Source organism: Dyella choica (genome assembly GCF_003977665.1).
Taxonomy (GTDB): Bacteria; Pseudomonadota; Gammaproteobacteria; order Xanthomonadales; family Rhodanobacteraceae; genus Dyella_B; species Dyella_B choica.
In genome coordinates, this window is record NZ_RYYV01000009.1 from 56677 (window position 1) to 111969 (window position 55293).

The 55293-nt window shown below is 61.5% G+C and carries 57 protein-coding genes, 1 tRNA gene and 1 other RNA gene (2 of these 59 cut by a window edge); 24 read left to right on the forward strand and 35 right to left on the reverse strand.

Features of this window, described 5'->3' with window-relative positions; translation table 11 throughout:
- The 9 genes from rdgB to cydX form a co-directional block, all read left to right on the forward strand.
- Positions 1-526 carry the 3' portion of an RdgB/HAM1 family non-canonical purine NTP pyrophosphatase gene (gene rdgB, locus EKH80_RS13170; protein WP_126685234.1) on the forward strand. It extends 74 nt beyond the left edge of the window, so only the last 526 of its 600 coding nucleotides appear in the window; the start codon falls outside the window, past its left edge; the stop codon is at positions 524-526.
- A gap of 1 nt (position 527) precedes the next feature.
- Positions 528-1691 (forward strand): radical SAM family heme chaperone HemW, encoded by a 1164-nt coding sequence (gene hemW, locus EKH80_RS13175; RefSeq protein ID WP_126685235.1) that lies wholly within the window; start codon positions 528-530, stop codon positions 1689-1691.
- A gap of 111 nt (positions 1692-1802) precedes the next feature.
- Complete coding sequence (locus tag EKH80_RS13180; RefSeq protein WP_126685236.1) at positions 1803-4160, forward strand: DUF1631 family protein; 2358 nt, start codon at positions 1803-1805, stop codon at positions 4158-4160.
- Complete coding sequence (locus EKH80_RS13185) at positions 4157-4489, forward strand: PilZ domain-containing protein (RefSeq protein ID WP_126685237.1); 333 nt, start codon at positions 4157-4159, stop codon at positions 4487-4489. Before EKH80_RS13180 ends, EKH80_RS13185 begins: the two co-directional genes overlap by 4 nt.
- Before the next feature lie 72 nt (positions 4490-4561).
- Positions 4562-5881, forward strand: a complete 1320-nt coding sequence (gene pepQ / locus EKH80_RS13190; protein ID WP_126685238.1) for a Xaa-Pro dipeptidase — start codon at positions 4562-4564, stop codon at positions 5879-5881.
- Positions 5882-6183: 302 nt separating this feature from the next.
- Positions 6184-6402, forward strand: a complete 219-nt coding sequence (locus EKH80_RS13195) for a hypothetical protein (protein ID WP_126685239.1) — start codon at positions 6184-6186, stop codon at positions 6400-6402.
- Positions 6402-7973 (forward strand): cytochrome ubiquinol oxidase subunit I, encoded by a 1572-nt coding sequence (locus tag EKH80_RS13200; RefSeq protein ID WP_230473688.1) that lies wholly within the window; start codon positions 6402-6404, stop codon positions 7971-7973. The genes EKH80_RS13195 and EKH80_RS13200 overlap by 1 nt, the downstream gene beginning before the upstream one ends.
- Positions 7974-7983: 10 nt before the next feature.
- Complete coding sequence (gene cydB, locus EKH80_RS13205; protein WP_126685241.1) at positions 7984-9114, forward strand: cytochrome d ubiquinol oxidase subunit II; 1131 nt, start codon at positions 7984-7986, stop codon at positions 9112-9114.
- A 10-nt stretch (positions 9115-9124) separates the two neighbouring features.
- Positions 9125-9277: a cytochrome bd-I oxidase subunit CydX gene (gene cydX, locus EKH80_RS13210; protein ID WP_126685242.1), complete on the forward strand. Its 153-nt coding sequence runs from the start codon at positions 9125-9127 to the stop codon at positions 9275-9277.
- A gap of 18 nt (positions 9278-9295) precedes the next feature.
- On the opposite strand, the gene EKH80_RS13215 is transcribed toward cydX, so the two are convergent.
- Positions 9296-10261 carry an alpha/beta fold hydrolase gene (locus tag EKH80_RS13215; RefSeq protein WP_126685243.1) on the reverse strand — a complete coding sequence of 322 codons (966 nt, stop codon included), beginning with the start codon at positions 10259-10261 and terminating at the stop codon, positions 9296-9298.
- 156 nt (positions 10262-10417) lie between these two features.
- Between EKH80_RS13215 and EKH80_RS13220 the strand changes: the two genes are divergently transcribed.
- On the forward strand, positions 10418-11239 hold the full coding sequence (locus EKH80_RS13220; protein ID WP_230473669.1) for a helix-turn-helix domain-containing protein: 822 nt from the start codon (positions 10418-10420) through the stop codon (positions 11237-11239).
- 119 nt (positions 11240-11358) lie between these two features.
- On the opposite strand, the gene EKH80_RS13225 is transcribed toward EKH80_RS13220, so the two are convergent.
- The 3 genes from EKH80_RS13225 to EKH80_RS13235 all read right to left on the reverse strand — a co-directional run bounded on the left by EKH80_RS13225 (position 11359) and on the right by EKH80_RS13235 (position 15487).
- Positions 11359-13434 carry a phosphocholine-specific phospholipase C gene (locus EKH80_RS13225; RefSeq protein ID WP_126685245.1) on the reverse strand — a complete coding sequence of 692 codons (2076 nt, stop codon included), beginning with the start codon at positions 13432-13434 and terminating at the stop codon, positions 11359-11361.
- 182 nt (positions 13435-13616) lie between these two features.
- The gene (locus EKH80_RS13230; RefSeq protein WP_126685246.1) at positions 13617-14966 is read right to left on the reverse strand and encodes an aminopeptidase P N-terminal domain-containing protein; all 1350 of its coding nucleotides are present in this window, start codon (positions 14964-14966) and stop codon (positions 13617-13619) included.
- The gene (locus EKH80_RS13235; RefSeq protein ID WP_126685247.1) at positions 14924-15487 is read right to left on the reverse strand and encodes a UPF0149 family protein; all 564 of its coding nucleotides are present in this window, start codon (positions 15485-15487) and stop codon (positions 14924-14926) included. The genes EKH80_RS13230 and EKH80_RS13235 overlap by 43 nt, the downstream gene beginning before the upstream one ends.
- 100 nt (positions 15488-15587) lie before the next feature.
- Here EKH80_RS13235 and EKH80_RS13240 point away from each other — a divergent pair, with 100 nt between their 5' ends.
- The 5 genes from EKH80_RS13240 to EKH80_RS13260 all read left to right on the forward strand — a co-directional run bounded on the left by EKH80_RS13240 (position 15588) and on the right by EKH80_RS13260 (position 17485).
- Entirely contained in the window at positions 15588-15812 is a 225-nt protein-coding gene (locus tag EKH80_RS13240; protein WP_126685248.1) for a TIGR02449 family protein, read from the forward strand.
- Positions 15813-15822: 10 nt separating this feature from the next.
- Positions 15823-16140, forward strand: coding sequence for a cell division protein ZapA (locus EKH80_RS13245; RefSeq protein ID WP_126685249.1), 318 nt, complete (start codon positions 15823-15825; stop codon positions 16138-16140).
- A gap of 7 nt (positions 16141-16147) precedes the next feature.
- A non-coding RNA gene (gene ssrS / locus EKH80_RS13250) (6S RNA) lies at positions 16148-16334 on the forward strand.
- A gap of 84 nt (positions 16335-16418) precedes the next feature.
- A complete protein-coding gene (locus tag EKH80_RS13255; RefSeq protein ID WP_126685250.1) occupies positions 16419-17036 on the forward strand; it encodes a 5-formyltetrahydrofolate cyclo-ligase in 618 nt (205 codons plus the stop codon).
- Positions 17033-17485 carry an EVE domain-containing protein gene (locus EKH80_RS13260; protein ID WP_126685251.1) on the forward strand — a complete coding sequence of 151 codons (453 nt, stop codon included), beginning with the start codon at positions 17033-17035 and terminating at the stop codon, positions 17483-17485. The genes EKH80_RS13255 and EKH80_RS13260 overlap by 4 nt, the downstream gene beginning before the upstream one ends.
- Positions 17486-17602: 117 nt before the next feature.
- Here EKH80_RS13260 and EKH80_RS24165 read toward each other — a convergent pair whose 3' ends face one another.
- The 3 genes from EKH80_RS24165 to EKH80_RS24175 all read right to left on the reverse strand — a co-directional run bounded on the left by EKH80_RS24165 (position 17603) and on the right by EKH80_RS24175 (position 18450).
- Positions 17603-17911 (reverse strand): DUF5110 domain-containing protein, encoded by a 309-nt coding sequence (locus EKH80_RS24165; protein WP_230473670.1) that lies wholly within the window; start codon positions 17909-17911, stop codon positions 17603-17605.
- Entirely contained in the window at positions 17908-18204 is a 297-nt protein-coding gene (locus EKH80_RS24170) for an alpha-amylase family protein (RefSeq protein ID WP_230473671.1), read from the reverse strand. The genes EKH80_RS24165 and EKH80_RS24170 overlap by 4 nt, the downstream gene beginning before the upstream one ends.
- Before the next feature lie 96 nt (positions 18205-18300).
- A complete protein-coding gene (locus EKH80_RS24175) occupies positions 18301-18450 on the reverse strand; it encodes a hypothetical protein (RefSeq protein WP_230473672.1) in 150 nt (49 codons plus the stop codon).
- 363 nt (positions 18451-18813) lie between these two features.
- On the opposite strand from EKH80_RS24175, the gene rpiA reads away from it, so the two are divergent.
- Positions 18814-19455, forward strand: a complete 642-nt coding sequence (gene rpiA / locus EKH80_RS13270; protein WP_126685252.1) for a ribose-5-phosphate isomerase RpiA — start codon at positions 18814-18816, stop codon at positions 19453-19455.
- 133 nt (positions 19456-19588) lie between these two features.
- Here rpiA and EKH80_RS13275 read toward each other — a convergent pair whose 3' ends face one another.
- The 5 genes from EKH80_RS13275 to EKH80_RS13295 form a co-directional block, all read right to left on the reverse strand.
- Positions 19589-22444 (reverse strand): TonB-dependent receptor domain-containing protein, encoded by a 2856-nt coding sequence (locus EKH80_RS13275; protein WP_126685253.1) that lies wholly within the window; start codon positions 22442-22444, stop codon positions 19589-19591.
- Positions 22445-23157: 713 nt separating this feature from the next.
- Positions 23158-23859: a PspA/IM30 family protein gene (locus tag EKH80_RS13280; protein WP_126685254.1), complete on the reverse strand. Its 702-nt coding sequence runs from the start codon at positions 23857-23859 to the stop codon at positions 23158-23160.
- A gap of 17 nt (positions 23860-23876) precedes the next feature.
- Positions 23877-24698, reverse strand: a complete 822-nt coding sequence (locus EKH80_RS13285; RefSeq protein ID WP_126685255.1) for a heavy metal-binding domain-containing protein — start codon at positions 24696-24698, stop codon at positions 23877-23879.
- The gene (locus EKH80_RS13290; RefSeq protein ID WP_126685256.1) at positions 24695-25642 is read right to left on the reverse strand and encodes a heavy metal-binding domain-containing protein; all 948 of its coding nucleotides are present in this window, start codon (positions 25640-25642) and stop codon (positions 24695-24697) included. The genes EKH80_RS13285 and EKH80_RS13290 overlap by 4 nt, the downstream gene beginning before the upstream one ends.
- 82 nt (positions 25643-25724) lie before the next feature.
- Entirely contained in the window at positions 25725-26114 is a 390-nt protein-coding gene (locus tag EKH80_RS13295) for a hypothetical protein (RefSeq protein ID WP_126685257.1), read from the reverse strand.
- Positions 26115-26623: 509 nt separating this feature from the next.
- On the opposite strand from EKH80_RS13295, the gene EKH80_RS13300 reads away from it, so the two are divergent.
- Positions 26624-29551, forward strand: coding sequence for a TonB-dependent receptor (locus EKH80_RS13300; protein WP_126685258.1), 2928 nt, complete (start codon positions 26624-26626; stop codon positions 29549-29551).
- Positions 29552-29685: 134 nt separating this feature from the next.
- Here EKH80_RS13300 and EKH80_RS13305 read toward each other — a convergent pair whose 3' ends face one another.
- The 4 genes from EKH80_RS13305 to EKH80_RS13320 form a co-directional block, all read right to left on the reverse strand.
- Entirely contained in the window at positions 29686-30030 is a 345-nt protein-coding gene (locus EKH80_RS13305) for a TfoX/Sxy family protein (RefSeq protein WP_126685259.1), read from the reverse strand.
- Between the two features lie 1163 nt (positions 30031-31193).
- Positions 31194-31397 carry a hypothetical protein gene (locus EKH80_RS13310; protein WP_126685260.1) on the reverse strand — a complete coding sequence of 68 codons (204 nt, stop codon included), beginning with the start codon at positions 31395-31397 and terminating at the stop codon, positions 31194-31196.
- 601 nt (positions 31398-31998) lie between these two features.
- Positions 31999-32232 (reverse strand): hypothetical protein, encoded by a 234-nt coding sequence (locus EKH80_RS13315; protein WP_126685261.1) that lies wholly within the window; start codon positions 32230-32232, stop codon positions 31999-32001.
- A gap of 265 nt (positions 32233-32497) precedes the next feature.
- On the reverse strand, positions 32498-32719 hold the full coding sequence (locus tag EKH80_RS13320) for a TonB-dependent receptor (RefSeq protein ID WP_126685262.1): 222 nt from the start codon (positions 32717-32719) through the stop codon (positions 32498-32500).
- A gap of 318 nt (positions 32720-33037) precedes the next feature.
- Here EKH80_RS13320 and EKH80_RS13325 point away from each other — a divergent pair, with 318 nt between their 5' ends.
- Positions 33038-33490: a fasciclin domain-containing protein gene (locus EKH80_RS13325; RefSeq protein ID WP_126685263.1), complete on the forward strand. Its 453-nt coding sequence runs from the start codon at positions 33038-33040 to the stop codon at positions 33488-33490.
- A 112-nt stretch (positions 33491-33602) separates the two neighbouring features.
- Positions 33603-33839 (forward strand): Rossmann-fold NAD(P)-binding domain-containing protein, encoded by a 237-nt coding sequence (locus EKH80_RS13330; protein WP_126685264.1) that lies wholly within the window; start codon positions 33603-33605, stop codon positions 33837-33839.
- Between the two features lie 806 nt (positions 33840-34645).
- Here EKH80_RS13330 and EKH80_RS13335 read toward each other — a convergent pair.
- From EKH80_RS13335 to rplM, 3 genes are all read right to left on the reverse strand, one after another.
- Positions 34646-34719 (reverse strand) — tRNA-Gln (locus EKH80_RS13335).
- Between the two features lie 69 nt (positions 34720-34788).
- Positions 34789-35181 (reverse strand): 30S ribosomal protein S9, encoded by a 393-nt coding sequence (gene rpsI, locus EKH80_RS13340; RefSeq protein ID WP_126685265.1) that lies wholly within the window; start codon positions 35179-35181, stop codon positions 34789-34791.
- Between the two features lie 9 nt (positions 35182-35190).
- On the reverse strand, positions 35191-35619 hold the full coding sequence (gene rplM / locus EKH80_RS13345; protein ID WP_126685266.1) for a 50S ribosomal protein L13: 429 nt from the start codon (positions 35617-35619) through the stop codon (positions 35191-35193).
- 125 nt (positions 35620-35744) lie between these two features.
- Between rplM and EKH80_RS13350 the strand changes: the two genes are divergently transcribed.
- Both EKH80_RS13350 and coq7 read left to right on the forward strand, forming a co-directional pair.
- Positions 35745-36959 (forward strand): (Fe-S)-binding protein, encoded by a 1215-nt coding sequence (locus tag EKH80_RS13350; protein ID WP_126685267.1) that lies wholly within the window; start codon positions 35745-35747, stop codon positions 36957-36959.
- The gene (gene coq7, locus EKH80_RS13355) at positions 36944-37597 is read left to right on the forward strand and encodes a 2-polyprenyl-3-methyl-6-methoxy-1,4-benzoquinone monooxygenase (RefSeq protein WP_425481146.1); all 654 of its coding nucleotides are present in this window, start codon (positions 36944-36946) and stop codon (positions 37595-37597) included. The genes EKH80_RS13350 and coq7 overlap by 16 nt, the downstream gene beginning before the upstream one ends.
- A gap of 50 nt (positions 37598-37647) precedes the next feature.
- Here the strand turns inward: coq7 and speD are convergent, their stop codons facing one another.
- Positions 37648-38433: an adenosylmethionine decarboxylase gene (speD, locus tag EKH80_RS13360; RefSeq protein WP_126685269.1), complete on the reverse strand. Its 786-nt coding sequence runs from the start codon at positions 38431-38433 to the stop codon at positions 37648-37650.
- A gap of 386 nt (positions 38434-38819) precedes the next feature.
- On the opposite strand from speD, the gene crp reads away from it, so the two are divergent.
- On the forward strand, positions 38820-39557 hold the full coding sequence (crp, locus tag EKH80_RS13365) for a cAMP-activated global transcriptional regulator CRP (RefSeq protein WP_196240392.1): 738 nt from the start codon (positions 38820-38822) through the stop codon (positions 39555-39557).
- A 106-nt stretch (positions 39558-39663) separates the two neighbouring features.
- Here the strand turns inward: crp and EKH80_RS13370 are convergent, their stop codons facing one another.
- The 7 genes from EKH80_RS13370 to EKH80_RS13400 all read right to left on the reverse strand — a co-directional run bounded on the left by EKH80_RS13370 (position 39664) and on the right by EKH80_RS13400 (position 45807).
- Positions 39664-40614 carry a bifunctional helix-turn-helix transcriptional regulator/GNAT family N-acetyltransferase gene (locus EKH80_RS13370; RefSeq protein WP_126685271.1) on the reverse strand — a complete coding sequence of 317 codons (951 nt, stop codon included), beginning with the start codon at positions 40612-40614 and terminating at the stop codon, positions 39664-39666.
- 139 nt (positions 40615-40753) lie between these two features.
- A complete protein-coding gene (locus EKH80_RS13375; RefSeq protein WP_126685272.1) occupies positions 40754-41455 on the reverse strand; it encodes a haloacid dehalogenase-like hydrolase in 702 nt (233 codons plus the stop codon).
- A gap of 2 nt (positions 41456-41457) precedes the next feature.
- On the reverse strand, positions 41458-42252 hold the full coding sequence (trpC, locus tag EKH80_RS13380) for an indole-3-glycerol phosphate synthase TrpC (protein WP_126685273.1): 795 nt from the start codon (positions 42250-42252) through the stop codon (positions 41458-41460).
- 64 nt (positions 42253-42316) lie between these two features.
- Positions 42317-43366 (reverse strand): anthranilate phosphoribosyltransferase, encoded by a 1050-nt coding sequence (gene trpD / locus EKH80_RS13385; RefSeq protein ID WP_126685274.1) that lies wholly within the window; start codon positions 43364-43366, stop codon positions 42317-42319.
- Positions 43363-43962: an anthranilate synthase component II gene (locus EKH80_RS13390; protein ID WP_126685275.1), complete on the reverse strand. Its 600-nt coding sequence runs from the start codon at positions 43960-43962 to the stop codon at positions 43363-43365. Before EKH80_RS13390 ends, trpD begins: the two co-directional genes overlap by 4 nt.
- A 318-nt stretch (positions 43963-44280) precedes the next feature.
- Positions 44281-44982, reverse strand: coding sequence for a hydrolase (locus EKH80_RS13395; protein WP_126685276.1), 702 nt, complete (start codon positions 44980-44982; stop codon positions 44281-44283).
- 72 nt (positions 44983-45054) lie between these two features.
- Positions 45055-45807, reverse strand: coding sequence for a pirin family protein (locus EKH80_RS13400; RefSeq protein WP_126685277.1), 753 nt, complete (start codon positions 45805-45807; stop codon positions 45055-45057).
- 110 nt (positions 45808-45917) lie between these two features.
- On the opposite strand from EKH80_RS13400, the gene EKH80_RS13405 reads away from it, so the two are divergent.
- A complete protein-coding gene (locus tag EKH80_RS13405) occupies positions 45918-46823 on the forward strand; it encodes a LysR family transcriptional regulator (protein ID WP_126685278.1) in 906 nt (301 codons plus the stop codon).
- A gap of 25 nt (positions 46824-46848) precedes the next feature.
- Here EKH80_RS13405 and EKH80_RS13410 read toward each other — a convergent pair whose 3' ends face one another.
- The 8 genes from EKH80_RS13410 to EKH80_RS13445 form a co-directional block, all read right to left on the reverse strand.
- Positions 46849-47523 (reverse strand): hypothetical protein, encoded by a 675-nt coding sequence (locus tag EKH80_RS13410; protein ID WP_126685279.1) that lies wholly within the window; start codon positions 47521-47523, stop codon positions 46849-46851.
- A gap of 3 nt (positions 47524-47526) precedes the next feature.
- A complete protein-coding gene (gene trpE, locus EKH80_RS13415) occupies positions 47527-49002 on the reverse strand; it encodes an anthranilate synthase component I (RefSeq protein ID WP_126685280.1) in 1476 nt (491 codons plus the stop codon).
- 122 nt (positions 49003-49124) lie between these two features.
- Complete coding sequence (locus tag EKH80_RS13420) at positions 49125-51131, reverse strand: ATP-binding protein (RefSeq protein WP_126685281.1); 2007 nt, start codon at positions 51129-51131, stop codon at positions 49125-49127.
- 152 nt (positions 51132-51283) lie between these two features.
- A complete protein-coding gene (locus tag EKH80_RS13425) occupies positions 51284-51871 on the reverse strand; it encodes a hypothetical protein (RefSeq protein ID WP_126685378.1) in 588 nt (195 codons plus the stop codon).
- An 8-nt stretch (positions 51872-51879) separates the two neighbouring features.
- Positions 51880-52569 carry a proteobacterial dedicated sortase system response regulator gene (gene pdsR, locus EKH80_RS13430; RefSeq protein WP_126685282.1) on the reverse strand — a complete coding sequence of 230 codons (690 nt, stop codon included), beginning with the start codon at positions 52567-52569 and terminating at the stop codon, positions 51880-51882.
- Between the two features lie 720 nt (positions 52570-53289).
- Positions 53290-53958: a ribulose-phosphate 3-epimerase gene (rpe, locus tag EKH80_RS13435; RefSeq protein ID WP_126685283.1), complete on the reverse strand. Its 669-nt coding sequence runs from the start codon at positions 53956-53958 to the stop codon at positions 53290-53292.
- 102 nt (positions 53959-54060) lie between these two features.
- Positions 54061-54867: a co-chaperone DjlA gene (gene djlA, locus EKH80_RS13440; protein ID WP_126685284.1), complete on the reverse strand. Its 807-nt coding sequence runs from the start codon at positions 54865-54867 to the stop codon at positions 54061-54063.
- Entirely contained in the window at positions 54864-55187 is a 324-nt protein-coding gene (locus EKH80_RS13445; RefSeq protein WP_126685285.1) for a c-type cytochrome, read from the reverse strand. Before EKH80_RS13445 ends, djlA begins: the two co-directional genes overlap by 4 nt.
- 97 nt (positions 55188-55284) lie before the next feature.
- On the opposite strand from EKH80_RS13445, the gene EKH80_RS13450 reads away from it, so the two are divergent.
- Positions 55285-55293, forward strand: the start of a protein-coding gene (locus tag EKH80_RS13450; RefSeq protein ID WP_126685286.1) for a phosphoribosylaminoimidazolesuccinocarboxamide synthase. 888 nt of this gene lie beyond the right edge of the window; 9 of the gene's 897 nt are visible here — the first part of the coding sequence; it begins with the start codon at positions 55285-55287; its stop codon lies beyond the right edge, outside the window.

The window sequence follows — 55293 nt, forward strand, 5'->3', positions numbered from 1 at the left end:
CTTCGAGGTCGTCCCCCAGGCCGAACTGGGGGTGGAGGATGTCGAGGAAACCGGCCTCAGCTTCGTCGAAAACGCGCTGCTCAAGGCACGCCACGCTTCACGCGCCGCCGGCTTGCCGGCGCTGGCGGATGACTCCGGACTATGCGTGGCGCATTTGCGCGGCGCGCCGGGCCTGTATTCCGCACGCTACAGCGGCGGGCACGGCGATGCGGAGGCGAACAATGCACGCCTGCTGCGCGAACTGGAAGGCGTAGCGGAGGGACAACGCAGCGCTTTCTTCATCTGCGTACTCGCCCTGCTATGGCATGCGGAAGATCCCGCCCCGCTGATTGCGGAAGGTCGCTGGCAGGGGCGCGTGCTTGAGGGACCACGGGGAGAGCGCGGTTTCGGCTACGACCCGCTGTTCCTGCCACATGACCAGGCCTTGAGTGCCGCCGAACTGGCGCCCGAGGTGAAAAATCGCTTGAGCCACCGTGGACAGGCCATGGTGAAGCTGCACGCACGCATCGCCGAACGGCATTCTTGATATGCCTCTGATCGCACCACCTTTGGCGCTGTACGTCCACATGCCGTGGTGTGTGAAGAAATGCCCCTATTGCGACTTCAATTCGCACGGTTTGCGCGGCGAACCACCCTACGCAAGGTACGTTGACGCGCTATTGGCGGATCTGGACGCCGACCTGCACGACTTCGGTGGTGCGCTGCAGCACCGGTCGATCATCAGCGTATTCTTCGGCGGCGGCACCCCCAGCCTGTTTGCACCGGAACTGATCGGTCGCTTCCTCGAAGGCGCACGTGCTCGCCTGCCTTTCGGCGATGCCTGCGAGGTCACGCTGGAAACCAATCCGGGCACGGTCGAGCATGGGCGTTTCGATGGCTATCTCGCCGCGGGCGTGAACCGGATTTCCTTCGGTATCCAGAGCTTCGATGACGGCAAGCTCAAGCGCCTGGGGCGCATCCATGCCGCGGCCGAAGCGGAGGCCGCGGTGAAATCGGCGCAGGATGCCGGCATCAGCAACATCAATCTGGATCTGATGTACGCACTGCCCGAGCAGACCCTGGCCGGTGCGCTGGATGACGTGGACCGCGCAATGGCCCTGCAGCCGGCGCACATCTCGCATTACCAGCTCACGCTGGAGCCCAATACCGTGTTCGCTGCGCACCCGCCGCCGTTGCCTGACGACGACGCCGCCTGGGCCATGCAGGAAGCCTGCGAAACGCGGCTGGCGGAAGCAGGTTACGCCCAATATGAAATTTCCGCCTACGCCAGGCCGGATCGGCGCTGCGAGCACAACCTCAATTACTGGCGCTTCGGCGACTATTTAGGCATAGGCGCCGGTGCCCACGGCAAGCTGACCGATGCCGCGTCCAGCACGGTATGGCGCCGCTGGAAGGTCCGCCATCCGAAGGCCTACCTGGAAGCCGTCGGCCAGTCGACCCGCATTGGCGGACACGCGACGGTGCCGGTCGATGAGTTGCCGTTCGAATACATGCTCAATGCCCTGCGCCTGATCCACGGCGTGCCTCTGGACGAATTTGCCGCCCGCACTGGGGTGCCGGCGGAGCGAATTGCCGAGCGTCTCGCCGCTGGCTGCCGCAAAGGCTGGTTGGAGAATGACGCTCATTGCTTGCGCACCACTGCGCTGGGGCAACGTTTTCTCAATGATGTCATCGGCAGCTTCCTGCCCTAGGGATGCTCTGATCTATTCCACGTGCCCGGCATGACACCCAGCATGCCCCATGACGGCGCCAGGAAACAGGCATAGACTTGCTCCATGGGGAACGGATGGGGAGATCAGCGCATGGATCTCGAGCCGAGGGGTGGTCCATCACCTGCCGCCGGAGGTCACTCCACGGACATCGGCAGGTTGCCGCTGCGCAGCCGCAAGTTGATCCAGGCCGCCTGCGAGCTGTGCGATCAGTGGGCAGAACGTACCCTGGGGGCCTGTCTGGAGCATCTGGACAAACGGCTCTACGAGCAGGCCGAGCAATCCCGCAGCCATCTTGAACAACAGCATTACTTCGAGAGTCGCAAGCAACTGGAACTGGGACGCACGGCGTTCGTTCGGTTGTTTAAGGCCGGATTGCGTGAGCGCTTCGAACATCTGGGAGAGGCGACGAACGAAGCCTCAAAAAAACCCGGCCAGCCCTCGCTGACGCTGCTCGATTGGAACGAGCATGAGTTGACCGCCGCATTCGACGCGCTCATAGCGCGTGGCGAGGGGCAAAACCTGCCGATTCTGTCCGAACTTTCCTATCGTCTGGCCGTGCTGATAGGCGCAGCGCCGCTGGAAGGCGGGCATTCGCCGCTCGGGCCACAGAACTTGGCGCGAATCCTGCGTGCCGCCAGCGAGCCGCTGAATCTGCCGCTCGAGCATCGCGTGCTGTTGTTGAAAGTATTCGAGAGCAGTATCAGCGGCAGCCTGATGTCGCTGTATGAAAGCGTTAACGCCATGTTACAGGCCAACGGTATCCTGCCGAACCTGCGCGCGTTCACGGCCACTCGCGTCGCTCACGGCGCCGTGTATGCCAGTGAGCGAGCGCGTACTGCCGCGCCGGCTACAGGCGCTGCCTCCACCGCCGCGCGCGGCGACGGTGAAGCGATCGCGGTGCTGGAAACCTTGCGCGATCTGCTTGCACGGCAACGCCTGGCGGCATCCGGCCAGATGCCTGCCGCGGCTGGTCGCCACGCTACGCCGGATGAACTGCAAATCGCGCTAGGTGCCCTTCAGCAGCACACGGCTGAGGTCACCGACCGCACCAGCCGTGAACTGCACAGTATGCAGCTGTTGCAGGATGAGCTGCTGCACCAACTCAATCTGGGTCTACCGTCGAACGCCACGCGAATGCAGCTCACGCCCGAACAAGGCGACACGGTCGAGCTGGTGTCGCAGCTGTTCGAACAGCTCGTGCAACAGCTGCACCAGGGTCCGGATGCACACGCTTTGCTCAGCAACCTGCAACTGCCCTTGCTGCGGCTGGCATTCGCGGATCGCGACTTTTTCAATCAACGCGAACACCCGGCACGCAAGCTGCTGGGCAAGCTTGCCGACACCATCGACAACTGGCTGGTCGGACCCAATGGCGAACTGGACCAGGCGTTGCTGGCCAGACTCCGCCAGCTCGTCGAACGCACACAGCAGGAGCCCGCTACTGCCGGGCTGTACAACAGCCTGCTGGTAGACATCGACCAACATCTCACCCAACTGCTACGCAAGGCGCAAGTCGCCGAGCGCCACCACGTGGAAGCCATGCAAGGCCGCGAGCGGATGGAGCAGGCGCGCCGGCGCGCGGACGAATTGATGGCCGAACGCTTTGCCGCCGCTCCTCCGCGCGGTCTGCTGCGCACCCTGCTTGAGCGTGCTTGGACGGATGTACTCGCGCTGACGCTGCTGCGTCACGAAGAACACAGCGAAGCGTTCCTGCACCAGTTGCGCATCACGGATCAACTGTTGGGCGAATTTCCGATCGACGATCCGCTGGAGCTGCGCAAGGAAGTAGAAACCAGCCTACAGCAGATCGGCATGCATGAGGACGAGGCCGAGCAGGTCGCGCAGCGCCTGATCGGTACGCCGGCACGTGACGCGGTGGCGGCGTCGCCCGTCACTGAGGATCTTGCCGCAGCATCGATAAAGGAACCGGCGGTCAACGGACCGGAGCCGGCTGTTCCGCCTCCGGTCGTGCCAACCACTGCCGAGGCCACATCAGCACCGCCGCGAGGCGCCGCCGATGGCTCCAGCGCTACGGGTCTCGCCATCAAGCTCAAGCAGCATCAGCGCCTGGGTGAGCATCATGGCCCGGAAACGCCGCCCGCTGCGCAGGTCAACGCAGCGGCTCCACTGGGCTTGCGCGAAGCGCGCATCCACAACCATTTGCGCCAACTGCCATTCGGCACCTGGTTCGAATTCACCGATCCGGCCACCGGCAAAGCCAGCCAACACAAGCTGGCCTGGTTCTCACCCGTATCCGGCAACAGCCTGTTCGTGAATCGCCGCGGCCAACGCAGTGAGGTGATGAACCTGCAGGAACTGGCACGCGCGATTGCAGAAGGCCGGGTGCGCCAATTACCGCCCCAGCAGGACGATTTGCTCGATCGCGCCTGGCATGCGCTCACCAACAACCTGCTGCGGCCCGCGCCGCCGCCGGAGGCCCGCCCATGAACGAGCACCGCCGAACGCCGCGCAAACGGCCCAAATATGCCGTCACGGTGACCGACGCGATCACCGGCCAGCCGCTCGGCCACCTGGGCAACCTCTCCAGCAACGGCATGCTGCTGATCAGCCAGCACGCGCCGCGCGCCGAAGCCATCTACCAGGTCAGCCTGCCCTTACCTGCGCACGACGGCGGCATGCCGATCATCGAGGTCGGCATCCAGGAGCAATGGCACGAGCCCGCCGCCACGCCTGGGCAGATATGGTCCGGCTATCGGATCATTGCCATTGGCAACAATGACGCAATGCACCTGGAGCGCTGGCTGCAGAACGGCTGAAGACGAAAGTTGGGGATTGCACCGAACCTGCCTACACTCAGAAGTCTCAAGTCCAACTCGCCGAACCCAAGCATGAGCCAAGCTCTAGCCCCCCTGTACGCCCAGCACATAGCCACCTTGCGTCAGCGCGCGGATACGGCGTTGGCGCTCGGCGGCTTCGACCATCTACTGATTGCCGCGAGTACGCCCCTCAGAAAATTTCTCGACGACCAGGATTACGCCTTTGTCGCCAACCCGCATTTCCGCCATTGGCTGCCGCTGACCGATGCGCCAGGCAGTTGGGTGGTGTACACGCCGGGCGACAAGCCGAAGCTGATTTTCGTGCAGCCGCACGATTACTGGCACGTAGTGCCCGCGGCGCCGAGCGGCTACTGGGTGGACCAGTTCGATATCACCACCGTGCGCACGAATGCCGAAGCGGTGGCACTGCTGCCTGGCCTTAAGCGCGCGGTAATCGCGCCGGAGTGCCCGAGCATCGAAGGCGTGGAAGCCAACAACCCACCGGCCGTGGTCAATTACTTGCACTGGCATCGCAGCTACAAGACGCCGTACGAGCTTGAGTTGATGCGTGAAGCCAATCGCATCGGCGCCCGCGCGCACCGCGCCGCAGAAAAGGCCTTCCGCGCGGGCGAGAGCGAATTCGGCATCCAGATGGCCTACCTCGCCGCGGCCAGCCAGACTGAAGCGGAATTACCCTATTCGAACATCGTGTGCCTAAACGAACACGGCGCCGTGCTCCACTACACCCACTTCGATCGCACGCCACCGCAGCAGCATCGCTCTTTCCTGATCGACGCCGGCGCCAGCAAGGCCGGCTATGCCAGCGATATCACGCGTACCTACACCGCCGCCGGTCACCAGGAATTCCAGGCACTGATCGACGGCGTGGAGCGCGCCCAGCAGGATTTCGCTGCCAAGGTGCAACCTGGCCAGAGCTATCCGGAACTGCACGTCCATGCCCACCATAGGCTGGCCGAGGTGCTGCGCGAGCACGGCCTGATCCGCATGAGCGCGGAGAGCGCCGTGCAGTCGGGTGTGAGCTCCGCGTTCTTCCCGCACGGTCTTGGCCATCCCATCGGCTTGCAGGTCCATGACGTAGCCGGCTTCCAACGGGACGAAAGCGGCGGCTTCATTTCACGTCCGGAAGGTCATCCCTACTTGCGCATGACACGCGTGCTGGAGCCGGGCATGGTGGTCACCATCGAGCCGGGACTATATTTCATCGACATGCTATTGGAAGAACTGCGCGCCAAGCCCGTCGCCAGCGACATCGACTGGAACAGGGTGGAGGCGTTCCGGCCGTATGGCGGCATTCGTATCGAAGACGATGTGGCGTGCACCGATGGAGTGCCGGAGAACCTGACGCGCAATGCTTTTACGGCACTGAACTGAGCGCCCGGCGCAGGCCCGGACAGCGTCGACGACGATAGCTAGTCCGCAGGATGAATCGCCGCACCCCGAGACATCTTGATCCTCGTCAATACCCCACCAGTCAGGTGAATCTATAAATCCTCCGCATTGAAGGCCTCGCGGAGGATAGGTCACCATGCCCAGCCATTCTGCTGGATTACACCTTGCCATGGCCAATGGATCTGGCCGCTCATTCGCACAGGTGCGGCGACGTGGCGCACGACATCGCGCCACCAACAGGGTTATGCTGCACGTCATGTCATAGTTAGTAGGAAGCCTGCTCTATGCACATGCAATCGGAGCGCATCCGATCCACTTCGTCGCACAATCCGCTGCGTCGGCTGAGCACCGAACTCATTCTCATCGTCCTGGCCAAGCTCGCGCTGTTAGCGCTGATCGGCTGGTACCTATCCGTGCACTATCCCCGAGCGGACACCCGTCCCGCTGCGGTCGAGCGGCTCCTCGCGCCAGCTCCGCCCACCCCATCGGAAGCCAAACCATGATGATCGATCCGGATGTCGTTACCCTCTCTCGCCTGCAATTCGCTCTTACGGCGCTCTATCACTTCCTGTTCGTACCCCTCACGCTGGGGCTGGTGTGGATCCTGGCGATCATGGAAAGCGTGTACGTGATGACCGGCCGCGACGTCTGGAAGCGCATGGTGCAATTCTGGGGCGTGCTGTTCGGCATCAATTTCGCCATGGGGGTCGCCACCGGCGTCACCATGGAATTTCAGTTCGGCATGAACTGGGCTTATTACTCGCACTACGTGGGCGATGTCTTCGGTACGCCGCTGGCCATCGAAGGCCTGATGGCATTCTTCCTGGAGGGCACGCTGGTAGGACTTTTTTTCATGGGCTGGAAACGCCTTTCGCGCCTGGCCCATTTGCTGGTGACCTGGTTTCTCGCCTTGGGCACCAACCTCTCGGCACTATGGATACTGATCGCCAACGCATGGATGCAAAATCCGGTAGGCGCACAATTCAATCCGCAGACGATGCGCATGGAGGTGACGTCATTCAGCGAAGTCTTGTTCAACCCGGTGGCGCAAGCGAAGTTCGTACACACCGTAAGCGCAGGCTATGTGATTGGCTCCATGTTCGTGCTGTCGATCAGCGCCTGGTACCTGCTACGGGGGCGCAATGTCGATTTCGCGCGTCGCTCGATGACGGTTGCAGCAAGCTTCGGACTTGCCGCTGCGTTGTCGGTAGTGGTACTCGGCGACGAATCGGGCTACGCCGTCTCCGAAAACCAGAAAATGAAGATGGCGGCGATCGAGGCGATGTGGGAAACCGAACCGCCGCCGGCTTCGTTCACCTTGTTCGGCATTCCCGACGTGCAAAACCGTACCACGCACTACGCTGTGCACATCCCCTGGGTGATGGGCCTGATCGGCACCCGTTCGGTGGACAAACCGATCTTCGGCATCAACAACCTGGTGGAAGACACCAGGGGCAAGATCGGCAACGGGATCCAGGCATACGCAGCCATGCTGACGCTGCGCAAGGATCCTAGTGATGCCGAGGCAAAATCGACCCTGGCGCAATTCGATCGCGACATGGGCTACGCCCTGCTGCTCAAGCGCTACGTGGCCGACCCGCGCCAGGCAACCTCCAGCGACATCAACAAAGCGGCCGAATCCACCATTCCCAACGTACCGGTGCTGTTCTGGTCGTTCCGTATCATGGTCGCCTGCGGCTTCTACTTCATTGCGTTGTTCGCGTACTCGTTCTGGCTGGCCAGCAAACGGCGGCTCGACAGTTCCCGCTGGTACCTCAGACTGGCGCTGTACAGCCTGCCGCTGCCATGGCTCTCGACGGAACTTGGCTGGATCGTGGCCGAATACGGCCGGCAGCCATGGGCAATCGAAGGCATCCTGCCCACGGCGCTGGGCGTGTCGTCGGTATCCGCCGGACAGGTATGGACTTCATTGGGCGGCTTCGTCTTGTTCTACACCCTGCTCGCAATCGTCGATGCAGTGCTGATGTTGAAGTACGCACGCAAGGGGCCGGACGAACTCGGCATATGGCCGGCAACGGCCGCACCGCTTGAAGGCCCGGCCGGCGCACATTGAGGAAAACGCCATGTTCGATATGACGACCTTGCGGGTGATCTGGTGGGTTTTGCTCGGTGCATTGCTGATCGGTTTTGCCGTCATGGACGGTTTCGATTTCGGCATCGCCGCCTTGCTACGCGTGCTGAGCCGCAACGAGCACGAGCGTCACGTTCTGCTTCAGACCATCGAACCGACCTGGGAAGGCAACCAGGTGTGGTTCATTCTCGGCGGCGGCGCCATTTTCGCCGCATGGCCGATCCTTTATGCCACGGCGTTCTCAGGATTGTATTTCGCGCTCGCGCTGGTGCTGCTCGCCTTCATTCTGCGGCCGGTGGGCTTCAATTTCCGCGGCAAGGTACCGGATGCGCGCTGGCGCGCAGTGTGGGATGGCGCGCTGATCTTTTCCGGCTTCGTAGTGATGCTGATCACCGGCGTCTCCTTCGGCAACCTGTTCCTTGGCCTGCCGTTCCGCTTCGACGACGATCTGTACATGAGCTGGCAGGGCGGTTTCTTCGACCTGCTGCATCCCTTCGCCATCCTCGCCGGCCTGGTGAGCATTGCCATGCTGCTCACTCATGGCGCTTGCTGGGCAGCGTATCGTGCCGATCACGCCATCGCAGAGCGTGCTGCGCGGATCGCCCGCTGGATGGCGCTGACCTATGCCATCACGTTCGTCGGCGCGGGCATCTGGCTGGGCTACGGTATCCCCGGCTTCACCGTTCTCGGCCCCATCGTGACCGACGGCGTATCCAATCCGCTGCTCAAGCATGTAGCCATCGGCAGCAGCTGGTTTACCAGCTACATGCTGCATCCCTGGTTCTGGACAGCGCCGATGGTCGGCATCCTGGGCGCGGTCGGCGTGCAGTGGACGGTAGGCAAGCTGAACCTGCTTGGCTTCCTTTGCAGCAGCCTGATGGTCTCGGGCACCATCCTTGCCGCCGGCTTCTCACTGTTTCCCTTTCTGCTGCCTTCCAAGCTCGATCCGGATTCCAGCCTTACCGTCTGGGATGCTTCATCCAGCCATGGCACGTTGATGCTGATGCTTGGCGCGACGGTGGTACTCCTTCCCATCATCATCCTTTACACCAGCTGGGTGTACCGCGTGATGCGCGGACGCGTGCTGCTGGAAGACGTAAAGCATTCGCATAACGGCTATTGAGGAGCGAACCATGTGGTATTTCACCTGGATACTGGGATTGGGGCTGGCCTGTGCCTTTGCCGTGTTGAATGCAATGTGGTACGAGGTGCATGCAACGGACGAGGCACATCGCAGGAAAGAGCCGACACCGCCACAAGCGACCCATCGTGACTCCCTCCCCTAGCGGGGAGGGAGCAGAACATCACACAAGGCCCCAAAATTTGCGCGCCTCCTCCGCAATCACGTCCGGCCGCTCTTCCGGATAGAACAGCTTCGCATTGGCCACTCGCCGTATCCCGAGCGAATTCCCCAGCATCTTGTCCAGATACTCCGCCCCAGCGATGGAAAAGATAGTGTCGTCCACGCCCCATACGATACGCGCAGGTACTTTGCAGCGGCGCAGCGCAGGACCGATATCGTGCAGCGGATTGTGTTCCAGCGCGATCGCATAGGCATGCACCAGCGCTTTGCGGCGAGGCGAACTGACCAGCGGCGCAAAGTAGCAATCGATCGCCTCGTCCGTCGGGTCGGCCGGATTGGCGAAGCACATGCCGCCGATGCCTTGCGGCGAACGCGCCAGTTGCTTGTCGGCCAGCCAGGGCGCCAGCCATTGATCGACGAACTTGCCTTCGTGCGACAACGCGATCACCGGCTGCATGGCCGGCGGGGGGCTTTCGTGCTCCGTATCGCAATTGGTCAGCAGCAGACTGCGAACGCGCTCGGGATGCCGCGTTACGAATAGCTGTGCAACGGCGCCGCCACTATCGCTTCCAACCAGGTCCACGCTGGCAATACCGAGTGAATCCAGCAATGTGATCAGCATGGCAACCTGCGCGTCAGGCGCGACGCTCTGCCCTTCGGCCACTTCGGTAAACCCAAGACCGAGAAAATCCGGAGCGATGCAGCGGCGGTGCGGCGAAAGACGATCCAGCGCACCGCGCCACTGGAAGCTGTTCAACGGAAACCCGTGCAGGAACAGCGCCACCTCTCCGGTACCACGATCCATGTAGGCAACTCGGCCGAACGACGTCTGCAGGAATCGTCGACTGGCGTGGAAGCGCTTTTCATCCGTGCCCTGGATGCCTGCCTGGGTACGCGGCGCATAACTGGCCAGCATGCCGGAAGCGATCAAACCGGCGGTGAGTTGCAAGAAGGCTCTGCGTTGCATGACGTTTTCCCGCTGTGATTGGACATCGGCATCATTCGCTCACCGCTGCAGCCGATCAATGACGCGTGAGGTCATGTCGATATGACCTAAGAGGTCATGGCTTTCCTGCAGGCCCCCGGTTTAGCATTCGGTCACTTCCTTACGTGCGCCGCAGCTTTGGACACCAAGACCCTCGGCACCAACGCTCCCCACATCGGCCAGCTACTGCGTGAATGGCGCGCCAGCCGGCGACTGAGCCAGCTCGATCTGGCGCTGGCGGCGGAGGTATCGGCACGCCACCTCAGCTGCGTGGAAACCGGCAAAGCGCAGCCCAGCCGTGAAATGGTGCTGCGTCTAGCCGACGCGCTGGACATGCCGCTGCGCGAATGCAATGCCTTACTGATGGCAGCAGGCTACGCGCCGAAGTTTCCGGAGACTTCGCTGAGCACACCAGCCATGGCCCAGGTGCGCCGCGCGATCGAATTGATGCTCGAGCAGCAGGAGCCTTATCCGGCCTTTTTGCTCAACCGCCATTGGGACATCCTGATGGCGAACCGTGCCGCCGCGCGCGTGGCAAGCTTTGTGCTACGCGGTGCCAGCAGCCCGCATGCGAACATGATTCGGCAGATCTTTGATCCCAACGATCTGCGCTCGGCCATCGTCAATTGGGAAGACGTGGCGGGGGATTTGATCCGGCATCTGCATGACGTGGTTTCCGCCACGCCTTCCGATGAGGTCGCACGAGACTTGCTGGACGAAGCGCTTGCCTATCCCGGGGTGCCGATGCAATGGCGCATCCGGGATCTGGGCACGGCACCTTCACCGCTGCTGACCACCATCTTTCGCGTGGATGATCGGCAGCTGAGCTTCTTCTCGGCCATCACAACGTTCGGCACGCCACGCGACGTGACCCTTGACGAATTGCATATCGAAGCGTGTTTTCCGATGGACGAACAAACGGCTGAGTTTTGCCGTGAGTTGTCGCAGCACGACGCATAAGCCCCGCAACCGCCATGCCGGCGAGAAAAAGCCGCGAAGGCTGGAATGACAATCCCAGCTTTTTGGTTGCCGGACGAAACGCTGGGATTGTCATCCCAGCCTTCGCGACTCATACGCAGCTATGGAAACTGCTGGTATTTCAGCCAACGCGCCTGCCCGATTGCCGGGTCAGTGACGCTAGGCCCATTCGTCTGCACCTGCCCCGCCAGGCGCTGCACGAAGCCGACTTCTGCATCGGCACGCACGATCAGGTCGTACCAACCGTAGCTGTCGCCCAGGAACCAATGCTTCTCGGCATGCTCGCCGGGCTTGAGCATATAGGTCGCCGATTCGCCGTTATAGAGATTTTCGACCGTCACATTGCAGAAGTCGTGGCCTTTGTTGACCATGGCCAGAATCAAACCGCCTCGTTCGTGGTGATAACGGCTCCCGACCTGCAAGGTGGACTTGCGCGATGCACTGTCGCCCTTGAAGCTGCGCATGAAGCCATTCGGGCCGTACACGTGCCATTCGTAGGCTCCCTGTACCTGCCAGGTGGCGGAAAGCGATTTCCCCGCCTCCACCGTGTAATACCGAGGGCTATGGGCGGCATTGGCGGAGCGGACATGGAAACATGCTCCCGCGTGCCCATCATTCTGGAAATCCATGTGCAGCTGCCCATCCTCACAGCAGCCGTTTGCGTTGAGATCGTAAGGCGACGCGCGCAAGGGTTTCACACCCTGTTCCTGAGCCGGCAGCACCTGCTCGGCAGGCGGCATAGGCGAATAATCGGGGTGACGCAAGGCATCCGGCGGCACGTAGGTACTCGTGCCCGGCAGCGATGCTTGCGCGCCGCTTGGCTTGGAGAAATCAAAGGCTGAAGTCAGGTCACCGCAAACGGCGCGGCGCCATGGCGTGATGTTGGATTCGGGTACCCCGAAGCGCTGTTCGATGAAACGGATGATTGAGGTGTGGTCGAACACCTCCGAACACACCCAGCCGCCCTTGCTCCAGGGCGACACTACGATCATCGGCACCCGCGGCCCCAGCCCATATGGCCCGGCCGGGTAATAGAGGTTACCGGGAAAGAGTTCATTGGCGACCGATACGGTGGATTGCCCTTGGGCTTCGGAAGGTGGCACGCAGGGTGGCACCATGTGATCGAAGAAGCCATCGTTTTCATCGTAGGTGATCAACAGCGCCGTCCTGCTGAAGACGGCTGGATTGCTGGTCAGTGCATCCAGGACTTGCGAGACGTACCACGCGCCATAGTTGGCCGGCCAGTTGGGATGTTCAGTGTACGCCTCCGGCGCAGCGATCCACGACACCTGGGGCAGCTTGTTGGCGAGCACGTCGCTGCGCAGCTGGTCGAACAGCGAGCCGCCGGCGGAAATATTCGTGCCGGTCCTGGCGTTTTGGTAAAGCGGGCTGCCCGGCTGCGCCTGGCGATACTGGTTGAAATACAACAGCGAATTGTCGCCGTAGTTGCCGATGTAGGCATCGTCGGTCCATCCCCATGAGCCGGCGGCGTCCAGACCGGTACCCGCGTCCTGGTAGATCTTCCAGCTGACGCCCGCGTTCTCAAGCGCTTCCGGATACGTGGACCAGGCGTAACCCGCTTCCGCGTTGTCGACCACCGGGCCGCCACCAGCGCCATCATTGCCCACCCAGCCCGTCCACATGTAGTAGCGATTCGGATCGGTCGGCCCCATCACCGAGCAGTGATAGGCATCGCAAATGGTGAACGCGTCGGCGAGTGCATAGTGGTAAGGAATGTCCTCACGCGTCAGGTACGCCATGGTAGTGGTGCCCTTGCTAGGCACCCACTGATCGTATTGGCCAGCGTTCCACGCCGAGTGCGTGCTGGTCCAGTCGTGGGCGAGATCTTCGAGGAATTGCAGCCCCAGGTCCGGTGCGGTCGGATGAAACGGCAGCACGTAACCTGTACCGTCAGGCTGATACCACACGGAGTTGCCGGAGGTGAGATTCACCGGCCGCGGATCGCCGAACCCGCGCACCCCTTTCAGCGATCCGAAGTAATGGTCGAAGGAACGGTTTTCCTGCATCAGGACGACGATGTGCTCGACATCTTCGATCGTGCCGGTCCGCCGGTTGGCAGGAATTTCCAGGGCACGCGTGATGCTGGCGGGAAGCATCGAGGCCAACGTGGTGCTGCCCAGCAACTGCAGGAATCGGCGACGGCTCATCGAGGTCATGCTGAGTTCCTTTTTTTCGCGCTTGTGATGACGCTGCGCGATGCTGCGGTGTCAACGTTGCAGGCGTGCGACATTGACTGGACGGGTTTGAGAAGTTGGCATGCGATCACAGCATGCGCGAAATCATTGAAGACGGATTTTTCACGGATGCGAACAAGCAAGCGACGACACGGAGATTCCATTTATCGTCCGGCCAGCAATGCCTCAAGCTCTTCCGGCAGCTTTGGCACATCCGCTGTCAGCACCTCGTTGCCGTCGCGTGTCACCGCCACATCATCCTCGATGCGAATGCCAATGCCGCGCCATGCTTCCGGCACGGTCAAATCGTCCGGCGCAATGTAGATACCCGGCTCCACCGTAAGCACCATGCCGGGCTCCAGCATGCGCGGCTCACCGTCGACGCGGTAATCGCCTACGTCATGCACGTCCAGCCCCAGCCAGTGACTGGTCTTGGCGGGGAAAAATCGCTTGTAGCTGCCTTGCACGACGGCTTCGGCAGGGTCGCCCTTGATCAAGCCCAGTGCGCACAAGCCTTCGGTGATCACGTGTACCGCCACCTCGTGCGCCGTGCTGAACGAACGCCCTGGCTGTACCTCGTCGATCGCAGCCTGCTGGGCGGTGAGCACGATTTCGTAGAGCGCGCGCTGCTCACGACTGAAGCGGCCGCTGAGCGGGAAACTGCGGCTGATATCGGAGGCATAGCACTCCAGTTCCGCACCCGCATCGATCAATAACAGATCGCCCTTGTTCAGCACCGCGCGGTTGGCCTGGTAGTGCATGATGCATGCATTCACACCACCGGCAACAATAGGCGGAAAGGCCGCCACTGCGCCGCGGCTGCGCATGACGCGCAACAGTTCGGCTTCGACTTCGTATTCGTGCCGGCCGGCGCGCGCCATCTCCATGGCCGCCACGTGCGCCTCCGCCGCGATGGCGGCAGAAGCGCGCATCAGCTTCAGCTCCGCGCGCGACTTGTACAAACGCAGATCATGCAATAGATGGCCAAGCGCGACGAATTCCTTGGGTACCACGCCGCCGCCGCGTAGCTGGCGCAGGCGGCGCATCCAGCCCAGCAATTGCGCATCGAATTGCGGCTCGCGTCCAAAATGGCAGTAGACGCGCGCGCGCCCTTCGATCATGCCGGGCAGGATGTCGTCGATGTCGTCGATGGGAAACGCGTCGTCCATGCCGTAATCGGCCACCGCGCGCTCAGTGCCGACGAACGAGCCATGCCAGCGCTCGCGTTCCCCATCGCGCTCGCGGCAAAACAGCACCACTTCACCGTGCTGCCGGCCCGGCAGCAGCGCGAGCACGGCGTCGGGCTCGGGAAAGCCGGAAAGGTAATGGAAGTCCGAGTCCTGTCGGTACGGCCATGCCGCATCGGCATTTCGCATGCGTTCGGGAGCGGTGGCGACCAGCACCACCGCGTCCTCCCCGGCCATTTTCATCAGCTGGCGACGGCGCCGGGTGAATTCCTCAGAAGCTATGTTCAATGCAAGCTGCCAGGCGAAGACGGGTTGGGGATATGGCATTCGGTGAACAGCAGCATGGCGCCCATGCGCACGAATTCGTGCACCTCGATCAGGGCGTCCTCATCTTCCTCTTCGCTGCCAAAATCGAGCGACGAAGAAGCGATGGCGCCGATATCGCGCAAAATCTCCCGGCCCTCGTCAGACAGACGCCCATGCACGCCCGGACCGCCCAGGCCAAAGCCGCTCAGGAAACCGCGGCACCAATCCACCAGGGCGTCGGCGCGTTCGGGCAAGGGGCGGTCATCCGCCGGAAGCAGGGGTTCGAAGCCAAGTTCGGGGTCGGCCAGTTCCTGCTCGCTTTGCCGGGCCACTTGATCCAGTACGTCCTGGTCGTGTTCGGACACGCTGTCGCTGCCGGGTTCGAGATGCAGGGCACTCAGCACCGCGCGCTTGCCCGGCCTGCCATGGGCAGCCAGCAAGCCGCATAGGGAGCCATGTAACTCACTGGCGGGGATGGACAATCGCAGGTGCGCAACGACTTCGTCCAGTTCGTCGTGACCGATGGATTCGGGGGCGGTCATCGCGGTCTCCATTAACGTTCAAGGTGCAAGTTTAATGCACCGTAGTCCCTAAGCGATCCGGCCCACAGATTTCCCACGGCGTCCTGATATAGTTCGCCGCATGAAGACACCCGACGCCGCCCAGCACGAGCTTGCCGCCTTGAGCCAACAGCTTGACCGGCTGCTCGACCACGTCCATCGGCTGAGCGAAGAAAACCGCAGTCTGCGTCACAGCCAGGAGCAACTGGCGAACGAGCGTGCGAATCTGCTGGCCCGCAACGAACAGGCGCGCAGTCGGGTTGAGGCAATGATTCAACGACTCAAGGCACTCGAGAACAATGGCTGACGTCATCAGCATGTCTACCAACGAACCCGTTTCGCTACGCCTGATCGATCGCGAATTCCTGATTGCCTGTCCACCGGAAGAACGCGACGGCCTGCTGGAAGCCGCCAGTTTTCTGGATCGCAAGATGCGCGAGCTGCGTGCACATGCCAAAACGCCGGGTTTCGACCGCCTGGCGGTGCTGGCGGCGATCAGCATCACGCATGAATATCTGCAATTGCAGAAGCGTGCCAACGACACCAACGTGAACGTTGCTGAATCCGACATCGCTGACGGACTCGCTAATTTGCGCCGCAAGCTTGAAGCCGCACTGGATGCGCAACTAAAATAGTCCTCGGCGTTTTCTGCGGTGTGCGCCAGCACACTCTTACATATTGCCTTGTTCCTATATACGACCCGGGACGGTTACTTAAGGTTGTTGCGCACGTCCGCCGCGAGCGGAAAGCCTTTAGGCCTTAATTTCCCTCCCACCTGATCCCGCTTGGATCAAGGTCGTTTGGTGAGCAGCGGCACCGCGGTTTACGCCACCCCATTCCAACCCGGACGCCGTCCAGGCGACCTCCGGGCAACGGGGCGCCGGATGCGCCCCACCCTGAGGAGACGCGCGACGTGGATACCGCCGCACGACGTCGTGAACTACGCCAGCGCCTGGCCGAACGCCGCCGCGCCCTCCCCCCTCCCGAGCGCATCGCCGCCGCCCAAGGCCTGCGGCGCAGCCTGGAACACCTGCCTGAGTACCATACTGACAAGCGCGTTGCCGGCTACTGGGCTTGTGACGGTGAGCTGCCGCTCAACCTGGTGATTCCGCCCCTGGCTACGCGCGGCCAGCAGTTCCTGCTCCCTCTCATCGGCCAGGACAACCTGCTGCGCTTCGCACCCTGGTCGGCCGGCGACCCGGTCCAGCCCAACCGCTTCGGCATCCCGGAGCCGGTGACGCCGCACGAGTGGTTCGCGCCGTTCCAGCTCGACCTGGTATTCGTCCCTCTGCTCGCGTTTGACCGCCAAGGCAACCGCCTGGGCTATGGCGGCGGCTATTACGATCGTAGCTTCGCCTTCCTGAAGGATCAGTTGCGCCCTACCGAGCCCCTGCTGGTAGGGATTGCCTACGATTTCCAGGAGCTCCCCGAGATCGCCCCCGAGCGCTGGGACGTATCGCTGGACTTCATCGCCACCGACCGCGAACTTATCGACTGCCGCGCAGACACATCAGGAGGCCACGGCGCATGAAGTACTGGCTGATGAAATCCGAACCGGACACTTTTTCCATCGACGACCTCAAGCGCAAGAAGCGCGAAGCTTGGGACGGCGTACGCAACTATCAGGCGCGCAATTTCATGCGCGACGACATGCGCGCGGGTGACAGCGTGTTCTTCTATCACTCCAATTGCGCGGAACCGGGCATTGCCGGTATCGCCGAAGTGGCCAGCGACGCGTACCCAGACCCGTCCCAGTTCGATCCCAAGAGCAAGTACTTCGATCCGGCCAGCTCGCGCGACAACCCGCGCTGGATGCTGGTGGACGTGAAGTTCGTCAACAAGCTCAAGCGCGTGATCACGCTGGATGAACTGAAGAACCACCCTCAACTCGAAGGCATGACGCTGCTGCGCAAGGGCAACCGCTTGTCGGTGATGCCGGTGGATGCGGTGGAGTGGAAGTACATTCTTACGCTGGAATGATCCGGCGAGCACCTAAGCTGCGACGACAATCGTAGGCTGGGTTGCAAAACCCAGCGTTGCCATGCATGCAAGCAATGCGATGCCGGGATTGTCATCCCAGCCTACGTCCCCGGGCGCCTACCTGCCGATCACCTTGACCAGCCCCTTGACCGCTCCGGCCATAGTCTTGTTGCCACCGGTAACGCCAAGCGTACCCGCTGCGTCGCTCCAATTGAGGTGCATCGTCGTCGTGCCTTTGCACTGCTCATAGTCATACGAGGTTCCATCGTCATCATAGAGCGCAAAATCACCATCCTTGCCGGAATAGACGCGAATCTCGGTGATCGACTGCTTCGCTGCGGTCGACTGAATCTCCGCACCCAGCGGCACGATCGAGCCGGCGCGCACGAACACCGGGATCTGGTCGATCGGCACGGACACCTTCACCCAGCCCCTCCGCCGGCGAGCTTTTCGTAAGTCCAGAAGTTGTACCAGTCACTGCCGGCGGGCAGGTAGACGTCTTTCTCCGTCTGGCCCTGCTCGGTCACCGGCGCCACCAGGAAGGCGGGACCGAACAGGTACTGCGTACCCAGGTTGGCGACCTTCGGATCATTGGGAAAATCCATCCACAACGGCCGCATGAAGAGCGCGCCAGTGTCGTAGGTGCTTTTGGCCTGGCTGTAGATATAGGGAATCAGCCGATAGCGCAGGCGGTCGTAGCGGGCCTTGGACTGGATCAAGCCGAAAGCCGCCTTGGGCGGAATCGGCGTCTTGCCAGTCAGGCGGGCGTAGGCCGAATAGATCGCGACCGGATTGTCACCAGTGCTGACAATCGATCACACGTCCGCGCAGATCCAGCGCACCAGGGAGTCCTGGTTACGGCCCAAGCCGTAGTAGTGTTCATCGGCAGGTGCCATGAAGCTGGCGCCGACCTGATAGGTGGCTTCACCCGCCACCTCATGCGGCGACATCTCCCACCCGGTCATGTCGACCAGGGTTTCGCCTTTGGCATTTTTGACCTGCAGGCTGACCGACGCCAGCGGCGGAATAAAACAGTGCTCGATCGCCCCCTATGCGGCCCGCGCAGGCACGGGATCGACATGCAGCGTCAAGGCAGAGGAGACAAAGCTGTCGCCGCCCCGGTCAGCCGTGTGGTGAAAAACCGAAGCGCTGGCATGATCGGCAAGAATCCCATAGCCCGGCGCCTTCAGCGCCTCGGCCTTGTCGGCGGCTATAGCCCAGACCTTGCGATAACGCCGAGGCTGCTTTCCCTGCAAAAACGCAGCGCAAGATGCGAAAAATCGCAAAATAAACGATTATTTCCGCCTTTCGCCATCCAGGACCATGCCATGAGCAATGATGAGAAGCGCCTCGCCGGCGAAGCCGCCATCCAGTACGTCGAAGACGGCGCCATCGTGGGCGTGGGCACCGGCTCCACCGTCGCCTACTTCATCGATGCGCTGGCCCGCATCAAGGATCGCATCCAGGGTGCGGTCTCCAGTTCCGAACAATCCACCGCCCAACTGAAAAAGCACGGCATCCCCGTGTTCGATCTCAACGCCACCGGCCCGCTTGCGCTGTACGTGGACGGCGCCGACGAATGCGATCCGCACAAGCGCCTGATCAAGGGTGGCGGCGCGGCGCTCACGCGCGAGAAGATCATCGCCGAGGCCGCGCAGAAATTCGTCTGCATCATCGATTCCGGCAAGCGCGTGAACCTGCTCGGCAAATTCCCGCTGCCGATCGAAGTGATTCCGATGGCCCGCAGCCTGGTTGGCCGCGAGATCGTCAAGCGCGGCGGCAACCCCGTGTGGCGCGATGGCGTGGTGACCGACAACGGCAACTGGGTGATCGACGTCCACGGCTGGCAGATCGCCGACCCGGTGGCCTTGGAGACCGAACTGAACCAGATTCCCGGCATCGTCACCGTGGGCCTGTTCGCGCGCCGTCCGGCCGATGTGGTACTGGTTGGCGACAAGCTGATGGGATGATCGTAAGGATGGGCGGTGAAGAAGGACGACGTCGCACGCAACCAGGACGGCACACTGAGGTAGCACCTTTCCGCCGCATAAAAAAGCCGGACCCGCAAGGGTCCGGCTTTTTAGGGTCTAACACTCCGATCGATCAGTCGTGCGTCTTGCCGCCAAAGCGAAGGTTGAGCTGCAGCATGTACTCACGACCGTAGACGTTGTAGTTCTGCGTGTTGAAGTACGGATAGACCGTATAGGTCGAGTCCCTCGGCGGCATCCGGTTGAACAGATTGTTGACCAGGAAAGACACGTCCAGGTTCTTCGCCGGCGAATAGCTCAGGCTGTAGTTGAAGGTATTCCACACACCGACGCGACCCGCGCCAGGTGCGGTGGCGCTTTGCGAAATGCCGATGTAGTTCGGCGACGGGCTGTAACGATGCCAGTACAACGTGCTGCCCCATTGGTCATGCAGGCTCCAGCTGACCGAGCCGGCCACGATGTCCTTGAACTCCGAGCTGTAGAACGAGTTGGTCAACTCGTTGATCGGCGTCGTGCCCGGATACAGCTGGTAAGCATGCTTGAGCATGTCGTTGTAGTCGAACTGCACACCGAACCGGCCGACCCGCGTTTCCGGGAAGGTGTACTTGACCTGTGCCGTGATCGAGTTGGTTTCTTCGTGGGCGATATTGACGAAGTAGGTGTTGACGTTTTGCAGGATGCCGGCTCCATCGCGGGTCACCTGCCCCAGCGTCTGCTGGCAGGTCAGCGATGAGGCAGGCAGCTGGCCGAGCAGGCACTGCGAATCCAGGTTCAGCAAGGTCGGAATGTCCTGCTGCACCACCTCGTTGGTGATGTTGATATGCAGATAGTCGACGCTCAGGCTCAGGTTGTCGATCGGCGACCACACGGTGCCCACCGTCCAGCTCGTGGCGGTGGTCGGCTGCAACTTGGGATTGGAAAGCAGATTGCCGGAGAAGTTGTACTGGAACTGCTGCGCGCCACAGTTGGTACCGTGCTGGACAGCGCACTGATATGGATCAGGCAGGTTGTTGAAGAATCCGCTCGGTCCGATAAACAGCGAGGACATATCAGGCGCACGGAACGCAGTGGAGTAATTGCCGCGTATCAACCATGTGTCGAACGGGCGGTACTCAAGCGCGATCTTGTAAGTGAATTTGTGGTTCGTGCCACCATTGGTCTTGTAGTGGTCGTAACGACCGGACAGATCCGCCGTCAATTGCTTCAACACCGGCAAATTGAGTTCGAACGCCGAGGCCTCATGCTGGCGCTGACCGCCGCCCGAGGTTCCGGTTGCGGCGAATATGCCGTTGTTGGCGAGCAAAGGATTGACTGGCTGATACCAGGCTTCGTTGCCGCCTTCAATCAATCCCGCAAAACCCGCATCACCGCCGGGCAAGTTGAACAGGCTGCTGTTGCTGAGCGTCAAACGCGTGTTGTTGAGCCAGGTATTGGTGGAGCCAGGAAGGTTGGTGCTGAACGATGCAAAGTCCGCCGGCGAAACCGGCATGAAAAACTGGTTGTAATTGATGTTGTAGATGCCCTGGCCGAGCGCATTGGGCTGTCCGGTCGGCTGCATGATGTTCAGGAAATAGCGGTTGACCGCCCCATCCAGCAGCGATGGAGTGCTGGTGGTGGTGCGATCGCCGGAACGCATGAAATACACGTCCCAGTCCCAGCCTGAATCGCCGAAATGGCCATTCGCGCCGATATCCGCCTGGTACATCAGGTCGTCCTGCCGGGTCAGCTGGCTGTTATAGCCACCCGGCATTTCTTCGGGGGCGAACACGTGCGTGGGACTGACGATATTGCCGTTCTGATCCTGCACATAGCTACCATAGTCGTTCGGTGCCCAGTACAGGAACTGCGAGCCTGGCGTGAATTTCTGCTGCTGCCAGTCCAGCAATACGTCGCTGTATAGGCGCAGGTTTGGATTGACGTCGTAACGCAGCTTCAGCAAGCCGTCATAGCTGCGCGACTGGTTGATGAAGGTGGTGTAGCCGTACACCTTGGGGGAGCCGCAGAAATGGCCGGGAACGGTCGGCGAAGGCGACAACGCCGTGGTGCCGCCAAACAGCCCGCTGACCGCACCGCAGCCGTTCGGTGGCTCGATATAGCTTTGGCGCGCGCCGGTAAAGGTATTCACGTTGCCGTAGTTGCCCACGCCGATCACGCGTTCCGGCGTGGCCCCCGCGGGATCGCCCAGCGAGCCGTCGGTAAGCTTGCGCTGGTATCCCCACAGCGGCGAGGAGTTGTCGAATTCGATCGCGGCCAGCACGTTGAGCTTGCCGAAGTCGTGTCCCCAGCTGCCCGTGATGCGCTGGCTGGCGCCGCCGCCGCCATCGTACCCACCGGCGCGGACTTCGATTTCGCCGCCATCCATGTGCTGCTTGGTCACGATGTTGACTACACCAGCAATGGCGCTCGACCCGTAGATCGAAGAACCGCCGCCCGGCATGACGTCGATGCGTTCGACCAGGGAGATCGGAATATTGGAAATGTTGTTGAAGTTGCTCTGGCCGTTGTACAGCTGGCCGAAATTGGTGATCGGCTTGCCGTCGACCAGCAGCAGCGTGAATTCGGGGCTGAGGCCATACAGGCTGACAGTTTGCGCGCCCTGCGTGAAGCCACCACTGTTCTGCGGTCCCTGTACGGAGCCGGTCGCCTGCACCGCATTCTGCAGCACTTCGGTGACGCTGTTGAAACCACGCGCCTTGATCTCGGCGGCGGTAACCGTATAGGTCGGCGTGGCGGTCTGGATCTGCGCGTTGTTGATCAGCGAGCCGCTGACCACCACGGTATCGAGATTCTTCGGTTTCTCATCCGTCGTGCTGGAGGACGGGCCGGAAGCGCCCTGCGACGACGTCTGCACGGCACCCGAAGCGGATGAACCAAGCACAGTCACCGATGAAGGTGCATCGGCATTCGCAGCGGCGGCAAACCCAAACGACAATGCAGCCAGAATGGCCGCGGCAATAGGTGTTTTCAGCATGAAGGCTCCCTAGACCATATATGCGGTTGATTTTGTTGTTCCGCGGACGCCTTCCCGGGCAGTCCTTGCAACCAGTACGCCGCAGGCGTCCGGCTTCGCACAGCGAAGCAGGAGCAAGACGACGACTTTCCGTTTACACGAACCGAGCCATGATCCCTTAGCAGATTCGTGCTGCAAGGATATTTACAAAAGATGCAATTCTTATGCAAATGGCTTGCGGCCTATTTGTGCTAAAAAAAATCCGAAAAATGCGGATATTTGTGATCTCTAATAAAAAGCAGATTTATTTTCGAATGACAGGTAGGGATTTCTGCACGACATCCGTCTTAGCTTAGTTTGCATTTATAAAAAGCTTCCACGCAGCATGACCAATTGCCGATGAGTATGAGCTTTTCCGTCACCCTGTCACTAACCGACAGTCGCGCTGATTAAGTTTCAGCGCAAATCGTCACTCCGGCCAAAATGGAATGCCAAGGCAAGGACATCGAACGAAGTAGACAACGTGAAGCAAGCAGGCGGCTTGCGAAAGCGCTGACCCAGGGCAAGCCGGACAAGCCAGCTGCAAGCCGCGCCCGCCCCTGTTCGCGGGAAGGACAGGGGTGCAAAGACGAAGCACTAGGCAATAAGGCACAGACGCCCGGCAAACCCGGGCCAGTGCAGATGTTTGCGGCCGTCAAACCGGGCCCGCGTCCGCAATCATGGGAAATCTTGCGTCAGGATTTGCCCAGCTCCGCCTTCAACTTTTCCAGCTCGGCGTCAACGCTGCTGTTCTTGCGCATGCTGTCGAGTTCCTTTTCAACACTGTTGCGGCGATCCAGCGGATCGTTCAGGATACCCGCCTTCAACAGGCCATCCATGGCATCGGCCTTGGCCTGCATGCCGGAGACCTTGTCTTCCGCACGGCGCATGGTATCGCCGACGTTGGAAAGATGGTCGCCCACCCCCGTCAGCGATTCGGTGACTTTCACCTGTGCCTGAGCCGCGGCGTAGCTGCTCTTCATGACTTCCTTTTGCGTGCGGAACTGCTCGATGCGGCCTTCCAACACCTTCTGGTAGCTGATCAGCTTATCCACCTGCGCCGAAATGTTGTCGTGCGCCTTGCTCAAGGTCTGCTGCTTATCCAACGCAGCCTGGCGAAGATGCAGCGCTTCGCGCGCCAGGTCTTCGCGGGACGACTGCAAAGCGAGACGCGCATTGTCCTGGGCCTGCTCGGCCTCCTGCCTGGCCTGATCCATCTGGCGCTCCAGCAGCTTCTGTTCGGTCACTACTTCGGCCAAATGCTGCTTGGTTTCCTGCAGACCGCTGATCATCTTCTCGTAGGACAGATCCAGCGTTTCGTTGGGATCTTCCAGTTTGTCCAGCAGCGCATGGGTTTTGGCCTGCAGGAGGTCGGCTACGCGTCCGAGGATACTCATGGGTGTGCTCCGTAAGATCAGTTGTTGACCGACAGGACCAGCTGCGGATCGGGAATGGTCGAGGCGTCGCGCTCGGTGGTGATCGGCGTGACTGCCGTACCCACCGCGAAGAATTCGATGATATGCGGCTGCCAGTTATGCGAGCCTTCGTGCAGGTCGACACCGACCACGCCTTCGGCCTGCACCTGGATCGCCTCATGCTGCATGCGCTCCATGGCAATTTCGCGAGCATCGTAAAGGGCCTGCGAGTAGTTGGTCAGCTCAGTGTTGTTGCCGACGTTGCCGAGCGCCTTGAACATGCCCTGGTGCGCCACGTGATAGACGCAAGAGCCCATCACCATTTCGAGCGGACGATAACCGGCTTGCAGCAGCGTCCAGAAATCCTGGCCGGAAAGATCGGAGGTAAAAGGCTTGCCATTGTACCCCTTGAAGCCCGGATGTCCCTTGGCGTGGACCACGCCAGTGCCGATGGCGATGAATTCAAGGATCTTGTCGTCCCACTCCATGCGCTTGACGGTGAGTTCCACGCCCACGATACCGTCTGCGCCCATCCCTTCGGCCTCTGCGCGCATGCGCGACATCGCCAGCTCGCGAGCGTGATACATCGCTTGCGAAAGCACGTCCATTTCCTGGTTCTTGCTCCAGTTGGCGTACTGGATGCCCAGGTGGTAAATGCATGAGCCGACGCACAGGCCCACCGGCTCGAAGCCCGCCTTGCGCACCAGCAGGAATTCGTTGATCGAGAAATCCGAAGTAAAGATGCCGCCCGGATGCCCCTCGCTGCGCAGGCCCTTCAAGCGCTCCAAGGCGTGCTGGGGAATTGCCGTACCGTCACTCATATCGAACCCTCTTCCTGATTGGTGTCATAAACGTTGTGGCTGCTGGGCCGCTGCTCGCACAGCGGCGACACGCCATCGCACATGTCGACGACGTGCCGGATATCGTGTGGCACCGAGCGGTAACGCTCGCCATCCACTACCGTTCCGATCACGATGTGCCGGCCGAGATAGCGCTCACTGTCGCCCTCTTCCGCTTTCAGCAACTGGCCGAAGTGGGTATGCGCCAACACGCCGTTACCGGCTGCGTGAGCATCCTGTTTCAATTGAAGCAATGCCTGCTTGCGCACCCGCTCCCAGAAATTGCCCAGCGTGGTCAAGGGCTGATTGACCCAGCCGCCCTTGGCGTCCAGATTCCGCTGCCAGGAACCGAGCCATTCGTAGTGCGCGCCGATGGCAATGCCGGTCGGCACGATGCCTGCTTCGAGCAGCCGCATGAACTCCAGCGCGGAAACGGTGGCAACGACGGGCTCCGGATTGGGCGGCATGCCTTCGATGCGAACGGCCGTGCCGATCAGCGTGAAATCCATGCTGGAGTCCAGCTCCATATCGATTTTCCGCATGCGGACATCGACGATCGCATTGGCGCCTGCGGCAGCGGCTTCCTGCTGCAATCTGCGCAAGGCCGTGTGCCATCCGGCGGCGTGCCCATTGGTCCAGGAGTAGCCGTAGTGGTACCAGCAAGTTCCGGAAACCATGGCGATGGGGCGCACGCGATAGCGATGCGTTTGCGCCAGCTCCGCCGGCGACATGGTGGCAATCCACGGCAATTTGCCGCTTCCGGCCTCGCCCAGGCGATGCTTTACGAACGCAGGCAGCCGATGGTGCTGCAGGGCACTTTCCCACTCGCTCGCCCGCTGCGCGGGATCGCCGGCAAAATCCTGCTGGGCAGGGCCGACTGGAGAGGCTGGAGGCGCACTTCCCTTGAACCGATCGAACCAAGACATCCGAAACCTCTGGCCTTATTCCATTACTCGTGGTCGAACGACGGCGCGACACCCCGGCGGGAACGCCGGACTTGCCTTTCCGTCAGGACATCAGGAAATCATGCAATACGTTCTGCGCCTGGCCGGCGTGCTCGGCCAGCAACTGAATATCGTGATGAAGCGCCGCGAGCCATACAGGAACCTCCATGTGCTCAGTACTCAACGTCACGCCATGCACCACCTTGCTGCGCTGGGTAGCCAGCCGGCTCTTTTGCAGATCGATGACATAAACGTGCTCATGCCCATCCACCGTGATCTTCCTGGCATGGCTGGCCTTGGAGAAGAAACCGTCCTTCTCCCGCTCCACCGCGACCCTTCCCGGAATGGCGCCTTCAAGCCGTACGGCGAAAGCCTCCATGAATGCCTTCAGATCACCTTGCGCCTTGCGCAACCAGGCGGCATTCAAGTCGAAATCACTGGGTAACCCGCTCAAAGCCCTATCCCTGCAATACCCGCTCGCACCAGGATCGAGCCAGGCTGCGGCCCTCCGTGGTCCCTTGCGTCGCGTGGCTGGCGACGACACAGAATTAGCGTAGCACGGCGTCTTGCGCAAATGCATGCGCCTAGGGGCCAGCAAGCGTCGGAGCGGACCGCCGAAGTGGCTCAATGGGCAGTCCATGCTGGCTGCACCATCCATGAAATGAAAATCGGTTTGGTGCATGGCTGCGCATTTAGGTGGCCCGTGCACCTCTTGCCGCACTCAGACTTTCTCCTATACCGATGAACCGTGATCGACGTCACTCTCCTCCAAACACATCCCCTTCACGCTGCTGAACCATCCCGCACGATCTTGCTGCATAGCAGGATGACATCGGCAAATTCTGTCGCTCATTCTCTGCGCCACTTCAAGGGTTCACCGATAACCGCACGCGCCACGCGCGTGCGCCAGGGGCATGTATTGCCTGACAAGCGCAAAAGGCGTTTTTCTTAGGGAGCGGATCAATGAGTGGTCGCAAGTCACCGCGGAAGACGGTGAGCTTTACCGGTTTGCAGCGTAATCCGTTGATGGCGGCATGTGCGCTGGCGTTGATGATCAACTTGGTTGCGGTGGGCGTAAAGGCTCAGGACACTCAGGTTCAGCCGGATGCCAAGGCTAGCCCCCGGCAAAATTCTGCGCAGGCAGACAAACCGTCAGCCAAAACGCCAAAAGCCTCCGAGCAAGGCTCGGTACATAGCCTGGACAAGGTGGTTGTCACCGGTATCCGCGGCAGCATCGAGGCCGCACTGAAAGCCAAGCGAGATTCGAACGACATCGTCGAAGCGATTTCCGCCGAAGATATCGGCAAACTACCGGATGCGAGCATCGCCGAGAGCCTGTCCCGCCTATCCGGTCTGGCCACGCAGCGCGTGGACGGCCGCGCCAATGTCATTTCCATTCGCGGCTTCTCGCCCGATTTCACCGGCACCACGCTCAACGGACGCGAGCAAGCCACGATCGGCGAAAATCGTGGCGTGGAATACGACCAGTATCCGTCGGAGTTGATCAGCGGCGCGGTGGTGTACAAGACACCCGATGCAAGCGTGGTGGGGCAAGGACTCTCCGGAACGGTGGACTTGCACACCATTCGTCCGCTGGACATGCCCAAACGAGCTATTGCTGCCAACCTGCGCGGCGAGCTCACCACCAACGGCGTGCTCAATCCCGGCACAGGCGTGGGCGATTCGGGGCATCGCGCCAGCTTCTCGTATATCGATCAGTTTTTCGACCATACCCTAGGCCTGGCGATTGGTCTTGCCCAGCTCGACTCGCCGATCCAGGAGAAGCAGTACCAGTCCTGGTGGTGGAGCGTGGACAATGGGCCGGCCGGCATAAACCGCAATTGGGGCGGTCCGCATACGCCGGGCATGCCGGACAATGTGATCTCGCAGGAAGGCATGCAACTGCGCGCGCAATCGGAGAACCAGTTGCGCAACGGCCTGATGACCGTGCTGGAATGGGCGCCGGGCGACCACTACCACTCCACCCTGGACCTGTACTACTCCACGTTCAACGAGCGCAAATACAAGAACGGCGCACAGTGGTCGAGCAGTCCCTACAACAACGTTTCCTATTCGGGCGTGGGCGTGACCCCGGCCCTGCCGTACCCCATCGTCACCTCAGGCACGGTCACCGGCATCCAGCCCATCCTGCAGAACGAATACACCAAGGAGCATGACAAGCTGTTCGCCGCCGGCTGGAACAACCAGTACGACTTCGGCAACGGCTGGACGGCGATGGCCGACTTGTCGTACTCCAGCGCGAAAAAGGATCTACACGACGCGTATTTGTTCAGCGGCCTGCCAAGCAGCGGGACCACCAGCGTGCAGTTCAACTCCCCGGTCGGCAATGGCTATCCGGACTTCGCACCAGGCGTGAACCTCGCTGATCCCTCGGTCATCCGGTTCACCGACCCGGACAATTACGGCTACGACGGCCGCGAGGAGTTCGATCGCCAGAATGATCACATCCGCGCTGTGCGACTGGAAGTGAGTCATCCGGTGGGCTGGATTTTCAGCGACGTGACGCTAGGCGTGAACTATTCGGACCGGAAGAAAACCAAGCAGGCCGATGTGTTTTTTGCGTGGCTCAACGGCAATGGTTCCGGCTCTATCTATCACCCGGGCTTCGGCGCACCGATCGATCCCAGCCTGCTGTACGGACCGACGTCACTGGACTACGGCGGCATTCCCGGCATCCTGGACTACAACGTCCTGGACGCGCTGCAGGAGCAGTTCTACCTCACGCAACGCAATGGCCAATCCGACTGGAGCCGCAATTACACGGTGGAGGAAAAAGTCCCGGTCGGCTACGTCAAATTCAATATCGACACCCAGCTTGGCGACGTACCGCTACGCGGTAATGTCGGTGTGCAATACGTGCACACTGATCAATCTTCGCGGGCCTTCCAGACCGATGGAAATACGCTGGTCGGCGGACTCACCGGCGGTATCAAATACCACAATGTGCTGCCCAGTTTGAACCTGGTGGCACAGCTCAGTGAAGGTCAGTTCCTGCGTTTCGGCTTCGCCAAGACCATGGCACGCGGCCGCATCGACGATGAAAAAGTGGCAAGCTCCGCCAGCGTGGCGCTGGTCACCAATGGGCCTGGTGCCGGCCAGGTACTGTGGTCCGGCTCAGGCGGCAACCCGCAGTTGAAACCTTACGTGGCGGTAGGCACCGATTTGTCGTGGGAGAAATATTTCGGCAAATCCAGCTACGTGGCCGTGGCGGTGTTCAACAAAAACCTGCTGAACTACATCTATGACAAGACCGTCCTGGACTTCGACTTCGCCAAGGCTGGCTATGTCAACGACAACCCGTCGCTCCCCCCCACCAGCAACATCGGTTCGTTTACCCGTCCGCAGAACGGTACCGGCGGCAAGATGCGTGGCCTGGAGCTTTCCGGCGCACTGGAGGGCGGCCTGGCAACTCCGGCACTCGATGGCTTCGGTATCCAGGCCAATTTCTCGCTCACCAACAGCACCCTCCCGGTAAGCGCGGTCTCCTCCATTCCCGGCAGCCCATCCACCCTGCCCGGCTTGTCGCGCAAGGTCGCAAACCTGGCACTGTATTACGAGAAATACGGCTGGTCCGCCCGCATTGCCGAACGCTATCGCTCATCCTTCACCGGCGAGGCGGTGGCGCTGTTCGACCAGCTTGGCTACGACAAGATCCTGGCCAATAAGCAGACGGATCTGCAGCTTGAATACGATTTTCCCGAAGGACGCTGGAATGGCCTGTCGGTGTTGCTGCAGGTCTACAACCTGACCGACTCGGCGGACATCACGCAGCAGATTTCCAAGCTGCCCAATAACGTGTCAGTGGCACGACCATTGGACTACGTCACCTGGGGGCGAACGATCATGTTCGGGGTGAACTACAAGCTATAGCTGCACGTGTAATGGTCAAATAAATGCGAAATCCGGGGCGGAGGTAGTTATCCGTCCCGGTTAGCGCCCAAGGCTACGCTCTGACCCATTGCTGTCAGAGAGTCGCGATGGCCTCCGATGCAGGCCGAAAGCCGTCACTTGCGGGCCTTTGGGGAAGAGGCCGATTTCTTCGGCTTTGGCACCGGCATAAGCGCGGCAGTCTCGAGAATGAGTTGGCGAATCAGATCGGATTCGTCGAGCAGCTCGTCGGCAACCGGATAGTCCTTGGCGCCAGGGTAAGGAGGTCGCCGGGGAAGCTTTGGCGCCAGCTTTGTTGCTGCCGCGGAGGGCTTGACGAAAAGACTGTTGTCGCACACGAAGGCGACGACCTTTCCATCTACGTACAAAGCGTACTCGCCAAACATCTTCTTATGGGTGAGGCGATCGCCCAACCCAATTTGTTCCGCCACGTAGTCCACGAAATCCTGGGTGGTTGCCATACGGTGTCTCGGCTAATCCTTGAGTTGGGGCGCGCCCTGGCCCCGCTAATGCCACTTGAGTATACCTGCCCCGCCGGACGCTCCCGAGTGAGCCCGTCCTAGCCGAGGCACAGGTAAGGCTCTGCCTAGCTGCATGCCGTCCGGGCCCGACAATGCAAGCCAGATCTCAGCGCATGCGACCGGCTGATGCTCTAATCGTCGGCCGATTTGGTGAGATCCACCTGTGAACGCCCTGCCCGATACCACCGCCACCCAATTTGTCCCGACATCCGCCCGCCCCAAAGGCCACGCGCTTGCCATGTGGATTCGCCCAAAGACGTGGCTCGCCGTTGTGCTCCTGACTATCAGCTCCACGGCACTGTGCGCCCCACATGCCTCCCCTCATCTGTTTGGGGGAGTCCTCCATGCCCGTGGCCCGCATGGGGTTTACACCGAAATCCGGTTCGAACCACATCGCCTGGTGGCACAGGTGCATGAGCCTCACATGTGCGTCTTGCATGCTCATCTCGTTCACGGAGATCCGCACACCAGCCGCTACGCCATCGAGCCGCCTCGGGGTGGACGCTTCTGCGATGAGCTGGTCGACGGAGAAATCGTGATCCATCCGCATTCGTCCAATGACGTGACAGCGGAATTCAGATCGGCGCGGATGGATTGGTCGGGAGAGTTTCGCCGCCACGCATCGGGTCGCTAACTGCTTGGGCGAGGCGGCGATCGGGAGGGAGGCCGCAGTGGCTGACGTCGGACGACCTTTGTAGGAATTCGCCTACAACTCAAAGGGGAGACGACTGATTGCCCGACCCCAAGCATTCACAGAGAATACTCCCATGCCCCGTGAGTCCCGCCGACGCATCGGCTGGTGGCACGGATGTCAGGGCGACAGGGATGTCGCGATACGACGAGCGGGGCATCATCATGGATGATGGCGGATCCCAAGCCCCGGCAATGCCGGGGCTTTTCGTTTTCGCGTGGATGCACGCTTGCCCGTGAGTTGGATCAAAGGGGGCGGACACAGAGGGGCACGAACTCCTTCTCGCCCGCGTAACGAACCAAGCCTCAGTCTGTGCTGCCTAACGAGGAAGGGGGCGCGGACGAGACTTGCAGACGAACGGGGAGCGGACCTCGGCGATTGGATGTCGCGTATTCGCTACTTTAAGAGCACTTTAAAACGGCGTCGATGCGAACATGAGGCCCAAAGCTGTCAGCTTCCACTGACCGCTATCGCGGACCACCATACCTTTTTTCTGCAGGTCGAACATGCACTCGGCCGTCATAAGCTCACGATTCCGACGACTAACAAGCCGCCCCATCAGCGAACGGATGACCCTGTATTCGATCACGGACAAATCAGGGCTCTCAGTGGACATGGACCACCTCACCGGTCGACGACAGCACTGCGACAAGCCAATCAGGACTTTGCAGCATACCGCATGCCGTCCAACACGTAGCGAATATTCATATTGTCATTTGGATTTTCGAATAAATTATCGCAAGACAATCCACAACAAAATCACAGTGGCCAGGCGCTGGAAATCGTTCTTCATAGCAGAGCGAGCCTATCTGCCGGATACCAGCCCTGCTGTAGCCACGTGCCGACTGGTAGCTTTCGTGTCTGACCAGGACCCGTTGCGACGTGATTTATGCGCCCATGGGGTAAGGCATGCAATGACGTGTACATACTTCATCGATCAAATTGAATAGCCATTCGTCGTCTTCTCGATCGCATTGGGTCAGCACTTTCAAGAAAGCGCCATGGGCGGACCGGAAGAAATCCATGTCGACAGGATTCCTGGCGTGTAGTCGATAAAGGTTTGTATCTATTTGACACATTGTGCGCCGGAGCTCAGCTCTGGACTTGAACATGACATTTACCTTATTCGTAGGATTAGCGTTTTGATGTCAACCCCTCTCTGATTCATTGTGAGCTGGCAGGAAAGGTGCTGATTCAAAATCCTCGCCCGCGGGCGATCAGTGCACGGCCGCTATTCCATAACCACTGTGAGCATCTATGTCTCCGAAGATTTTGTGCCGAAGCTCTGTCTCACATTCGTCCGCTCCCTCATCGCAGAGGAAATAGCCGGCAATGAAGATCACCGCACCGTCTTCATCTTCGAGGCTTGCCGACCAGCAAATTCCAAGTGGATCTCGCCGGTAAATGGCGATGTAAATCCATCCCCGATAGGAGCCTTTGATCTCTGACATGACTGCACCCCCTCGGGAAAGAATGATCCTTCAAGCGGCCTCCGCTGAGTATCGAATCTCATGATTGACGAGAGATACGCATCGGGATGGGTGAACACACAGGACTGTGGCACAGCCGACGTTGCCAAGAAGTGAGGTACTTGTTGGAAATCCCGACGAAAATCACCTTTAGCAGCACGTTATCTGCGCGAAGAACGCCACTAACGACGATATCGACTCAAATGAAGCTGGTCGTTCGACCAGAAGCTCGAACCAGCATCCTCTTTTAGATCGGATGGGTCCATGTCGATTCAATGTCGTCCCTGACAGCGTCATCAACGTCCTTCACAGAAACGCCTTTTAGCTGGTCGATGCGCCCATGCCGCATGCCATAGAAATGACCGCGTAGCCTATAGGTGGCCGTCCATGTGACGCGATCAGAGTTCGCACATTGATAGTCGCCTTCATACGTAAATCCATTTTTTGTCTTGCCAGAAACGATGGCCATGGCCGTTGCCCTTGGATAGGTCACCTCTGAGCATATTCCTTTATTGCAACCAAAGCGGTGCCAGCAAGCGAATCAAGGCTCGATGCGCACGATGCTGGAAAATTGGCTCAAGGAATCACGTCACCAAATTACGCTCAGCTAACAACTGTAAGCGCATGCTGGAAAAACGCCGGGAAAGTAAACCTTCTCCTTGGCAGGCGTCTCAGCCACGCGGTCCTATTCCCTAACGCCAACTGAGTATTTCTCCGATTGCTACGTCGGGGTTGCGGCTTTGTCCGCCCAAAATCCGTCACGCGGATTACCACTCAAGGCAAACTCATGTCAGCTCATGACTCCAACACCTCGCAAGCTTCTTCCAAAAACATTGTTGATACAGCAGCAGCGAGCGGCTCCTTCCATACACTAGGAAAGGCACTCGAAGCAGCTGAATTGACTGGCGTTCTGAAGAGTTCCGGCCCCTACACCTTTTTTGCGCCTACGGATGCCGCGTTCGAAAAGCTGCCCAAGGGCACGCTCGAAAACTGGCTGAAGCCGGAGAACAAGGCAGAGTTGATTTCCGTATTGAAGTATCACGTTCTGCCGGGCCGGGCATCGGCCGTTGACGTCGAGAAATTGAACGCACCAACCATGATGCAGGGCCAAAGCGCAACGGTAAAGAAGGACGGCGAAACACTTAGCATAGCTGGTGCCAAGATCACTCAACGGGACATCGCGTCGAGCAATGGCGTCATCCACGCCATCGACACCGTCATCGTACCCGCTAAGCGCTAACCAACAGGAAGTTGTCGCAGCGATTTCACCGCAGCAAATCGACCGAACACGCCATGGAAGGCACCCGGGTGCTGCCGGCACAAGCTTGCGGGGCGTGGGCGAGGTTTGTTGTATGTCAAGCCATTCCATGTGCGAGAACTATCGCGGCTATCAAATTATCGCGATTGGGCATGTCTGCGAGGTTCTTCACGATAAAGTTCGGATCGATCGTTTTTCCCGTGACTACCTGCGCATGGATGTTCCTGCCGAGCTTGCGCTAGCTCTGCTCATTGATGAAGCGGAAGAACGCATCGATGCAATAGTCAATGCTAAAGAATGCCTGTCGCGTCCGATGCCCAGTCCTCAATGAGGAGACAGGCCTCCCGGCAAATGAGCGGGACGATCTGTTCCTGCTCCCACTTCTGTTGGAGCTTACCGGCTAGCGGGCGTGCGACGGCTTGGAATTCAACAACGCCCGAGCCATTACAACGAAAAGTTCAAACGCCGCGTCCACACCCACGCCGCGTAAAGGCGATGCGCTGGGCTTTCGGGTTGTAATGACCACCGATAGCTGATGCCAGCCCGGCAACTCCGGCACCGATGCTGCGTGCAGCAGCGCTCTTTCTCCACACCACCGACCGCGGTCAATATACCGAGAAAAGTCGCATCTTCGAACGCAAGCTCCATCGCCCGCCGTTAACCGGTCATCTGGCTCAGATTCCGTGCAATAGGTACGCCCAAGCAGTGTGATGTGGGAAAAGGGGTTCAGAGACCCTTTCGGGATGAGCGGCGCCGATAGTCGTTGAAGCATCGCATAGTAGGCTTCGTACGGTTTATTCAATAGGAGACGGGAGTGGTTCGCCCTATGCATGGGCTCACCCTACGCGCCGTACAAATTTGTTCCAGACAAATTTGTCGCACGGAGCCCGACTCATTGACCCTCCCGACGAAAAACAAAAAGCCCGCCATAAAGGCGGGCTCTTTGTTTTTTGACTGGGAGACTAGGATTGCGCACCCCATCCATGGGGTGCACCCCTCCGTGCTAAGCACTCCAGGGCCAGCGCACAAGCGCGCTGTCCAAATTTGTTCCCAACAAATTTGTCGAACGAGGTTGGAGTCCGGAAAGTCCCCCAGCCAAACACAAAAAAGCCCGCCATTGGCGGGCATTTTTGTGTTTGGCTGGGAGACTAGGATTCGAACCTAGATAAACGGAGTCAGAGTCCGTTGTCCTACCGTTAGACGATCTCCCAAAACTCGTGCCGAGCCGGCGCGCTCTGACCTCGTGCACCGGACGGTGAAGGGCTTGCCTCTTGCGAGGATTAGCGCTTCGAGAACTGGGTAGCGCGACGGGCCTTGTGCAGACCGACCTTCTTACGCTCGACCTCACGGGCGTCGCGAGTCACGAAGCCGGCCTTGCGCAGCGGCGACTTCAGGCTTTCGTCGTACTCGATCAGGGCGCGGGCGATGCCTAGACGGATCGCACCAGCCTGGCCGGTGATGCCGCCGCCGGAGACGGTGACCTTGATGTCGAACTTGTCGCTGTTCTGGGTCAGTTCCAGCGGCTGGCGCACGATCATGCGCGAGGTTTCGCGGCCGAAGAACTCGTCCAGGCTCTTGCCGTTCACTTCGATCTGGCCGTTGCCCTTGCGCAGGAACACGCGGGCTGCGGAGGTCTTGCGGCGGCCGGTGCCGTAATTCTGCTGAATCGCCATGATGCTTCCTTAGATTTCCAGCGCCTTCGGCTGCTGGGCGGTATGCGGATGTTCGGCGCCGCCGTACACCTTGAGCTTGCGGTACATTTCGCGGCCCAGCGGGTTCTTCGGCAGCATGCCCTTCACGGCGATCTCGATGACTCGCTCGGGATAGGTGGCCAGCATATCCTTCAGACTGGTGGTCTTGAGGTTGCCGACATACCCGGTGAAGCGGTGGTACATCTTGTCGTCCAGCTTGGCGCCGGTAACGGCCACCTTCTCGGCGTTGATCACGACGATGTAGTCGCCGGTATCGACGTGCGGGGTGAACTCGGGCTTGTGCTTGCCGCGCAGGCGACGCGCAATCTCGGTCGAGAGGCGACCGAGCGTCTTGTCCGTGGCATCTACCACGTACCAGTCGCGCTTGACGCTTTCCGGCTTGGCGCTGAACGTTTTCATTTCGGAATACCTGTCTGCCGCCGATGGGGCGGTAAGCGGAATCGGTGAATAAAGGCGCGAGATGATAGCGAAGCTTTCATCCATCGCGCAAGCCCACGGTGGGGTTGCGAGCTGCGGATGATAGCATGAACGACATGCCTCTTGAGAACCCCCGCCACCGGATCGCCGTGCTGGCTGACCAGTGCGTGCAATGCGGCCTGTGCCTGCCCGTCTGCCCCACCTATACCGTGGACGGCAATGAGGCCGAGTCGCCGCGTGGGCGGATTGCGATCGCGGCGGCGCTGGCGCGGGGTGCGGTCTCATCCAGCGCCGAGCTGCGCGAGCCGCTGGATCACTGCCTGGGCTGCCTGAGTTGCGAGCGGGTTTGTCCGGCGGGGGTGAAATATGAGGAATTGCTGGTGGAGACCCGGGGGCTACTGGGAACGGCGCCAGGGCGGCCCGGGTTTTTACTGGAGATAGTGAAGCGGCCATGGCTCAATCGCCTGGCGCAGCGCCTGGCTCGCTGGAGTGGCGTCAGGCGTTGGCCTGGGCTGGCGCTACCTGCCGCTTGGCGGGCGGGACTTGCTTTTGTAAAGCATGGCGGAAGCCTTGCCGCTTACGGCAAGCTCGGACGCCCCCACCCCAACCCTCTCCTGCCAAGCAGGGGAGGGGGAAGAGCGACGTTGGCCCTATTTCCGGGTTGCGCGGCCAGCGTTCTGGATGCGGAGGCCGAGCGCGCCGCTGAAACGCTGCTAACTGCCGCCGGCTATAACGTGGCGCGCCTGCCGGCGTTCTGTTGCGGGGCGCTGGATGCGCACGATGGCGCCACCCGCGCAGCCGAAGCAGCCGCCGAGCGTGTTCGGCAGTCGTGGGCGGAAGCACAGGCCGATTACCTGGTCACAGTGACGCCGGGCTGCTTGAGCACTTTGCGCAAAGTCCTGCCTACGGCGCGCGTGGAAGATCCCTATAGCCTGCTGGTCGAACAGATCGATAGCTTGTCGTTTCGCCCGCTGCGGATGCGGCTTGCGCTGCATGTGCCGTGCACGCAGGCCAATGTGGCGCGCAGCGATGCTGCCCTGCTGAAGCTGCTGCAGCGGATTCCCCAATTGGAGCTGCAGCGTCTGCCTGCCCCGCCTTATTGTTGCGGCGCCGCCGGCAGCCATGTGCTGCAGTTTCCGCAACGAGCTGAGCAATTGCGCGAAAGCGTGCTGGCACACATCGAAACGCTGGATGTGCAAGGACTTCTGTCGTCCAATATTGGTTGCCGGTTGCACCTGGCGGCAGGCCTGGAAGAAAAGGCTTCCCGGTTGGCCACGCTGCACCCGCTGACCCTGCTTGCACAGCAATGGATACCGTCATGAACGTACGCACGCTTACTCCGCTCGACCGCCTGCTCGCCGGCATCGAGCATGCCCTGGAAACCGTGGCCGGCACGCCGGAAGCGCACCGCCCTTCCCCGGCGCACCACCTTGCCGATGCCGAGCTGGATGACAAGGAACGCCGCCACGTTGCCGGCCTGATGCGCGTGAACCATACCGGCGAAGTCTGCGCGCAGGCGCTGTATGACGGGCAAGCCGCCCTGGCACGCAGGGAAGAGAACCGCACGCACCTCGCCGAGGCCGCCGCTGAGGAAACCGATCACCTCGCCTGGTGCGCCGAGCGCCTGCATGAACTGGAAAGCCAACCCAGCCTGCTCAATCCCCTGTGGTACGCCGGCAGTTACGCCATCGGCGCGCTGGCGGCGTTGGCGGGCGACAAGGTGAGCCTGGGCTTCGTGGTGGAAACCGAGAAGCAGGTCGAAGCGCATCTGGCCGAGCATATGGACCGGCTGCCCGGGCAGGATGAGCGCTCACGCGCGGTGTTGAAGCAAATGCAGGAGGATGAGGTGCGCCATGCGCGCAATGCGCAGGAGCGTGGCGGGATCAAGCTGGCGTTTCCGATTCCGCAGCTGATGCATGCATCGTCGATGCTGATGAAGACGGTGGCGTATCGGATCTAACGTCGCCGTGGCGACGGGCAAAAAAAACCCGCCTTTCGGCGGGTTTTTCGCTACATCAGGTTGCGCCCGTGGAACAGCTCTTCGATCTCCCGGCGCAGCAGCTGCTCGATCTTCTGCCGCTCCTTGAACGAGAGGTCGTCCGCATGTGCCTCGAACAGGTAGGTGTCGAGGTCGAAGTCCTTGATGTGCATCTTGGTGTGGAAGATGTTTTCCTGGTACACGTTCACGTCGAACATCTCGTACTTCTGGCGGATGTGGCGCGCCAGGTAGTCCTGCACCGAATTGATCTTGTGGTCGATGAAGTGCTTCTTGCCCTTCACGTCGCGGGTGAAGCCGCGCACGCGGTAATCGCACACCACGATGTCCGACTCGAAGCTGTCGATCAGGTAGTTCAGGGCCTTCAGCGGGGAAATCACGCCGCAGGTGGCCACGTCGATGTCCGCGCGGAAAGTGGCAATGCCGTTGTGCGGATGCGTTTCCGGGTAGGTATGGACGGTGATGTGGCTCTTGTCCATGTGCGCCACCACGGCGTCCGAAATGGTGTCGCGGCCGAGCTTCTCCACCACCGGCTCCTCGGAGATGAGGATGGTCACGGAGGCACCCTGCGGGTCGTAGTCCTGGCGGGCCACGTTGAGGATGTTCGCGCCGATGATCTCGGCCACGTCGGTCAGGATCTGGGTGAGACGATCGGCGTCGTACTGCTCGTCGATGTACTCGATGTAGCGCTGGCGCTGGTCTTCCGATACCGCGTAGCAGATATCGTAGATATTGAAGCTCAGGGCCTTGGTCAGGTTGTTGAAGCCTTGCAGGCGCAGGCGCGGGAGGGGTTTCACCACGGCGACACTCCATGGCCGGGTCACGGCCGACAGGTGAGGCGGGTTAGCTACAAGGGTCCCCGCTGATTGAAAAAGCGTGCTGGACCCTTATCCTGCACGCCCCTTGTGTACGGACGATGGCAGCGCTCTGCCAGCGGTCCGGAAGACTGCGAAGTATGCGGCAATTCGACTGAAAACAGAACCTGCCAGGCCGATATTTTTTGCAGTGCGGCGTGACAGGGCGCCACGGAGGTCCGGTGCAGGGCATCGGGTGGATCGCGGAGGCCGCTTTATCCGATGCTCACGTCCTTTATGCGGTGTGCCGCAGAACATCCCTGCGCTTCACATGTCTTTGCCATAATGCGAAAGTCGCAAGGGATGCGCTTCGATCCGTACCAGGTCGCAGGATGGGCGGCCCTAGAGATCAACTCAGCTTGGGGAAAACTTCTGTGGTGCAACTGAAATACCAGTTACAACAGGCCTTCGAACGTTCACAGGCTCCGCTAGGCTTCGCGCCCGACCCAGCTTCCATGGAACGTTTCCTTGGGCTCTGCCACCGTCGCCGCTACCCGGGCAAGACCGCGATCATCCGTCCGGGCGACCCCGCCAATACCCTTTACTACGTCATCGAAGGCTCGCTGGCCGTCTGCACGGAAGACGAGCAGGGCCGCGAACTCATCCTCGCCTACATCAGCCGTGGCCAGTTCATCGGCGAGATGGGCCTGTTCGTGGAGCAGGCGCAGCGCGAATCGATGGTGCGCACCCGCAGCCCCTGCGAGATGGCGGAGATCAGCTACGAGCGCCTGTTCCAGCTGATGGAAGGTCCGCTGCGTGACGAATGCCCGAAGATCCTGTTCGCCATCGGCGCCCAGCTCACCCACCGCCTGCTGCGCACTTCGCGCCAGGTGAGCCGCATGGCTTTCATGGACGTCACCAACCGCATCTCCCGCACGCTGCTGGACTTGTGCCAGGAACCGGACGCGATGAGCCATCCCGACGGCACGCAGATCCGCATCTCGCGCCAGGAAGTCAGCCGCATCGTCGGCTGCTCGCGCGAGATGGTCGGACGCGTGCTCAAGCAGCTCGAGGAGCAGGGCATGATCGACGTGTCGGGCAAGACTATCGTGGTGCGCGGCACTCGCTGAGGGCCTGTCTCCCGAGGCCCTGATGGCCGTCATTCCCGCGCACGCGGGAGTGACGGCATGGCAAAACAAAGCCTTTCGGCGACCTAAGCCAGGTCGCCGAAAACGATCAGCGCGGTTTGTAGATCATGTACACATCCGCCCGCTCGTAATGCGAGCCCGGGCGCACCGACGGCTGCAAGACGAAACCCGCTTTTTCGTACATGCGCAGCGCGGTATTGAGGCGGCTGTTGGATTCCAGAAACAGGGTCTGGCCATCACGCCGGTGGAATTCGGCGATGCAGGCCTCAAGCAGGCGCTTGCCTGCCCCCAGCCCCCGGAAAGTTTCGTCCACGCCCATCTTGGTCAGCTCGAACACGCCAGGCGACTCCTGCAGCAAGGCGCAAGTGCCGATGATTTCCTCGCCCAGCTGCGCGAAGAAGATCGCCCCGCCCGGCTGCAGGATGTAGTGCTCCGGATCATTCAGCACGGCCCGGTCGATGTCTTCGATGCGGAAGTAGCGCTCCAGCCACTGGGCGTTCAAGCGGTAGAAGTGTTCGCGCAATTCGGGCGCGTAAGGAACGATCTGCAGCGGCGTTGCCTTGATCACTGCATGCTCGACCAGGATGGCCTCGGCCACCGGACGTTCCTGCAAGGCGCGCTCGCAGGCCTCAATGGCATCGAGCAGCCGCAAGGCATGCTCTTCCAGCGAGCGGCTGACTCCGCGCCGCACCGCACACCAGACCGGGCCGAGTTCGGCCAGGGACGCGTGCGCCTTGTCGGTGAGCACCAACACCGAGCGGCGGCCATCAGCCGGATCGCGCCGCCGCCGCACCATGCCCGCGCGCACCAGCTTGTCGGTGAGCTGGCTCACCGCCGAGTGGGTCTGGCCGATCGCAGCGGCCACTTCGGTCACCGAGCTGGGGCCGGTATCCCACAAATAACGCAGTACCGGTAGCCAGCGAGATTCGATGCGCGCGCCGAGGGTCTGGTAGACCTCGTCGGCGGCGCCATAGAAATGGTCACTGAGAGCTTTCAGACGGCTACCGAGCGCCAGTTTGCCCAGGGATGCCAAATACATGAAGGTGCCTGCGGAACAAATACGTAAGCGCTAACGTATCTCTGCTAGTCAGCCTCTGCAAGCCCCATGACGGGCGAAACTCCCCGATGAGGCCGTCATTCCCGGGTTCGCGGGAGTGACAGCCATGACCACCAGACAGTCAGTACCAGGCCACCCGGGTTACCGCCCGACCCAGCGCCTTCTCCACCCGCTTACATAGCTTGGGCGTGCCATTGACCAGCACCGCCTCGGCGGCCTGCTTGAGCATCGGCATGTCCTGGAAGGAGTCGCTGTAGGCCAGCCGCCAGTTCGTCACGCCTTGGGTGGCCAGGTTCTGCACCTTGCGGCGGCCAACGTTGTGCATATGCACCCGCATACCGAACAAGCCGGGCTTGAGCTGCGAGGCAACGATGCGCAGTTCGGGCAGGCCCAGCTGGCTCAGCAGGCGTGCGACCAGGATCCGTTCGCAACCGGTGACGACGATCACCTGGTCGCCTTCCGCCAGATGCCGGCGCAGTACGCTCAGGCCATCACGATAGAACTGGCGTGGCTGGCGCACGAGCTGGTCGGCGAAAGCTTCGGCGGCGACCTGGTAGCGTTGCGTCCCAAGGCCGCATAGCGCCACGTGGATGAGCGTCCTGCTCGCGAGCCGTTGGGAAAACACACCGCACAACAACCACCACGGCATGCACAACATCGCCAGCATTCGGTACATCAACGAGCTGGCATAGCGATGCCGGATGAACAGCTGGAAAGCATCGCCCTGGAACAGCACGCCGTCAAAATCGAACAGCACTGTGCGCGACGCATCGGCATCGCTGCCGGCTTGCGCCGGCGCGTGAATCTTTTCCCCTGTAAACATGATCAGTGCGTATCGAACAGCCGCTTCAGTTCCTGTCCCGGATCGGCCGCGCGCATGAACGCCTCGCCGACCAGGAATGCATTGATGCCCGCCTCACGCAAACGCGCCACGTCTTGCGGCGAGTGGATGCCCGATTCGGCCACCAGAATGCGGTCATATTCCATCAGTTGCTGCATCTCGAGCGTGATCTCGAGCGAGGTTTCGAAGGTGCGCAGATTGCGGTTGTTGACGCCGATCAGCGGCACCGGCACGGCTTGCGCGCGCTCCAGCTCTTCGGCGTCGTGGACTTCGCACAGCACGTCCAGGTCCAGTTCGGCGGCCAGCAACGACAGTTCCAGCAGGTCCGCATCGCCCAGCGCGGCCACGATCAGCAGGATGCAGTCGGCGCCGATCGCGCGCGCTTCGTACACCTGGTAGGGATCAATCACGAAATCCTTGCGCAGCACCGGCAGTGAGCATGCCGCGCGCGCCTGCCGCAGGAAATCCTCGCTGCCCTGAAAGAAATCCTTGTCGGTGAGCACAGACAGGCACGCCGCGCCACCCAGTTCGTAGCTGCGTGCAATGGCCACCGGATCGAATTCGGCGCGGATCACGCCCTTGCTTGGGCTGGCCTTTTTCACTTCGGCGATCACCGCCACGTCGCCAGCAGCGATCTTCGCTTCGATCGCCGCGGCGAAACCGCGCGTATCGGGCATGTCCGCCACGCGCGCGCACAGCTCCTTCAGCGGCAACCTGGCGCTGCGTTCGGCGAGCTCTTCCGCCTTACGGGCAAGAATGCGTTGAAGAATGTCGGTCATGGGGTCCTGATCGGCGCAGGTGGAAAAACTCAAGAACACGGCGGGGCCGCGGCCGAGGCTAGTATCAACTATTCGCCAGCCGCTGGGTGGTCGCCACGAACGCGTCCATTTTGGCACGGGCCGCGCCGCTGGCGATGGCGGCCCGAGCCAGCTCGATGCCGTCGGCAATGCTGCCGGCCAGCCCGGAGGTATATAAGGCGGCCCCGGTGTTCAGGCAGACGATGTCGTGCGGCACCCCCTGGCGGCTCTGAAGGGCATCCAGCAGCATGGCCTTGGACTCCTCGGCGTTTTCCACCCGCAGGTTGCGGCTGGAGGCCATCGCCAGGCCAAAGTCCTCCGGTTCCACTTCGTATTCATGCACCTCGCCGTTGCGCAATTCGCCCACCAGGGTGGCGGCGCCCAGCGAAATCTCGTCCATGCCGTCACGCCCCCACACCACCAGGGCATGCTGGGCACCCAAGGCCTGCAACACGCGAACCTGGATGCCGACCAGGTCCGGATGGAAAACCCCCATCAGGATGTTCGGCGCGGCGGCGGGATTGGTAAGCGGGCCGAGAATGTTGAACAGCGTGCGCACGCCCATTTCCTTGCGCACCGGGGCCACCACTTTCATGGCCGGATGGTGGTTGGGCGCGTACATGAAGCCGATGTCCGTCTCGACCATGCATTGCGCCACCTGCGCCGGCTTCAGGTCGATGCGCGCACCGAGTGCCTCAAGCACATCTGCGCTGCCCGACTTGGAGGAAACGCTGCGCCCGCCGTGCTTGGCAATGCGCGCTCCTGCCGCTGCGGCGACAAACATCGCTGCCGTAGAAATATTGAAGCTCGACGCCCCATCGCCGCCGGTGCCGACGATATCCACGAAATAGGGATGCGGCGGCGCATCCACCTTCGCCGACAGTTCGCGCATGACGCGCGCCGCGCCGGTGATCTCGCCCACCGTTTCCTTCTTCACGCGCAGGCCGGTGATGATCGCCGCCGTCATCAGCGGACTCACTTCGCCATTCATGATCTGGCGCATCAGCGCGATCATTTCATCGTGAAAGATCTCGCGGTGCTCGATCGTCCGCTGCAATGCTTCCTGCGGCGTAATGGTGATGAGGCGCGCCGTCATGCGGCGAGCTTTTGCAGCGGAGACCCAAGGAAATTCCGCAGCAGGTCATGCCCGTGCTGGGTCAGGATCGATTCGGGATGGAACTGCACGCCTTCGACCGCCAGCGTCTTGTGGCGCAAGCCCATGATCTCGTCGATGGAGCCGTCCGGGTGTTCGGTCCAGGCGGTGATTTCCAGGCAATCCGGCAGCGAGGCCTGTTCCACCACCAGTGAGTGGTAACGGGTCGCTTCGAACGGATCCGGCAAGCCGGCAAACACACCCTTGCCCCGATGACGTACCGGCGAGGTCTTGCCGTGCATGATCTGCTTGGCGCGAATGACCTTGCCGCCGAACGCCTGGCCGATCGCCTGATGCCCCAGGCAGACGCCGAACACCGGCACCTCCCCGCTCAGCTCACGCAAGATGGCCAACGAAATGCCGGCGTCGTCCGGCGTGCCCGGCCCGGGGGAAATCATGATGTGCGAGGGTTTCAATGCGCGGATGCCGGCGATGTCCAACGCATCGTTGCGCACCACCTTCACCTCCTGCCCCAGCTCGCCCAGGTACTGCACGAGGTTGAAGGTGAAGCTGTCGTAGTTGTCGATCATGAGCAACATATTGATTCTACGCCATTCTACGCCATTGATTTAATTGATTTATTCGTCAACACGCAGGCGAGGTCGCCAGTCCGCCACAAAATCGGTGGGCAGGTGGAATGCCTGAGCCATACGTCGACGCAGAATGATTGTAGCGGGCCGCATCGCGGCAGCGCAGCAACGATGACGGACCCGGCATGGCCGCAGGAGCTTGTGCAGCTGCCGACAAACCGGCACGACCGAGCTTGGACACTTTTCGGCCGGGGGCAATGCGCCGAACCGGCGTCGTTTGGCGTTGCTCGCCCGGCCCGCCGACCAGGCGAACGCTAGCGCCCACCCTTATCGGTTGAGCATGGTGTTTTTGTAGAAGATCCCCAGCCCAGTCGAACCGGCGTGCCTGGAGAGGATATCGCCGACCTTGCCGGCGGTTTCCTTCCTGCTCCAATCCGCCTGCCATTCGAGCATGACGGGCAGCCAAGTGATCGGCACCGCGCCTGCTTGCACCAGGCGCTGAACGGCGCGTTCGTGCGATTCGGCATCGTAATCGCCGCTGGCGTCCGTCACCACGTAGACCTCGTACCCTTCTTTGAGCGCCGAAAGGGCTGGCAGCACGACACAGTTATCGGTCCACAGTCCCGCCATGATGATTTTCTTGCGGCCCGCCTTGCGTGCCTCATGCACGTAATCGACGACTCGCGGATCCTCCCACGCATTGATGGTCGTGCGGTCGATCGGCGTGACGTTAGGCGCCGCGGCCTGGATTTGCGGGAACACCGGTCCACCGAAGCCCTTTGCGGTGATGGTGGTGATGAGAGTCGGCACCTTGAACGCTTGCGCCGCCTCGGTCAGTCCTTCGGCGTTGTTCAGCAGCGAGTCGATGGAAGTAGACCGGGTCGAAAAGGCGAATTGGGGCTGCATGTCGATCAGCATGACCATGCTGTTATCGGGTGTCAGTTGGTCCAGCACGGGTGTTGCCGCGTGTGCTGCGGCACCGGAGACAGCGAGCGAGAAGGCAAAAATTGCCGAAGACAAGCGTGACATGATGTTTCCTTGACAGGGAAAAGATGGGTACGAGAGGTATGGAGCGGTGCGAAGCGATGCCCCGCTGGGCCGCTACGTGGCCGAATGAGAGCGAACGGCTGGGAGATCGACCAATAAAAGCTCCTGACCCTGCTCGCCGATGGCCGTGACCGTGAAAGCCTGGGCGCTGGCCCAGGCCATGGCATCACCCGTTTCGAGCCGCTCGGGCGTGCCACCGTGAGCCGTTCGTACTTCTACCGGGCCGCTGGCCACGTGCAGATAGAGGCTGCGCTCAGGCGTCGGCGCGTAGCCTAGCGGGGTGTCATGCCGCGGGCGGGTCAAGTAAAGCTCCGCATCCTGATCCAGTGGCAGGCTGTCGTGCTCGTTCCGTCCGGACGCAATCAACTGCCACCGGCCTTCGCGTTCGGACAGGTCGAATCGCTTGATACTGATGCTCGGCGAAAGATCGCGTTGCCGCGGCGTGAGCCATACCTGCAAATGGTGGTCTACCGCTTGGTCGTCAGCATTCATCTGGCTGTGGTAGATGCCCGCTCCCGCTCGCATCATCAGGACCTCGCCCGGCTGGATGACGGCCTTGTAGCCCAGGCTATCGGCATGCGCGATGGCTCCCGAGAGCGGAATCATGAAGATTTCCATGTCGCGATGCGGATGCATGTCGAAGCCGCTTGCCGGTTGCACCCAGTCCTCATTGAGGACGCGCAGCGCACCGAATTGAGTGCGCGAAGCTTCCTGATAACTTCCGAAGGAGAAACTGAAGCGTGCTTCGAGCCAATCGATCGCCAGCTTGCCGCGCGACTCCGAGCGGCGAATTTCGTAGGACTCCATTTCAGTATTTCCGTCTGTTCGGCTTCATGGCCGGTGAGGTCACTGTAAAACTTCCAAATGGGACTTAGTTGTACGATCCTGGAACTTGATTAAGTCGCAAATGGAATGAAATGGAAGGACCTTCCCTGCAACATCTGCGCGCTTTTCGCGCCTTGGCCGAATTGATGTCTTTCAAGCGCGCGGGCGAGCGCCTGGGAGTCGGCGGCAGTGCTGTCAGCAAACTGATCGCGAACCTTGAGCAGGACCTGGGCGCGCAGCTGTTTCAGCGCACTACCAGAACATTGACCATGACCGAGGCCGGAGCGGTGCTCTATGACTCGGTCGTGCGCATCCTCGACGAAACCGAGTTGGCCGTCGAGCGACTGAGAGACCAGGGTACCCAACCTCACGGGCAACTGCGCGTTTCGCTGCCACATTCCTTCGGATTGCGCTGGGTGTCTCGGCGCGTGCCGGATTTTTTGGCGCGTTACCCTCATTTGACGCTCGACCTGTCGCTCAACGACCGGCACGTCGACCTGGTGGCTGAGCGATACGACTGCGCGCTGCGCATCAGCTCGGCACTGCCGGATTCTTCGCTCTATGCTCGGCGAATCGGTGCCGTTTCACGTGTGCTGGTGGCTGCGCCACGCTATCTGAGGCACGCGCCGGCACTGAACAGTCCTGCCGACCTGGTTCACCATCGGGCCTTGTTCTATGCCCATTCCGACCGGGTTGCATGGCCCTTCGTGGTCGATGGCCGCGAGCTGGCCATTCCTGTGAATGGCCGCCTGAAAGTGGACAGCAGCCTGATGCTGCGCGATGCGCTTTTGGCTGGGATGGGCCTGACCCTCACACCGCATTTCATCGTTGACGACCTGATCGAGGCCGGGCAACTGATATCGCTACTGCCGACATTTCTGCCTGCTACGCATGGTGTTTACGTCGTCACTTCGCAAAGAAAACATCTGCCCGGCAAGACGCGAGCCTGGATTGAGTTCATCGAGCAGGAACTCCAAGCGAGTGGCTATGGCATATAGCCTGGGCAATGCAGGCTGCCTGACCTCAGGGGCTAACCAGAACGCGCGAGGTATAGCTCTCGACCACCAGGCTGAAGGGCTGGTTGTCACCGGTGTACAGCACAGCGCGGTGCTGCAACACGTGGTCGGGGATGGCCAGCGGCTGGCCACTTGAGGGCGGCAAGGGCTTGCCGCTGTCCCAGCCTTCGGGCAGGGGCGACCACAGCAGCTCGGCCGAAAGCGTCTGGCGGCGAAAGTGCAGCGGCTGGACGACTTTGCCGAACGGTACGTCGGAAGTATCCAGTTGATGGTTCATGTCGGCGGTCAGGCGAGAAGGCACGTACCAGTTGTCCGCATCGGACAGCACTACGTCACCGCAGCTCAGGGCCACCCGGCGGTAACGCACCGGTTCGTCCGGACCAATGCCGAGCAGCGTGCGCGCATCATCGGGCAACGGTTTGTCATTCCCATGCACGCGATGGGCAACCACCTTTGCGTCCGGCGACAAGTGGTGCGCGGCGCACCAACGCTCCAGCGTAAGCGTCGCGCTCGGGTGGCTCAGCAACTGCGCGTTCAAGGTCTGCAGTTCGGCCAACGCCTGCGTACGGCTGAGCGGGGTGTCCGGCCAATTCCGTGGCGACTCGCGCGCCAACAATGGCGATGCGCAGATAAGCGTAGCCATCACAGTAAGCCAGCTAAAACCGCGGGGAAAGTTGCGCATGTCTCACAGTCCTTTGGCCGCCTGCGCGACTGCACGGAATAGCGCGCGGCCCTTGTTCATCGTCTCTTCCCATTCTGACGCAGGGTCGGAGTCGTACACGATGCCCGCGCCCGCCTGGACGTGAAGGCGACCGCCCTGGATGACTGCGGTGCGGATGGCAATGGCGGTGTCGGCATCACCCCACCAGCCGATCCAGCCGATGGCGCCCGCGTAGATGTTGCGCTTGCAGGGCTCCAGTTCCTGGATGATTTCGATGGCGCGGATCTTTGGCGCGCCGCTGACGGTACCGGCCGGGAACGTTGCCTTGAGCACGTCCATGTAGCTCAGATGCGGCTGCGCATCGCCCTGCACCTGCGACACGATGTGCATCACATGCGAATACCGTTCGATCACGAAGGATTCGTTGACCTCGACGCTGCCGGTTTCGCAAATGCGGCCGATGTCGTTGCGGCCCAGGTCGATCAGCATGACGTGCTCGGCGCGTTCCTTGGGATCGGCCAGCAGTTCCGCTTCGAGCGCCTGGTCCTCCTGCTCCGTGGCGCCGCGCCTGCGCGTGCCGGCGATCGGGCGCACGACTACCTTGCCGTCCTTGAGGCGCGCCAGGATTTCCGGCGACGAGCCTACGATCTGCGTGTCGCCCAGGTCCACGAAATACATATAGGGGGAAGGATTCATCGCGCGCAGCGCGCGGTAGACATCCACCGGCCTGGCATTGAAGCCGACGCTCAAGCGCTGTGACGGTACGACCTGGAAGACATCCCCCGCGCGGATGTATTCCTTCGCGCGCTCCACCACCGCTTCAAATTCTTCGCGCGTGAAGGAGGATTTGAAATCGCTCTCGTTCAACGCAGTCGATTGGGTGAGCTGCGGATACGCCGCACCGCCCTGCCGCAACCGATGCGTGAGCGCGTCGAGGCGGCGTTGTGCCTGTGCGTAGGCTTGCGGCTGTGCGGGGTCGGCGTGGACGATCAGGTACAGGCGCCCCTTGAGGTTGTCGAACACTGCGACTTCCTCGGCCAGCATCAGCAGCACATCGGGCGTGCCCAATTCATCGGGGCGGTCCCATTGCGCCAGGCGCGGCTCGATGTAGCCCATCGTTTCGAAGCCGAAATAACCCACCAGCCCGCCACTGAAAGCCGGCAGCTGCGGCAGGCGTGGCACGTGGTACTGCCGGCGCAGCTGTTCGATTCCGGCAAGCGGATCGTCCAGGTGGCAGCGCTCGGTGATTTCGCCGGCGTCCTCCACCTCCAGCTCATGCCCACGCAGGCGGTAAACGCGCTTTGCCGGCAGGCCGATGATCGAATAGCGGCCCCACGTCGCACCGCCTTCCACCGACTCGAACAGGAAGGTGTACGGGCCGTCGGCCAGCTTGAGGTAGACCGACAGCGGCGTGTCCAGGTCGGAGAACACTTCGCGCACCAGCGGGATGCGGGTGTGTCCTTGCGCGGCGAGCGCGTCGAATTCGTCGCGGGAAATCACGTGGGGGGATTCCGTGAAACGCAGGAGAACCTGGGATTGTATAGGCAGCCCGCGTTTTGTCTCCCTCCCCTCGCAAACAGCTTGCCCCTCCCCTGAAAAGGGAGGGGGCGTCTGCCTGAGCATCAACCCGCCAGGCGCTGCCTCGGCATGCCATGCAGGCGCAGGCTGAAAGCCACGCCGTTGCCGTCTTCGAGATTGCGCGCCGAGGCTACGCCGCCATGGCGCTCGGCCACCAGGCGCACCACGTACAAGCCAAGACCCAGGTGCGGCGCGTCGCCGGGCGTGGCCTTGTCGCGCAGGCTGACGAGCGAATCGAACAGCCGTCCCTGCATCGCCGCCGGCAAGGGCGGCCCTTGGTTGGCCAGCTCGATCTCCGCCCCGCCGTCGATGGCCCGCAAGGTGAGCCGCAGCCAGCCTTCGACGGGGGTGAACGAGAGGGCGTTGTCGAACAGCTTGTCCAGCGCCTGTGCGATCAGCTCCGGCGCGCCGTGCAGATGCACCGGCTGATCAGGCAGCGCGCATTCCAGCTGGCGCGTGCCGGCCAGCGGTCGATAAGCCTCGGCACAACCGCCCACCACCTCGGCCAGATCGACGTCTTCCGGTTCGGCAGCTGCGATGGCGCGCTCCATTCGACTGGCTTCACTCATCGCGCGCACCAGCGTACCCAGGCGGGCCACGCCATCCCTCGCGCGCGCCAGATAAGGCTGGGCTTCGTCGGAGAGTTCGGCATGTTCAAGGTTGTCCAGCGAGGACTTCACGATCGCCAGCGGCGTGTTCAATTCGTGCGAGAGCTTTGAGGCCAGCGTACGCAGGTAGTCGGTGTAGCCGCCCACCGCCTCGAACAGTTTCTGGAAGCTGCGGGCCAGGTCGCCGATCTCGTCATCCGCTTCGGCCATCGGAAAATGGCTCTGGATCATTTGGCCGTCCAGACGGCCGTCATTGAGCTGGGCACGCTCCACCGCATCGCGCAAGCGGCCAAGGCGCAGACTCAGGCGCGTGGCGAAGAACAACAGGATGGCGCCAGCTACCAGGGTCACCCCGAAGCTGGTCAACAGCAGGCTGAAGAAGGCGCGGTTGGCCAGCAAGGGCACGGCTCGGCTCGCCTGTTCCAGCAACAGCACGCCGACCACGCTCTGGCCGCGCTCCACCGGCACAGCGGTGGCCAGCACCACGCTGTCGCGTTGCTCACCCTGGCGCCACAACGTCGTTGCTTGGCCCTTGCCGGCGGTTTTCACCTCGGGCAGCTCCAGGCGCGGGGCGTCAGTGGTCCAGGCTTCGCCATCCTCCAGCGGATTGGCGAGTAACCAGTGATAGATCACCGACGACCACCAGCTCGGCTGCGCACCGGAGGTGGTCAGCCGACCGCTCTGCGCCAACAGCCATCCCTCCGGCGCAACCAGTCGTGCGCGCGTGCCGCCCGGCGCCAGCTGCGCTAGCTCCTGCGACAGATACTGCGAGTAGCGCCAGAGCGGGCGGACATCCACCGCAAGCGGATCGCCTCCATCGGCCGCCGCATAGACACCCACCCCGAGCGCGCTCAGGCCGAGACCACGCGGCAGGCGCAGTTCGGCGTGATAACCGCTGCCATCCTCCTGCCACTGCCCCACGATTCGGTCTGGCAGGTCGCCGGCAGGCGGATCGAGCGTCAGCGCCGTGAAGGCACCAGGCGCCGCGCTGGCGATCAGGTAACGCCGATGCTGGTCGCCTTGTACCAGTTGCAGGATCAGGTGGTCTGCTGACAGCGCATTGACGTCGCCGGCATCGGCACGCATACGGCGCGATGCACGCACGTCGATGTAGAGATAAAAACCGTTCTCGTCCTCCGCCAGCAGCAGTTTGCTTTGCTTGCCCAGCGACTGGCTCCACGGCGTCATCGGTGCCCAATCGTCACCGTAGCCATCGATGACGATGGGATTCACCGCCTGCTGAACATACCAGCCCGTACCGGGCTGCGGCAGCGGCACATCGGTGACCGCAAGGCTGCGGGCGACCGCTGTGGCGGTGGCGGTCAGCGCCTGCTCCTGCCCCTGGCGCAGCAGGGTTTCCATCTGCCGCACGTACAGCCAGCCCGCCACCGGCAATGCAAGGGTGCACAGGGCCACGAGCAGAAGTTTTTGGCGCAGGCTCATGCTTGATACCGATCGGTGGATGCTTTGATCTATGCCACGTAGCCCGTGCCGCGCGGGATGCACAGTTGCGCAGGCTGGGATGATCATCCCTGCATCGCGCAGTTGCATGCATGGCAATGCTGGGTTTTACAAGGCAAGCCTACGCCGCCAGTTTACGGCTTGGCGTTCGCGTGCATCGGGGTGGAGCCCTTTTCATACGTCATGTAGCTGGAGCGCTGCACCACTTGCTTGAAGGTGTCGATCAATGCCTGCCGGTTCGGATCATTCGCAGCAACCGTCATCGACCAGCTATAGCGAATCCCGCTCGGCTTGCCGGGATCGCAGAACACCACGACGTCATCGACCTTGTCGGAACCTTGAAAGAGCACTCCCTGGCAAGCGATCCCGTGCGGATCCTGCAGCGCAAACACACTCGCCTTGCCGTGCGCATCCGATTGCAGGTAGTGCTGGCGATCATCCTGCAGTTCGGCGGCTAGCGTGGGCAATTTGGCCGGCCATACGTTGAGCACCATCACACCTTCCGGCTTGCCGCTCCATTCGCCTTGATAGAGCACCAGGTTGACACCGATGGCGGCAGCATACTTGCAGCAGTCCTCGGTCCAGCCCTTGGGCAGGTCGGTCATGATCGCCCAGCCCGGTGCCTTGCCATCAGTCTTGCCGTACGCCATCACATCCTGCCCACCCGCCTGCTTGGCGTACGCAAACGGCAGCAAAGTGCACAGCAGCAAGACAAGCAGCAAGCACCGCTTCACGGACGCCACCGGTAGCCGACGCCATGCACGGTCTCAATGGCATCGAACTCCGCCGCCACGGCGATGAATTTCTTGCGGATACGCTTGATGTGCGAAGTGATGGTGGCGTCGTCCACCACCAGCTCGGCTTCACGCATCAGCTGGTCGCGGTTTTTCACGTGGCCGGGGAAGCGCACCAGGGTGTGCACCATCCAGAATTCGGTCACGGTAAGCGGCACTTCCTCGCCGTTCCAGGTAACGCGCATGCGCTCGGATTCGAGCTTGAGCGGACCGTGCCCGATCACGGTTTCGCTGGAGGCCGGCGCCTTCAACGACTCGATGCGGCGGAACAGCGCGGCGATGCGTGCGGCCAGCTGATGCAGGCTGGTGTCCTTGCTTAGGTAGTCGTCGGCGCCCAGGCGCAGGCCGGAGATCACATCGAAGTCTGAATCGCGCGCAGTGAGAAAGATGATCGGCAAGGTGGCCGATTTCGCGCGCAGTTCGCGGCAGAGGTCGAAGCCGCCTTCCGGCTCGTCACCCAGGCCGATGTCAATGATGACCAGTTCGGGCAGGCGGATGGCGAAGGCATTGGAAGCCTCCTGCCGCGAGCCGTAGCCGCGCGTGTCGTAGCCGAAACGGTTCAGGGCTTCGACGTAATTGGCGCGAATGAGGGGTTCGTCTTCGACGATGGCGATGCTGCGTCCCATGTGGATTCCTCGTGAGGATGGCGCGCAGGGTGCTATGCGGGACGGCGCCAGCGCAAGCCGGAGAGGCAGCTTGCCCGCGTTCTGCCACATTCCGTCGGCCGAACGCCCTGGAGGTGCCGGCGGTGACGCCCCGCGCGGGTGTCTGATAGGCCCAACGCAACCCAGCAACGAGCCAAACCCATGCGCGCCGACCCTTCCATCGACCCCAACGCGGAACTGCGTACCTTCGAGCCGCTGCGCGTGGTACTGGCCCTGGGTTCCCTGCTGCTGGCGGCCCTGCTGAGTCTGCACTGAGTTCTACCGAGTAAAACTGCCGTGGAAGGCACGGGCGCGACCGGCGCGCCCAGGATGGGCGCCGGTCGCGCCAGCCGCCGAGATGGATCTGAGCGGCAGCTCGCAAATCGCGTCACCTAGCCGTTTTCCGCTCAATCATGGTCCTCTGGCGTTCCTTCCCCTCCCTCTGGAGGGGATTTTTTTGCCCCCTAAAATTTTTTCCCCGCAGCGGGAACCATTCGCAGGGAGCCCGGTCCGAATACCTGGCAGGCGCATTGTCCATTGCCGTGGAACTCGCCGAGGCCTGAAGGACGGCCGAGCCTCCCGTCCTTCAGCCGCGCGCAGGCTGCAACTGCCGATGGTGTCTCCTCTAGCGTCATTCCGACGCCCCTCCAGCCCGGCACAGACTTCCCCCTGTGCCGGGTTTTTCTTTTTTGGAGGACGGGTTCAACCGATGGCGGCGCGCATCTTGCCGATCACGCTGGCGTAATCGGGCGCACCAAAGATGGCCGAGCCGGCCACAAAGGTGTCAGCGCCGGCCGCCGCAATCTCGGCAATGTTGTCCGCGCTGACGCCACCATCGATTTCCAGGCGGATGTCGCGACCGCTGTCGTCGATCAGGCGACGCACATGGCGCAGCTTCTGCAACGCCTCGGGGATGAATTTCTGGCCGCCGAAGCCGGGGTTCACCGACATGATCAGCACCAGGTCGAGCTTGTCCAGCACGTGGTCGAGCCAGTTCAGCGGCGTGGCCGGGTTGAAGACCAGGCCCACCTGGCAGCCGGCATCCTTGATCAGCCCAATGGTGCGATCCACATGCTCGGTCGCTTCCGGGTGAAAGCTGATCAGGCTGGCGCCCGCCTTGGCGAAATCCGGCGCGAGGCGATCCACCGGCTTGACCATCAGGTGCACGTCGATCGGCGCGGTGATGCCGTAATGGCGCAGCGCCTTGAGCACCATCGGCCCCATGGTGAGGTTGGGCACGTAATGGTTGTCCATTACGTCGAAATGCACCCAGTCGCCACCGGCCGCGAGCACCTTGGCGGTGTCTTCGCCCAGCCGGGCGAAATCGGCAGAGAGGATCGAGGGGGCGATGACGGGAGATTGTTTGGCCATGGCAGGGATTCGGAAACGGGAAATGAGGAACGCGCCGACTTTCAGGCGCGAGAAGCTCACATTCTAGCGGGATGCAGACGCCTGCCGTTCCCGGTTCGTCCGCTATTTGAACCCGCGCTCCGCCTTGATCCGCTCGTACGCCGCATTGATCTCGCTGGCGCGCCCCTCCGCCCGCTTGCGCATCTCGTCCGGCAGGTCGCCCAGGCGATCGGGATGGTGTTCGGAAATCAGCTTGCGGTAGGCGCGCTTGATGACACGCTCATCAGCATCCCTGGTTATGCCCAGGACGGCGTAGGGATCGGGCCCTTGGGTGTTCCGCTGTGGCGGCACGTAACCGCCGCCCGTGCCGTAGGCACGTCCGCGTGCACCGGCAGCGCCTTGCCATACGTAGCCCTTCATCGCCATCAAGGCCATCAATTCCATGTCGCTGATGCGCAGGGCAAAGGCCAGCTGGCGCAGGATCGCCATCTTTTCCGGCGATGGGCTGCCTTCGGCCAGCACCGTCTCGATCACTACGTCGACCAAGGGAAAGGCGTGATCGCGGCGCAGACCCGCCCACTGGCGCAGCGAGTTGATCGGGCCGGTTACATCGAACTCGGGTTGCTTGCCCTGGTTGAACGCCTGCACTGCTTGCTGACGCGCGTCCCCATCCAGCCCCATGCGTTGCATGATGCGTTCGGCGGTGGCGATTTCGGCTTCGGATACGCGGCCATCGGATTTGGCAATCGCACCCAGCAAAGCGAACAGCGGCGAGATATAGCCACCCGCTTGGGGCGTCGCTGCACGCCGTTGGCTATAGCGCAAATTGTCGAACACGAAGCCTATGATGGCGCCCACTCCCATGCCCACGAAGCCGTGGCCAAGCAACAGGCCCGCCATCGCGAACCAGAAAGTGTAGCTGTAGCTCATGGGTGCGCAGCGGCCTGTGGTTGCGGAGTCTGCGCGCTATACCAGCGCGCCAGTTGATCCAGTTCCGCATCGCTGAGCGGACCGATGGCGGTACGCATCAGTGGCACGTTGCGCGTGCCGTCGCGGTAATCCTTCAATGCGCTGCGCAAATAATCCAGCCGTTGCCCGGCGAGATTGGGGGCGGCGGGTATCTGCGCCATGCCGGTTTCGCCATGACAGGCCGCGCACAGGCCCAAGCGCGCCGGCTTGGGCGGCAGGTCGGCAGCAAGCGCTGGCAGGGCACAGGTCAAACCGAGTGCCGCGAGCAGGACGAATCGCATGGGAAGCACACAGGCATCAAAGTCGTCCATTCTATAGCAGTGTCTTCCCGCGTCGGCCGGTACAATGGCCAGCTTGCCTTAGCTTTCGGAGTGCGCCGTGCCTACC

What these genes read in the sequence shown, in the direction of transcription:
- EKH80_RS13185 (WP_126685237.1), top strand. Translation starts at nt 4,157, where the DNA reads ATGAACGAGCACCGCCGAACGCCGCGCAAACGGCCCAAATATGCCGTC.
- cydB (WP_126685241.1), top strand. Translation starts at nt 7,984, where the DNA reads ATGTTCGATATGACGACCTTGCGGGTGATCTGGTGGGTTTTGCTCGGT.
- EKH80_RS13405 (WP_126685278.1), top strand. Translation starts at nt 45,918, where the DNA reads ATGGAAGGACCTTCCCTGCAACATCTGCGCGCTTTTCGCGCCTTGGCC.
- EKH80_RS13225 (WP_126685245.1), bottom strand. Translation starts at nt 13,434, where the DNA reads ATGACCTCGATGAGCCGTCGCCGATTCCTGCAGTTGCTGGGCAGCACC.
- djlA (WP_126685284.1), bottom strand. Translation starts at nt 54,867, where the DNA reads ATGAGCTACAGCTACACTTTCTGGTTCGCGATGGCGGGCCTGTTGCTT.
- EKH80_RS13420 (WP_126685281.1), bottom strand. Translation starts at nt 51,131, where the DNA reads ATGAGCCTGCGCCAAAAACTTCTGCTCGTGGCCCTGTGCACCCTTGCA.
- pdsR (WP_126685282.1), bottom strand. Translation starts at nt 52,569, where the DNA reads ATGGGACGCAGCATCGCCATCGTCGAAGACGAACCCCTCATTCGCGCC.
- cydX (WP_126685242.1), top strand. Translation starts at nt 9,125, where the DNA reads ATGTGGTATTTCACCTGGATACTGGGATTGGGGCTGGCCTGTGCCTTT.
- EKH80_RS13280 (WP_126685254.1), bottom strand. Translation starts at nt 23,859, where the DNA reads ATGAGTATCCTCGGACGCGTAGCCGACCTCCTGCAGGCCAAAACCCAT.
- EKH80_RS13370 (WP_126685271.1), bottom strand. Translation starts at nt 40,614, where the DNA reads ATGTATTTGGCATCCCTGGGCAAACTGGCGCTCGGTAGCCGTCTGAAA.
- EKH80_RS13410 (WP_126685279.1), bottom strand. Translation starts at nt 47,523, where the DNA reads ATGCGCAACTTTCCCCGCGGTTTTAGCTGGCTTACTGTGATGGCTACG.
- EKH80_RS13200 (WP_230473688.1), top strand. Translation starts at nt 6,402, where the DNA reads ATGATCGATCCGGATGTCGTTACCCTCTCTCGCCTGCAATTCGCTCTT.
- EKH80_RS13235 (WP_126685247.1), bottom strand. Translation starts at nt 15,487, where the DNA reads ATGACCGCCCCCGAATCCATCGGTCACGACGAACTGGACGAAGTCGTT.
- EKH80_RS13230 (WP_126685246.1), bottom strand. Translation starts at nt 14,966, where the DNA reads ATGCCATATCCCCAACCCGTCTTCGCCTGGCAGCTTGCATTGAACATA.
- EKH80_RS13390 (WP_126685275.1), bottom strand. Translation starts at nt 43,962, where the DNA reads ATGTTGCTCATGATCGACAACTACGACAGCTTCACCTTCAACCTCGTG.
- EKH80_RS13285 (WP_126685255.1), bottom strand. Translation starts at nt 24,698, where the DNA reads ATGAGTGACGGTACGGCAATTCCCCAGCACGCCTTGGAGCGCTTGAAG.
- EKH80_RS13215 (WP_126685243.1), bottom strand. Translation starts at nt 10,261, where the DNA reads ATGCAACGCAGAGCCTTCTTGCAACTCACCGCCGGTTTGATCGCTTCC.
- EKH80_RS13195 (WP_126685239.1), top strand. Translation starts at nt 6,184, where the DNA reads ATGCACATGCAATCGGAGCGCATCCGATCCACTTCGTCGCACAATCCG.
- EKH80_RS13180 (WP_126685236.1), top strand. Translation starts at nt 1,803, where the DNA reads ATGGATCTCGAGCCGAGGGGTGGTCCATCACCTGCCGCCGGAGGTCAC.
- EKH80_RS13325 (WP_126685263.1), top strand. Translation starts at nt 33,038, where the DNA reads ATGTCAGCTCATGACTCCAACACCTCGCAAGCTTCTTCCAAAAACATT.
- EKH80_RS13245 (WP_126685249.1), top strand. Translation starts at nt 15,823, where the DNA reads ATGTCTACCAACGAACCCGTTTCGCTACGCCTGATCGATCGCGAATTC.
- pepQ (WP_126685238.1), top strand. Translation starts at nt 4,562, where the DNA reads ATGAGCCAAGCTCTAGCCCCCCTGTACGCCCAGCACATAGCCACCTTG.
- trpD (WP_126685274.1), bottom strand. Translation starts at nt 43,366, where the DNA reads ATGACGGCGCGCCTCATCACCATTACGCCGCAGGAAGCATTGCAGCGG.
- coq7 (WP_425481146.1), top strand. Translation starts at nt 36,944, where the DNA reads ATGGATACCGTCATGAACGTACGCACGCTTACTCCGCTCGACCGCCTG.
- crp (WP_196240392.1), top strand. Translation starts at nt 38,820, where the DNA reads ATGGGCGGCCCTAGAGATCAACTCAGCTTGGGGAAAACTTCTGTGGTG.
- rplM (WP_126685266.1), bottom strand. Translation starts at nt 35,619, where the DNA reads ATGAAAACGTTCAGCGCCAAGCCGGAAAGCGTCAAGCGCGACTGGTAC.
- EKH80_RS13290 (WP_126685256.1), bottom strand. Translation starts at nt 25,642, where the DNA reads ATGTCTTGGTTCGATCGGTTCAAGGGAAGTGCGCCTCCAGCCTCTCCA.
- EKH80_RS13400 (WP_126685277.1), bottom strand. Translation starts at nt 45,807, where the DNA reads ATGGAGTCCTACGAAATTCGCCGCTCGGAGTCGCGCGGCAAGCTGGCG.
- EKH80_RS24175 (WP_230473672.1), bottom strand. Translation starts at nt 18,450, where the DNA reads ATGACCGGGTGGGAGATGTCGCCGCATGAGGTGGCGGGTGAAGCCACC.
- EKH80_RS13300 (WP_126685258.1), top strand. Translation starts at nt 26,624, where the DNA reads ATGAGTGGTCGCAAGTCACCGCGGAAGACGGTGAGCTTTACCGGTTTG.
- hemW (WP_126685235.1), top strand. Translation starts at nt 528, where the DNA reads ATGCCTCTGATCGCACCACCTTTGGCGCTGTACGTCCACATGCCGTGG.
- EKH80_RS13350 (WP_126685267.1), top strand. Translation starts at nt 35,745, where the DNA reads ATGAACGACATGCCTCTTGAGAACCCCCGCCACCGGATCGCCGTGCTG.
- EKH80_RS13330 (WP_126685264.1), top strand. Translation starts at nt 33,603, where the DNA reads ATGTCAAGCCATTCCATGTGCGAGAACTATCGCGGCTATCAAATTATC.
- rpiA (WP_126685252.1), top strand. Translation starts at nt 18,814, where the DNA reads ATGAGCAATGATGAGAAGCGCCTCGCCGGCGAAGCCGCCATCCAGTAC.
- rpsI (WP_126685265.1), bottom strand. Translation starts at nt 35,181, where the DNA reads ATGGCGATTCAGCAGAATTACGGCACCGGCCGCCGCAAGACCTCCGCA.
- EKH80_RS13305 (WP_126685259.1), bottom strand. Translation starts at nt 30,030, where the DNA reads ATGGCAACCACCCAGGATTTCGTGGACTACGTGGCGGAACAAATTGGG.
- EKH80_RS13260 (WP_126685251.1), top strand. Translation starts at nt 17,033, where the DNA reads ATGAAGTACTGGCTGATGAAATCCGAACCGGACACTTTTTCCATCGAC.
- EKH80_RS13320 (WP_126685262.1), bottom strand. Translation starts at nt 32,719, where the DNA reads ATGGCCATCGTTTCTGGCAAGACAAAAAATGGATTTACGTATGAAGGC.
- EKH80_RS13395 (WP_126685276.1), bottom strand. Translation starts at nt 44,982, where the DNA reads ATGTCACGCTTGTCTTCGGCAATTTTTGCCTTCTCGCTCGCTGTCTCC.
- EKH80_RS13445 (WP_126685285.1), bottom strand. Translation starts at nt 55,187, where the DNA reads ATGCGATTCGTCCTGCTCGCGGCACTCGGTTTGACCTGTGCCCTGCCA.
- trpC (WP_126685273.1), bottom strand. Translation starts at nt 42,252, where the DNA reads ATGACCGACATTCTTCAACGCATTCTTGCCCGTAAGGCGGAAGAGCTC.
- EKH80_RS13240 (WP_126685248.1), top strand. Translation starts at nt 15,588, where the DNA reads ATGAAGACACCCGACGCCGCCCAGCACGAGCTTGCCGCCTTGAGCCAA.
- EKH80_RS13315 (WP_126685261.1), bottom strand. Translation starts at nt 32,232, where the DNA reads ATGTCAGAGATCAAAGGCTCCTATCGGGGATGGATTTACATCGCCATT.
- rpe (WP_126685283.1), bottom strand. Translation starts at nt 53,958, where the DNA reads ATGGCCAAACAATCTCCCGTCATCGCCCCCTCGATCCTCTCTGCCGAT.
- EKH80_RS13310 (WP_126685260.1), bottom strand. Translation starts at nt 31,397, where the DNA reads ATGTCCACTGAGAGCCCTGATTTGTCCGTGATCGAATACAGGGTCATC.
- EKH80_RS13275 (WP_126685253.1), bottom strand. Translation starts at nt 22,444, where the DNA reads ATGCTGAAAACACCTATTGCCGCGGCCATTCTGGCTGCATTGTCGTTT.
- EKH80_RS13375 (WP_126685272.1), bottom strand. Translation starts at nt 41,455, where the DNA reads ATGTTTACAGGGGAAAAGATTCACGCGCCGGCGCAAGCCGGCAGCGAT.